The sequence below is a fragment of the Kitasatospora sp. NPDC002522 genome, assembly GCF_053595195.1.
The window spans coordinates 1-46,965 of sequence record NZ_JBSFXE010000050.1 but is presented as its reverse complement, the minus strand read 5'-3'; the positions used below and the strand labels follow the sequence as shown (position 1 = coordinate 46,965).

Below are 46,965 nucleotides of genomic sequence, written 5' to 3'. Positions count from 1 at the left end.
CCCACACATCTGACTCATATTGATCGCCGTGGCCTGGAACAGACCGATTCTTCGCGTGAACCCAGCAGACACCGAACAACTCCAGACATGGGGGGGCGGACGGGTAGTGTCGATAAAGTTAAGGACCATTACTTGACTCGTCAAGGGGTGCACCGATCAACTTGCCGGTCGCCCGCCCTCTTGACGGCGCCACCCTACGGTCCTACTCTCCCCGCGCACGCCCGGTAAGTAAGGTTCCCTTACCATCGGAGGAGAGACGATCCCATGCGACTGCGACGACTACTGCTCGCGCTGCTGACGGTGGTGGGCCTGGCTGCCACCGGTGTCAGCGCCGGCGCCGGACCGGCCGCTGCGGCGGCCTTCCCGAACACGGTGGTCCCGGCTCCGGTCAGTGCGACCACCGACGGCAGTACCTTCACGCTCGGCTCGGCGGCCACGATCGGTTCGGACGACGCGGGGGTGGCCGGCTACCTGGCCACCACGCTGCGCGCCTCGACGGGCTTCGCGCTCCCGGTGTCGGCCGGCGCGGGCGGCAGCATCGCGCTGCAGTTGAGCGGCGCGCCGGCCCAGGTCGGACCGGAGGGCTACCAGCTCACCGCGGGCCCGACCGGCGTGGTGATCCGCGCCGACCAGCCGGCCGGACTGTTCCACGGGGTGCAGACCCTGCTGCAACTGCTGCCCGCGAAGGTGATGAGCACCACCGTGCAGTCCGGCCCGTGGACGGTGCCCGGCGGGACGATGCTGGACTATCCGCGGTTCACCGACCGCGGGGCGATGCTGGACGTGTCCCGCCACTTCTTCACGGTGGCTCAGGTGGAGCGCTACATCGACCAGTTGGCGCTGTACAAGGTCAACTACTTGCACCTGCACCTCTCCGACGACCAGGGCTGGCGGATCGCGATCGACAGCTGGCCCAACCTGGCGGCGTACGGTGGCTCCACCCAGGTGGGCGGCGGCCCGGGCGGGTACTACAGCAAGGCGGACTACTCGGCGATCGTCGCCTACGCCGCCGCCCGGTTCCTGACCGTCGTGCCCGAGATCGACATGCCGGGGCACACCAACGCGGCCCTCGCCTCGTACGCCCAGCTGAACTGCAACGGGACGGCGCCCGCCCTGTACACCGGCACCAACGTCGGCTTCTCCTCGCTGTGCGTGCCGCTGGAGCTGACGTACACCTTCGTCGACCAGGTGGTCGGCGAGCTGGCGGCGCTCACCCCGGGGCCGTACCTCCACATCGGCGGTGACGAGGCGAGTTCGACCTCGACCTCGGACTACGTGTCGTTCATCAACCGCGTGCAGCAGGTGGTCGCCGCGCACGGGAAGACGGTGGTCGGCTGGCACAACATCGCGGCGGCCTCGCTGCTGCCCTCGACGGTCGCGCAGTTCTGGGGCACGACCACCACGGACGCGCCGACCGCGGCGGCGGCCGGGCGGGGCACCAAGGTGGTGATGTCGCCGGCGAACAAGGCGTACCTGGACATGAAGTACACCCGCAAGACGCCGATCGGGCAGAAGTGGGCGGGGCTGATCGAGGTCAACACCGCGTACGACTGGAACCCGGGGGCCTACCTGAGCGGGGTCGGCGAGTCCTCGGTGGCGGGGGTCGAGGCGCCGCTGTGGACGGAGACGGTGAAGACCTCCGCCGACATCGAGTACCTGGCCTTCCCGCGCCTGCCCGCCCTGGCGGAACTGGGCTGGTCGCCGTGGTCCACGCACAGCGTGAGCGCCTTCGACCAGCGGCTCGGCGCGCAGGGCCCGCGCTGGAAGACCATGGGCGTCAACTACTACCACTCCCCGCAGATCACCTGGCCGACCGGCTCCTGACGGGACGTCACCTGAACGGCACCAGGACGGTGCGGCGCTACGGCTCGCGGCGCTTGAGCTTGGCCCAGACGGTCTCCAGGGCCTGGATGTCGGCGTCGTCGAGCCGGTCGTCGAAGGCTTCGGCGAGGGCGGCGCGGCGGGTGGCGTCGGCTTCGGCGAAGGCGTGGCGGCCGGCGTCGGTGAGGGCTATCCGGACGGAGCGGGCGTCGGTCGGCGAGGGGTGGCGTTCGACCAGGCCGCGGGCCTGCAGGGCGTCCGCGACGCGGGAGACCTGGCTGCGGCTGAGCAGGGTCTTGTCGCCGAGGTCGGTGGCGGCGACCGGGCCGTCCTGGCCGTGCAGCCAGAGCATCACCTCGAACCAGGACAGCGGCAGGTCGTGGGTGCGGCGCAGCGCCCGGTCGGCGGCCGCGGTCAGGGTGGCCCCGGCCCACACGAGGCCGTAGAAGGCGTGGTCACGGGCGGAGAGTTCGCCGAGTGTGAGGTCGGAGCGCGTCATGTGCCCACCGTACCAACTTGCGTGTGCGCGCACACGGTCATAAAGTGCGTGTGCACGCACGCAGCTGGCGCGCGGCAGTCCCGACGCCTGGAGACCCCCATGAGCGACACCCGCACCGTCCTGATCACCGGCACCTCCTCGGGCATCGGCCTGGCCGCCTCGCTGGCCGCCGCCGAGGCCGGCTTCCTGGTGGTCGCCACCATGCGCGACACCGCGAAGGCCGACCGGCTGCGCGAGGCGGCCGAGGCCGCGGGCGTGGCCGAGCGGATCGAGGTGCGGGCGCTGGACGTCACCGACCCGGCCTCGGTGGCGGACTGCATCGAGCAGGTGGTGGCCGCGCACGGGCGGCTGGACGCGGTGGTCAACAACGCGGGCGCCGGCGTGGTCGGGACCGTGGAGCAGAGCGGGACCGACCAGTTCCGCCGGGCGATGGAGGTGAACTTCTTCGGCGTGGTGGAGGTCACCCGCGCCGCGATGCCGCACCTGCGGGCCTCGGGCGGCCGACTGGTCACCGTCACCAGTGTCGGCGGCGTGGTCGGTCAGCCGTTCAACGAGGCGTACTGCGCGGCGAAGTTCGCCGCCGAGGGCTTCCTGGAGTCGCTGGCCCCGGTCGCGGCGAGCACCGGGGTCAGCGTGACGGTGGTCGAACCGGGCGCGGTGGCCAGCGAGTTCGTGGCCAGCCAGCAGCTGGACATCCCCGCGCTGCTGGCGGCGGCCGGACCGTACGCCCCGGCCATGAAGGCGTACATCGAGCGCACCCTGGCCTCGTTCGGCAACGCGCAGAGCCCGGCGGACGCGGTCGCCCCGATCGTCGAGGCGCTGACCGCCGAGCGGCCGCCGTTCCGCCTGCAGACCTCGGAGTGGGCCCGCGGCTTCGTCGGCACCAAGCTGGCCGACGCGGACGGCTCGGCCGTGCAGAACCTGACGGCGGGCTGGGTGGGCCTGGCCTGACGCTCCGTCAGCACGGACGCCCCGGCGCGCCACCCACCAACCTCCCGCCCCTCCCTTCGCCTTCCCCTGCCTCTCCTTCCCTTCTCACCACCGCGGTCGGCGCTTCCTGAAGTCCGGTTCGTAGCGGCGGCGGTAGGCGGTGTCGTCGCGTTCCCGGATGCCGCAGCGGCGGTAGTTCTCGTGCAGCCGGGCGAGCGCGTCGCGGTCGAGTTCGACGCCGAGGCCGGGGGTGTCGGGGACGCGGACGGCGCCGTCGGTGATCGGCAGCGGCGCGGTGACCACGTCGGTGCCGAGCTGCCAGGGGGTGTGGGTGTCGGCGGCGTGGGTGAGTTCGGGCAACGCGCCGCCGAGGTGGGTCATCGCGGCGAGGCTGATCCCGAGGTGGCTGTTGGAGTGCATGGAGACGGCGACACCGAAGGTGCGGCAGATCCCGGCGAGTTCGACCGAGCGGCGCAGCCCGCCCCAGTAGTGGTGGTCGGCGAGGACGACGCCGACGGCGCGGCGGCCGAAGCCCTCGGGGATGTCGTCGGGGGCGATCACGCACATGTTGGTGGCGAGCGGCATGGGGGCCTTGCGGGCGACCTCGGCCATGCCGGGGATGCCGGGGGTGGGGTCCTCCAGGTATTCCAGCAGTCCGGCGGTCTCGGCGGCGACGGCGAGTGAGGTCTCCACCGTCCAGGCCGCGTTGGGGTCGAGCCGCAGCGGGTGGTCGGGGAAGGCGGCGCGCAGCGCGCGGACGGCGTCGATCTCCTGCTCGGGCGCCAGGACGCCGCCCTTGAGCTTGATCGAGCGGAAGCCGTAGCGCTCGACGAGCGCGCGGGCCTGGGCGACGATGCCGTCGGGGTCGAGCGCCTCGCCGTACGGGTCGGGGTCGCCGGGCGCCTCGGGGTGGGCCGCCCACTTGTAGAACAGGTAGGCGGAGTACGGGACTTCGTCGCGGACCCGGCCGCCGAGCAGGTCGACCACGGGCCGGCCGACGGCTCGGCCCTGCAGGTCGAGGCAGGCGGTCTCGAACGGGCTGAGGACGCGCAGGGTGGTCTTCTGCGTGCTGGACGGACCGGTGAGGCCGTGCCGGTCGGGGGTGTCGGCGTCGCCGAGGGCGGTGGCGACGCGGCGCAGCAGGCCGTTGGTGTCGAACGCGTCGAGGCCGGGCAGCGCGGCGGCGGCGCGGCGCAGCAGGGCGAGGTGGGGGGCGTCGCCGTAGCTCTCGCCGAGGCCGACCAGGCCGTCCTCGCCGTGCAGTTCGACGATCGCGCGCAGGGCCCAGGGTTCGTGGGCACCGGCCGAGTTGAGCAGTGGCGGGTCGGGGAAGGCGATCGGGGTGACGACGGCTTCGCGGATCCGCATCACGCCTCCCGGGCCGCGAGGACGGCGAGCGCGGTACGGCCGCGTGCGACGAGGGCTTCGAGCTGCCGCTCGTGGTCGGGGGTGGCGTCGACCAGCGGCGGGCGGACCGGTCCCATCGCGAGGCCGCTCAACCGGGCCCCGGCCTTGACCAACGCGACGGCGTAGCCGGGGACTTGGTCGCGCAGGGCGGCGAACGGCAGGTAGAACTCGGCGAGCAGCAGGCGGACGGCGTGGTGGTCGTCGGCGTGCAGGGCGCGGTGGAAGGCGGTGGCGAGGTCGGGGGCGAAGCAGTGCACGGCGGAGGAGTAGCTGGGGACGCCGATGGCGCGGTAGGCCTGGGCGGAGAGTTCGGCGGTGGGCAGGCCGTTGAGGAAGCCGAACTCCTCGGCGCGCGGGTGGCCGGAGCTGCGGACGGCGGTGACCAGGCGCAGCATGGCGTCGACGTCGCCGCGGCCGTCCTTGACGCCGGCCACCGTGGGCAGGTCGAGGAGGTCGAGGACGGCGGCCTCGTCGAGGACGGCGTTGGCGCGCTGGTAGACCGTCAGCGGGAGCGGGGTGGCGGCGGCGACGTAGCGGACGTGGCCGACCAGGCCGCGGGGGGTGGAGGCGGTGAGGTAGGGCGGCAGCAGGAGCAGGCCGTCGGCGCCGCAGTCGGCGGCGGCGCGGGCGAACTCGCGGGCGATCTGCGGGCCGCCGCCGCAGCCCGCGATGACGGGCAGTCGGCCGTCGGCGGCCTTGACGGCGGCGGCGACCACCTGGCGGTACTCGTCGGGGGCGAGCGCGGTGAACTCGCCGGTGCCGCAGGCGACGTAGAGGGCGGCGGGGCCGGCGGCGATCTGCCGCTCCAGGTGTTCGGCGAAGACGTCGAGGTCGAGCCGGTCATCGGCGGTGAACGGGGTGAGCGGGAAGGACAGCAGGCCGGGCATGGTGGTGGGGTCTCCTTGCGGGACGGCGGAGTGGGGCCTTCGACGGTGCCGGGGGCGGTCAGCCCTTGACGGCGCCGGAGGTGAGTCCGCGCATGAACTGGCGTTGCATGGCGAGGAAGGCCAGCACGCTGGGCAGCAGGGCGAGTAGCGCGGAGGCGAGCAGGACGCCGGTGCCGACCTGTTCGTCGGAGCGCAGGGTGCGCAGGGCGAGCGGGAGGGTGAACTGCCGGGAGTCGGTGGCGACCAGCAGCGGCAGCAGGTACTGGTCCCAGATCATGGTGAAGCCGAAGATGCCGATGACGCCGAGGGTGGGTCTGCTCAGTGGCAGGATCACCGACCAGAGGATCCGCAGTTCCCCGGCGCCGTCGATCCGGGCGGCCTCCTCGAGTTCGACCGGGATGTCCTTCATGAACTCGGCGGTGATCAGGATGGAGAACGCCCAGGCGCCGACCGGCACGATCATGCCCCAGAGGCTGCCGGTGAGGTGGAGGTCGGAGAGCACCAGGGAGAGCGGGATGGCCAGCACCTCGTCGGGCAGCATCATGGTGCTGAGGACGAGCAGGAAGACCAGCCGCAGTCCGGGGAATCGGCGGCGGGAGAGCGCGTAGCCGGCGGAGAGCGAGACGGCGATCTGCAGCAGCAGCCCTCCGCCGACCACCAGGAAGGAGTTGCCGAGGTAGGCGAGCACGTGCCGGTCGGCGGCGGCCCGGAAGTTGGCCAGGGTGGGGTGGTCGGGCAGCAGGCTGAGCGCGGTCGGGTCGTTGACCTTGCTGAACGAGCCGGCCAGCACGGCGAGCAGCGGTCCGGCGAAGACCAGGACCAGCAGGGCGTACAGGACGGTCCTGGCGAGGACGGCGAGCGGTCCGCGGGCGTGTTCCAGGCCGAGCGCGGTGTCCAGCCGGGGCCCGCGCCGTGCGGGTCGGCGGGTCATGGGGCGGCCTTTCCGGTGCGGTCGCGCCGCAGCCGCAGCGCGAGGGTGAGCAGGACGGAGGCGGCGAGCAGGACCATGGATCCGGCCGAGGCGACGCCGAGTTCGCCGCGTTCCAGGCCGAGCTTGTAGACCAGGGTCATCAGGACCTCGGTGGAGCCGCTGGGGCCGCCGTTGGTGAGCAGGTAGATCTCGGTGAAGACCCGCAGCCCGCGCAGCGCGGCGAGGGTGAGCAGGATGGTGAAGGCGGGGCGCAGCGCGGGCAGGGTGACGTGCCCGAGGCGGCGGAGCACGCCGGCGCCGTCGACGGCGGCGGCCTCGTACAGGGTGCGGTCGATGCCGGCCAGCGCCGCGACGAAGATCATCATGTCGTAGGGGGCGCCGCGCCAGATTCCGACGCCCATCACCGACCACAGGGCGCTGTCGGGGCTGTTGAGGAACTGCGAGGGTCCGACGCCGACGTAGCCGAGCAGCGTGTTCACCGCGCCGTCGGCGGCCGGGTAGTAGAGGATCCGCCAGACCTCGGCGACCACGGCCATCGCGGTGACGGTGGGCAGGAAGACCGCGGTGCGGACGATCCACAGGTGCCGGGCGGTGCCTTCGAGCAGCAGGGCGAGGGCCAGTCCTAGCAGGATCGAGCCGCCGGTCTGGCCCACGGCGAGCAGCAGGGTGCGGCCGATGGCGCCGAGGAAGGCGTCGTCGGTGAGCACCTGGTGGTAGTTGTCGCCGCCGACCCAGCGGTCGCCGAGGTAAGGGCGCACCTGGTGGACGCTCATGGTGACGGCCCGCCACATCGGCAGGAACTTGAACGCTCCGAAGAGCACCAGCGCCGGGGCGAGAAACAGCCAGGGGCTGAGGCTGCGGCGCAGTGCCGCCGCCCCGGTGCCGCGGGCGGCCATCAGGACCCCGCCCCCTGCTTCTTGAGCTCCTCGGCGAAGGTTCCGGCCAGCTTGCCCAGCACGGCCTTCGGGTCGGAGCCGCAGTCGGCGACCAGGCCGTTCAGCGCGTCGGCGGAGGCCTGCCGGAACGGCGTCCACTCGGGCACCACCGGGGTGTAGCGCCCGGCCTGCCGGAACGCCTGGTCGAAGACCTGCCAGCGCTGGTCGGTGCGCACCTTGGCCAGGTCGACCTGCTTGTTGACGGGCAGTCGGACCACGTTGCCGTCGGTGTCGCCGGCCATGCCGAGGGTCTGGCCCTCGGCGCTGATCAGGTACTCGGCGTACTTCTGCTGGCCCTTGGGGTTGTGCGAGCCGGCCATCAGGTAGGTGTTCTCGCCCTCGGCGAGCACGGCGGCCTGGCCGCCGGGCCCGGCGGGCAGCGGGACGACCTCGTACTTGTCCTTGCCGAGGCTCTTGTCGAAGCGGGCCATGTTGTACGGGCCGGTGAGGTAGATGCCGCCCTTGCCGGTCTCGAACATCGGGTGGGCCTGGGTGGTCTCGGCGGTGACCGCGCCGGGGACGACGCTCTTGTCGGTGCAGAACTGCTTCTTCAGCCACTGGGCGGTGGCGAGCGCGGCGGGGCTGTCGACGGCGGGCTTGAGCTTGCCGGGGGTGCCGGTGAAGTAGTCGGCGCCGCCGGACCACAGGAAGCTGGAGTAGTACCAGTCCAGGTAGCCGCGCTTGGTGGTGCCGGGGACGACGTACCCGTAGGTGTCGTTCTTGCCGTTGCCGTCGGGGTCGCCGGTGGTGAACGCGGTGGCCAGCGCGTCGAGTTGGTCCCAGCTGGTGGGCTGCGGCAGGCCGAGCCGCTCGCGCCAGTCCTTGCGGATGAAGAGCGCGAAGCTCTGCGCGGAGAACGGCACGCCGTAGTACGCGCCGTCGGGGCCCTTGGCGGCGTCCCAGGTGGCGGGGATCAGCTGGTCCCCGCCCTGCAGGGACTTCCTGTCGACGCTGCGCAGCAGGCCCTGCTTGAGCATGGTGCCGAGCTGGGCGGTGTCGTTGACGATCAGGTCAGGCAGCTTCTTCTGCGCGGCGGCCTGCTGGAGCTTGGTCTCGAAGTCGTCGAAGAGCGCGGTGACGTGGGTGGGTATGCCGGTCTGCGCGGTGAACCGCTCGGCCAGCTGCTGGTGGGTCTTCTCGGTGTTGGAGCCGGGGGGCTTGCGCACCCAGATCTCCAACTGGGCCTTGTCGTCGGCGCTCTGGTCGCCCGAGCCGGAGCAGCCGGCGAGTCCGGTGAGGGCGGTGGCGCAGGCCAGGAGGACGGCGAAGGTGCGAGCGGTGCGGGTGGGCATCAGACCTGCCTGTCTACGTATGTGGACGGATTCTCTGTATGTGACCAATTTGTAGGGAAAGTTAGCTTTCCGTACTAGGCCTGCCGGACGGGCTGCCGGAGCAGCCCGTCCGGGGGTCAGGGCGTCACCGGGACGTTGGTCAGTCCCGACACCGCGTGCGCCACCGTGTTGGAGGCGTACACGACGTTCGGGTCCGCCGTGCAGGACGACGGGGAGGTGATCTTGATGGCGTAGGCGCCGACGCCGCCCAGGTCGGAGCGGTTGCCCCGCCAGACGTTGCCGCAGCCGTTCGGGAAGGACGGGGTGGTCCCGGGGTTGTGGGTCTCGTAGCCGTTGGCGAAGGTGCCCGGCGCCGAGAAGGTTCCGGTGTTGTCCTCGATCAGGTAGTCGATGCCCTTGACGTCGATCCAGGAGTCGGCGGAGTTCTGCCCGCTGACGCCGCGTCCGTCGAAGGTGTTGCCGCGGATCGTCCCGCCGAAGGTGCCCTCCTTGACGTCGATCGCCTCGGCGGCGACGTACGGCCCGATCCGGTTGTTCTCCACCAGCACCCGGTCGGAGCGGTCCACTCCCCCGGTGTTGCCGTGGCAGGCCCAGTTGGAGTTCGCCGAGCCCAGGTACAGGCCCTCGCCGTAGCCGGGCTGGACCAGGCCGGTGTACTCGATGACCGAGTTGCGGATCACCCCGTCCGCGGAGGAGCGCCGGAAGTGCACGCCCTCCTCGTCGGTGTGGTGCACGTACAGCCCGTCGATCACCACGTGCGGCGAGTCGTCCAGCACCACGCCCTTCTTGGATTCCTTCACGGTGAACCCGGTCAGGTTCCAGTAGGGCGCGCCGGACAGCCACAGGCCGTAGCCGGAGTCCCAACCCGCGGTCGGCGTCGGGCAGTCGGGCGCGTTGCCGAGCGGCCCGTCGTTGACCAGCACGGCGGTCCGCGGCCCGGTCAGCGTGATCGGTGCCTTCGCGGTGCCGGCCCGCTGGGTGAGGAACGCGCCGTGGTACTCGCCCGCCGCCAGCCGGATGGTCTGCCCCGGCACGGCCGCCGCCAGCGCGGCGGAGAGCTGCCCGGCGGTCGAGACGTCCACCACCGGACCGGTCGAACCTGACGGACTCGGGCTCGGACTCGGACTGGCGGTCGGGCTGGGGCTGGCGGTCGGGCTGGGCGAGGCGCTGGCCGACGGGCTCGGCGTGGGCGACGGGGACGGTGTCGGCGAGGGGCTCCTGGTCTGGCTCTGACTGGGCGTCGGGCTCGGGCCCCCCGCGCACGGGGCGCCGTTGAGCGTGCAGTTGAGCGGCACGCCGAGCCCGGCCGCGTTGAAGCCGAAGCCGGTCGAGCCGCCCGCGGCGACCGTCCCGTTGTAGCTCGCGTTGACGAAGGTGTAGTGCTGTCCGCTCTGCGTCCGGGTCGACGACCAGCTGCTGGAGACCGTCGTCCCCGCCGGCAGGTCGAACTCCAGCTTCCAGCCGTTCGCCGCGGCGTCGCCGCCGTTGGCGATGGTGAACTGCGCCCCGTAGCCGCTGCTCCACACCGAGGTCCGGGCGAACGAGGCGGTCAGCCGCGCGGCCGCCGCGTGCGCGGGCAGCGCCACCAGGCCGGCGGTGACGGCGAGCGAGGCCGCGACGAGGGCCCCGAGTACTGATCTGCGCATGGCTCTCCTCCGTTCAGCGGGCGCTGAGGTTGACGGGCAGTCCGGTGCCGGCGGCGTTGAACCCGAAGCTCTGCTCCTGGCCGGGCGCGATCGTCCCGTTGTAGGACGCGTTGACGAAGCTGTAGTGCTGCCCGTTCTGCGTCCGGGTCGACGACCAGCTGTTGGAGACCGTCGTCCCGCCCGGCAGGTCGAACCCGACGGTCCAGGCCGTGGTGGGGCTCGCGCAGCCGTTCCTGACGTAGACCGTCATGCCGTAACCGCTGCTCCAGGACGAGGTCTTGACGGTCCGTGCGGTGAGGCAGCCGGTGCTGGGGCTGGGCGACGGGCTGGACGACGGGCTGGAGGACGGGCTCGGCGAGGACGACGGTGAGCTGCTCGGCGACGGCGACGCGCTCGGCGACACGCTCGGGGACGCACTGGGCGACGGCGATGCGCTCGGCGACGGCGAGGTGGTGGCGCCGTTCAGCGTCTTCAGGAACAGCGAGGGCCCGGCGTCGGTGCGGGTGGCGTCCACGCCGTGGCCGCCGGTGTAGTCGAGCTGTTCGCGGCTCGCCCAGTCCGGGATCGCGGTGCCGCCGACGTCGAGGTGGTGCCAGGCGGTGCCGTTCCAGCCGAACTGGTAGATCCGCTGGTGGTCCGGATAGAAGGGGGTGTACGCGGCGCCGGCCGTGACCTGCTTGGTCATGGTGTTGGCGAAGAAGACGTTCTGCGGGCCGCTGGAGCCGGACCACTTGACGGCCTTCTTGCCGGCCGCCCACCAGATCGGGAACCAGGTCGAGTCGTCCGGCGCGCCGCCGCCCTCCTCGCCGCAGTTGGAGCGGCAGTTGGCGGAGCGGTGCTCGAACGGGACGGCGGAGGTGTTGTTCTCGATCAGGTTGTGGCGCTCCCAGCCGCCGTGCAGGTTGACGTCGGAGTCGAAGTCGTTGCCGATCGCGACGTTGCCCGAGGACGACCACTGGAAGGTGAAGTGCCGCAGGTTGCGGGAGGTGTTCCCGGCGTAGAGGGAGTCCCAGACCCGGGAGCCGCGGAAGTAGCCGTTGCCGCCCTTGCCCTTGTTCCAGGAGCCGTCCAGCTGGTTGTTCACGATCTGGAGGTGGTAGGCCTCCTCGGTGACGATCGGGTGCGAGCCGGTCATCTCGGTGCGGATGCCGCGCACCCAGGAGTCGGCGGCCCACTTGAAGACGATGCCGTGCATCTCCTGGGTGGGCGCCATGTTGCCGTAGTTGTGCACGGCGTCGGCCGGGTTGAGGCCGGGCATGTCCTGGGTGAGGGCGAAGTCCTCGAAACCGACGCCGACCACCGGGTCGACCAACGGGGAGGCCTTGGAGGCGTAGACGGTGCCGTCGATCGGCGCGGAGCCGTCCGAGGTGGAGTCGACCGGGACGTCGTACTCCAGCGGCTTGTCGAGCGTGACGGTGCGGTTGGCGGAGTCCACCGCGGTGACGGTGAAGATCTGCTGCCGCATGTGGATGTTCTGCAGCGTGCCGTCGGTCGGCTGGATGTCCTGCTGGGCGTAGAACTTCAGGGAGTTGGCGGCGCGGATGTTGACCAGGCCGCCGACCCTGAGGTTGGTGAGCGCGCCGGAGCTCGCCAGCGGGACGACCGTGTCGCCGGTGCGGGCCGCGAAGCCGGGGTCGCCGGTCTTCTCGCGCAGCTTGAGGCCGGCCTTCCAGTGCACGTTGACCGTGCCCTCGAAGAGGTCCTTGCGGTTGGCCGGGGCGGCCGCGTACTCGGCGGCGTAGCTGGGGTCGACCGCTCGGGACTGGACCCGGAACAGGCCGCGGCCGGGCCAGATCCAGCCGCCCTTGGCGGAGCCGGAGGTCATGCCGTCCTCGTCCCAGTCCGAGCCGTCCGGGGTGAGGGTGTCGTAGACGGTGTCGGCGTCGGGCCGGAAGACGATCCGGGTGCCGCCGGTGCCGCTGCCCGCGCCGCGGATGATCAGGTAGTCGGCGTCGACGCCGAGTTGGCGGGAGACGTTCAGGACGCCGGCCGGCAGGGTGATCAGCGAGAGCCTGTCGTAGGACGCGCCGGGCGAGCAGCTGGTGCGGATGTGGTCGATGGCGGCCTGCAGTCCGGCCGAGTCGTCCGCGTTGTCGTCGGGCCGCACCTGGTAGGTGCTCGCCAGGTCGGCGGCGGTGATCCGGCACCCGGCGGCCGGGTTGGTCTGGGCGGGTCCGGGCAGGTCGGCGCCACCGCGGTAGCCGGCCTTGGACCAGTCGTACAGGCCGGCCACCGGGGCGCGCCGGTTGGCCGCCGACAGGTCGAGCCCGGTGAGCGCGGTCGAGGCGCTCGCCGTCACGACGCTCCGGTCCGCGGCCGACGTGGGGGAGCCGGCCGCGACGGCGCCCGCGGCACCGAGCAGCAGGGCCGAGGCGACCGCCACGGCAATCGAACGGGATGTCAACGTTCCTCCAAAGAGGGGGAGTTGGAGGGGTGGTGGGTGCGGGTGACGGCGCCCATCGTGCTGACTGGTCGGCATCGAGGTCAATGACTTGTTCGCAAATACATCTGGCGAACACATATGTGAACCGCACTCTCGGATGGTTACCAGTGGTAAGATCCGGCCCGTGACCTCCCCGAAGCGCGCCCGCGTCCGCGACCATCTGCTCGAGCTGGTCGACTCCCTCGATCAGGGCGACGCGCTGCCTTCCGAGCGGCGACTCTGCGCGGAACTGGACGTCTCCCGGCCCACGCTGCGCGCCGCGGTCGACGAGCTGGTCCGGGACGGTCTGCTGACCCGCCGTCAGGGGCAGGGCGTCTTCGTGGCCCGGCCGAAGATCGCCCAGCCGCTGCTGCCGGACGCCGACGCACCGGGCGTCACCCCGGTGGAGGGCACGTGGGCGAGCCGCACCGTGGACTTCACCCGGATCGCCGCCGGCACCCGGATCGGCCGCCGCCTGCGGCTGGCGCCGACCTCGACGGTGCTGCGGATCACCCGGCTGCGGCTGGTCGACGGCGAGCCGATGTGCGTGGAGGTGCTGCACGTCCCCGAGTCGGTCGCACCCGGGCTGACCGCCCGCGACCTGGAGCTGAACTCCTTCTACGCCCTGCTGGAGCAGCGGTACGCGGTGGGCGTCGCGGAGGCGGTGCAGACCATCGAGCCGACCGTCACCGACGAGGCGGAGGCCGAACTGCTGGACGTGCCCGCCTACTTCCCCGCGCTGCTGTTCGAGCGGGTGACCGAGGACGAACGCGGCACGGTGGTGGAGTACACCCGCTCGGTCTACCGCGGCGACCGCTACAAGATCGTCTCCCAACTGTCGCTGGCCCGGGACCGCGGCCGGGGCCGGGTCCTGGCCGGCCGCCTGGCGACCGCCGGGCCCGGCCCCGACGCGCGCTCCGCGGACCCCTTCCTCGGCTGAGCGGGGACGGGGTCCGCGCAGCGGCTCCTGCCCGACGCCCCGTCAGACCCGGGTCCAGCGCTGGTTGTCCTGGCCGGTGCACGGCCACAGCTCCAGCTTGGTGCCGTTGGGGGCCACCACGTTGCCGCCGGTCACGTCCAGGCACAGGCCGGACTGCACGCCGACGATCGAGCCGTCCGGTTGGAAGGTCCACTGCTGGTTGGTGGCGCCGCTGCAGGTGTAGAGGATGACCGGCGTCCCGGCGGTGGTCTTCCGTCCGGAGGCGTCGACGCACTTGCCGAGCACCTTCAGGGTGCCGTCGGTCTGCGGGCGGAACACCTGGCCGGCGGTGGCGTCGCAGTCGCGGACCTCCACCCTGGTGGAGTTCGCCGAGCTCGGGGCGTTGGCGCAGCGGCCGCTCGCCCGCGAGACCAGGCCGCCGGTGGTGCCGTTCACCGCCGCCGGGGAGAACCAGGCGTTGCCGCCGCCGAGCACCCAGACCGAGACGTCGTTCACGCCGAGGCCGCGCACCAGCTTGAGCTTCTGGTCCAGGGCGACCTGGTCCACGTAGTCGTAGAAGGTGCCGCCGGAGCTCCAGCGGATCTCGCCGGAGTCCGGGTCGCGGCGCTGGGCGATGACCGCCGGGTCCTCGGAGTAGCCGGGGGCCTTCTTCATGTCGGCGACGGTGAGGTTGCCGGTGATGTCCTGGCACTGGTTGGTCGCCGCGTACGCCTCGGACGGCAGGCCGGCCACGAAGCGCGAGCGCTGGGCGGCCGGGATCTGCGCCAGTGCGCCCTTGATCAGGTCGGTCATCCAGTCGTAGGGGGCGAACGGCAGGCAGGTGGCGCCCTTCGGGGACTGGTACTCCAGGTCGTAGACCATCATCACGACCTGGTCCGAGCCGACCGCCAGCGCGCGGCCGTAGTCGAACGCGGTGGTGGTGTCCGGCGGGCCCTCGACCTGCAGCTTCAAGCCGCGGGCGTGCAGCGCGGTGCCGAGGTCCTGGAGGAAGGAGAAGAAGTTGTCGGCGTCCTGGGCGGTCCAGTCCCAGTAGTTCTCGAAGTCGATGTCGACGCCGGTGAAGCCGATCTGCCGGGTGAAGTCGGCCACCTTGGTGATCGCGGCGGCCTTCCGCGCGGCGTTGCCGGTCAGCAGCCGCTCGGACGGCAGGTCGGCCAGCGAGACGGTCATGTACTGCTGGGCGGAGTGCGCCTTGACGTCGGCCGCGTTGGCGGCGCTGTAGCCGTTGCAGGCGTAGCGCGGGTCGGTGGCCGGCAGCAGGACGGCGGTGCCGGTGGTGTCGATGCCGTAGTACTCGGGCTTGAGGACGCCGGTCTGCACCCGGCCGTCGGCGTACTCGGCCGGGGCGGAGCAGGCCACCGAGCCGGTGGCCTTCGGGTACAGCCACTCCTGGACGTTCAGCGGGGTGGCGGAGGCGGTCTCGGCCGCCTGGGCGTGGCCGGGCGACCCGAAGGAGAGGGTGCCGGCCAGTGTGAGGGCCCCGGCGGCGGCGAGGCAGCCGAGGTAACGGAGGGTTCTGGAGGTCATGTCGGCGATCCTTACCAATAGCAGACCAGTGGTCAATACCTCTGGTCAAGCTTGCCTGGAGTCTTGACAGTTCATAGTAAGGAAGTTTTCCTAACTCCAGTCCACTCGAGTCAACTCGGATCACACCCGCGGCAGTTAAGGACGACGGCTGGCATGAGACGACGTATCGGGCGCGGCGCGCTCCCCCTCCTCGCCGTGGCGGCGCTCCTCCTCGGCTCCACCGCCTCGGCGGCCCCGGCCGCAGTCGAGGCAGCCGGGCCGTGGGTCACCTTCAGCGGCGGGCACCTGTCCTACGGCAGCGACGGCCAGGGCAACCGGGTGCCCGACTACTCGTACGCCGGGTACGCGGGTGGTGGGGTGGCGCTGCCGCAGGTGGCGACCGGGGTGACCGCGCCCGCGCCGAGCGGCGGCGACGACACCGCGGCGCTGCAGGCCGCGATCAACCAGGCCGCGGCCCTGCCGCTGGATGCCCAGGGCTTCCGCGGCGCCGTCCAACTCCGCGCCGGGCAGTACAGGTTGGCTGGCACCCTGAGCATCACCGCGAGCGGCGTGGTCCTGCGCGGCGCCTCCGCGGACTCCACCGCCACCTCGCTGGTCGCCACCGGTGCCACCGCCCGCACCTTGGTCACCGTCGGCGGCAGCGCCTCGTACACCGTGCAGGGTGCCCAGCAGCAGGTCACCGACGCGTACGTCCCGGTCGGGGCGCGGCAGTTGACGCTCGGCAGCACCACGGGCCTGGCGGTCGGCGACCAGGTCGTGGTGGAGCGGCCGACCACCCAGGCGTGGATCGACGCGCTCGGCATGACGGGCCTGTGGAGCCCCAACTGGAGCCTGCGCTCCGAGCGGCGGATCACGGCGGTCTCCGGCAACAAGGTCACTCTGGACGTGCCGCTGACCACGGCGCTGGAGAAGCAGTACACCCAGGCGCTGGTCTACGAGTACACCTACCCGCGGATCAACCACGTCGGCATCGAGAACCTCAGCTCCGACGGCCAGGCGATGACCGCCGACCCCAACTACGCCAGCAGCTTCTACAACTCGTCCTTCTCCGAGTTCAACGCGGTGGAGGACGGCTGGGTTCAGAACGTCTTCACCCACCACTTCGGCCAGGACGGCGTCACCGGCCTCGGCCCGGAGAGCCGCCGGATCTCGGTGCTGCACACGGGCGCCCTGGACATGGTGGTCAACGACGCGACCTCGGCCCGCTCGGACGGCTACACCCTCCAGGGCCAGCAGAACCTGGTCAAGGACTGCACGTTGACCGCCACCAAGGTGCACGCCTTCGAGACCGAGGCCCGTCAGTCCGGCCCGAACGTCTTCTCCGACTGCACCGCCACCGTGCTGCCCGGCGGCGTCACCTACGACTCCGGCGGCCACCAGCGCTGGGGCGGCGGCACCCTCTACGACAACGTGTCGCTGGAGGGCTCGCTGAACATGACCGACTACGGCAGCCAGGGCACCGGCCACGGCTGGGCGGACGCCAACTCGACCGCCTGGAACTGCACCACCCAGAGCTACCTGGTCAAGTCCCCGCCCACCGCGCACAACTGGGCGATCGGCTGCACCGGCACCGTCACCTCCGGCAGCGACGGCGAGCTCCAGAGCGCGGGCGCCAACGTGCTGCCGCGCAGCCTGTACGACCAGCAGCTCGCCGACCGCCTGGGCACCGGCGTCCCGGCGGACGACTTCTCACTGTCCGCCAGCCCCACCACGGGCAGCGTGCAGCAGGGCGGCACCGCGACCGCCGCGCTCACCACCGCCGTCACCTCCGGCAACCCGCAGCAGCTCACCCTCACCACCAGCGGCGCCCCCGCCGACGTCACCCTCACCCTCAACCCCGCCACCGTCACAACCGGCAACGGATCCACCCTCACCGCCACCACCGCCCCCACCACCGCACCCGGCAGCTACCCCATCACCGTCACCGCCACCGGCCCCACCGGCACCCACACCTCCGTCTACACCCTCACCGTCACCACCACCGGCGGCGGCACCTGCACCGCCACCCAACTCCTCACCAACCCCGGCTTCGAGAACACCACCCCCACCTGGACCCAGACCTCCACCCTCGGCTTCCAACCCATCACCACCGCCACCACCGCCGAACCCGCCCACACCGGCTCGAAGATCGCCTGGTTCAACGGCAACAGCACCCCCGACACCGACACCATCGCCCAGACCGCCACCCTCCCCGCCGGCTGCACCACCACCCTCACCTACTGGCTCCACGTCGACACCACCGAGAACACCACCACCGCCACCCCCGACACCCTCAAAGCCCAACTCCTCGACACCAACAGCACGGTCATCACCACCCTCGCCACCCACACCAACCTCGACAAGAACACCGGCTACACCAAGCACACCGCCGACCTCACCCCCTACGCCGGACGCACCGTCACCCTCAAATTCACCGGCACCGAAACCGACACCAACGGCGGCACCACCAACTTCACCCTCGACGACACCACCCTCGACGTCACCGGCACCGCTCCCCCGCCACCCGCCTCGACGACCTACGTCAGCGCCGCCTCCGGTCGCTGCCTCGGCGACGCCAACGCGAGCAGCCCGTCAGGTACTTCGCAGGTCATCTGGGACTGCGTCGGCAGCGCCGACCAGCAGTGGAGCTACAACGCGGCCACCAAGGAGCTGAAGAGCGGCGGCCGCTGCCTGGACGTGGTCGGCGCGGCCACCGCGGCCGGCACGAAGGTCGACGTCTACACCTGCAACGGCCACACCAACCAGCAGTGGACCCTGGGGGCCGACGGCAGCATCGTGGGCATCGCCTCGACCCTGTGCCTGGACGTGATCGGCAACAAGACCGTCAACGGCACCGGCGTCGAGATCTGGACCTGCAACGGCCACACCAACCAGCAGTGGACGGCCACCTGACCGGCTGACCGTCCGACCTCATGAGCCGGCCGCGCCCGGGTGACCTCCTCGCCCCCGGGCGCGGCCGCTGCGCGGCTCCCGCTCTCCGTCAGCAGGACCCGTCGTCGTGCCAGACCGCCCAGGACGCCGGGTCGTCGGGCGCCGCGCCGGTCGAGTAGTAGGTGGCGGTGTAGTTGTGGCCCGCGTAGGAGACCTTGGTCCCCGGCCCGTATGAAGTGGCCGCGCTCCAGGGCGTGTTGCACGCCCCGCCGCCCCCGCCGCCCGAGGCGCTGGTGGTGGCGGCGACCGCGGCGGAGAGGGTGCCGAGGGTGCCCGTACCGTCCACCGCGGCCACGTTGAAGCGGTACGCGGTGGCGGCGGACAGGCCGCTCGCGGTGTAGCCGGTGCCGGTGGCGGTGCCGATCCGGGTGCCGTCCCGGTAGACCGCGTAGGAGACGGCGCCGGAGACCGGGCTCCAGGCCAGCGAGGCGCTCGCGGCGGTCACCGCGGTGACGCTCAGCCCGGCCGGGGCGGGCAGCACCACCGGGCCGCCGCCACCGCCGGATCCGACGAACTGCCAGGTGATGCCCGAGACCACCCCGAGGTCGAGGTCGGCCAGCCTGGCGAAGGCGGTCCTGCTCAGGTCGATGTGGTCCGCCGCGCAGCTCGGGCACTTGTCCCGCACCGGGACGGTGATGGTGGCGCCCCGGTACGTCACCTGCACGGAGACGCCCTTGCAGAGCGGGTCGTCGTTCGGGTTGGCGGTGGTCCACCAGGCGGCGGGCACCGCGACCAGGTCCTGGGTGGCGGCGTCGATCCGGGTGCCGCAGGCCCCGTACCCGGCGTCGTCGTACCAGGTCATGCTGCCGGTGCGGCTCTCCCCGATCGGGACGGCGGCCGCGCTCTGGGCCCCGAGCGCGGCCAGCGCCAGGGCGGCGGTCGTGGTGGCCGTCCACCGGGCGAGCGGCGGGCGCTTGCTGGACATGGGCAACTCCTCGTCGTCGGCGGGAGAAGCAGCATCCCGGCCTTGACGACAGGCCGTCAAGAGCTTTAGTTAAGAAACCTTCCCATTGTGGCCGGTCCCACTGAACCGGCCCTTCACGCGCCGCGTTCTATCGACCGCGTCCCCGGCTGCCCAGCCGGCGGCGAGCCCGAGTCGAGCGACAGGAGCGCCCCACCATGCAGAGCCCACCGACCCGCCGCCGACCGCGTCCCACGCAGGTGGCGATCGCCGTCGCCGTGGCCGCCGCCGTCGGCTCCGGCCTCGCCGTGGTCGGCACCCGCCAGGCGCCCGCCCAGCGGCCCTCCTCCGCCGCCACGCCCGCCCGGTCGCTCACCTCACCCGGGGTGCCTCCCGCGGCCTCTGACACCCCCTCACCGACCCCCTCCCCCACCGTCACCGTCACCGACCCCTCCGTCACCGCCACCGTCACCACCGCCTCGCCGCTCGCCGCCCCGGCCGGCACCACCGCTCCGCGGCCCGCTGCCACGACGCCCACCGCGCACACACCGACCCCGGCACCCGTGTTCCACCCCGACCTGAGCGACCCGCGCTGGAAGGAGTACGCGCAGGAACTCGTCTCCAGCGCCGAGAACTCCACCCTCGACTGGCGATCCCAGTACCGGTACATCGAGGACATCGGCGACGGCCGCGGCTACACCGCCGGCATCATCGGCTTCTGCTCCGGCACGGGCGACCTCGCGCACGTCCTGCGGCTCTACCGCGACGCGGCCCCCGACAACGCCCTCGTCAAGTACCTCCCCGCCCTCGCGAAGGTCGAGGGCACCGCCTCCCACCAGGGCCTCGACCCGGACTTCGTCGCCGACTGGCGGCGCGCCGCGCAGGACCCGAAGCTCCAGCACGCGCAGGACGCCGAACGCGACCGGTTCTACTTCGACCCCGCGGTAGGCCAGGCCAAGGCCGACGGCCTGCACGCCCTCGGCCAGTTCGCCTACTACGACGCCATGGTCATGCACGGGCCCGGCACCGACCCCGACAGCTTCGGCGGCATCCGCACCGCCGCCCTCCGCAAGGCCAAGCCCCCGTCCCAGGGCGGCGACGAGAGCGCCTACATCGCGGCGTTCCTGGACGCCCGCAAGGCTGCGATGCTCCGCGACCCCGCCCGCCACGACACCTCGCGCATCGACACCGCGCAGCGCGTCTTCCTCCAGGCCGGCAACCTCGACCTGCTCCCGCCGCTGCGCTGGCACGTCTACGGCGACGCGTACACCATCCCGGCCTGATCTCCCGGCCCGCTCGCGGCGGTTCGGGTACCGGCTAGCCTGTTCGGATGTCAGCTCAGGAGATCCGCACCCCGATCAGGACCGAGCGCCTCGTGCTCCGCGCGCCGGAGGCGCGGGACCGGCCCGCGGTCATCGAGCTGTTCGCCTCGCCGGAGGTCGGCACCTACGTCGGCGGGGCCCGCCCGCGCGACGAGCTGGAGCGAGCGGTGCCGGAGGTGCCCAGGTCGCGTCCGGGACTGTTCGTGGTCGAGCTCGACGGGGCGATGATCGGGCTGGTCACCCTCGACCGGCGCGACCCGGAACGCCCGGGCCACGTCCGCCCCGAGGGCAACGAGACCGAACTCGGCTACCTGTTCCTGCCCCACGCGTGGGGGCACGGCTACGCCGCCGAGGCCTGCGCGGCGGCCCTCGCCTGGGTCGCCGCCGCGCGTCCCGACGAGCCGGTGGTGCTCTCCAGCCAGCTCGCGAACGGCCCGTCGCTGCGCCTCGCCGCGAAGCTCGGCTTCACCGAGGTGGAGCGCTTCGAGGAGTACGACGCCGAGCAGTGGTTCGGCACCTGGTCCCCCGTCAGCTGAACCCGCACGGTCCCGCACAACGCGACCGGCCGGACAACGCGGCGGGCCCGGAGCCGACAGCTCCGGGCCCGCCGCGTTCGACTGACCACTTCCAGGTGATCTTGTCGTACGTCGCGGCGACGTGCGAGCCGTCGCGGTAGACCATGGCCGAGCCGATCACCGCGGGGCAGTGCTTGCCGGGGTGGGTCAGCCGGGGGTGCCGGGGACCACGAGGCGGTCGAGGTCGGGGGCGGCGCCGGAGGGGTTGGCGAAGGTGACGGTGTTGGTGCCGGCGGTCAGGGTCAGGGTGACCGTGACGGTGCCGACGGTGGTGAAGGCGCCGGTGGGCGCGAACGAAACGGTCTGGGCGGCCCCGCCGTTGACCGAGATGTCCGCGTTGCGGGCCGAGGCGGAGCCGTTGGTGTAGGCGACCTGGACCTGGTAGCTGCCCGCGGTGGCGACCGTGACGCCGTTGAAGGTCAGCGCGCCGGTTCCGGCGGTGACGGTGCCGAGGTAGCCGTCGCGGTTGCCGCCGGAGCAGGGCACGCAGGCGACGACGGTGGCCCGGCCCGTGCGGGTGTTGCCGGCGGCCTCGGCTTCGAAGCTGCCGCCGGAGGGTCCACTGCCGGTGACGGTGAGCGTGTAGGTGGCGGTGTGGGTGGCGGACGCCCCGGTGCCGGTGACGGTGATCGGGTACGTACCGGCCGGGGTGCTCGCCGCGGTGGTGACGGTGAGCGTGGAACCGCCGCCCGCGGTCACCGAGGCCGGGCTGAACGCGGCGCTCGCCCCGCCGGGCAGCCCGCTCGCGGTCAGCGCGACCGTCTGCGCCGCGCCGGAGGCCACGGCGGTGGAGACGGTGGCGGTGGCGGACTGACCCGCCGTCACCGTCCCGTTGGCCGGGGCCAGGGCGAGCGAGAAGTCGTCCGCCGGGGCGGTCGAGGCAGCGACATCGAGGGTGGTGTCGTCGAGGGTGAAGTTGGTGGTGCCGCCGTTGGTGTCGGTTTCGGTGCCGGTGAATTTGAGGGTGACGGTGCGTCCGGCGTAGGGGGTGAGGTCGGCGGTGTGCTTGGTGTAGCCGGTGGCCTTGTCGAGGTTGGTGTGGGTGGCGAGGGTGGTGATGACCGTGCCGTTGGTGTCGAGGAGTTGGGCTTTGAGGGTGTCGGGGGTGGCGGTGGTGGTGTTCTCGGTGGTGTCGACGTGGAGCCAGTAGGTGAGGGTGGTGGTGCAGCCGGCGGGGAGGGTGGCGGTCTGGGCGATGGTGTCGGTGTCGGCGGTGCTGTTGCCGTTGAACCAGGCGATCTTCGAGCCGGTGTGGGCGGGTTCGGCGGTGGTGGCGGTGGTGATGGGTTGGAAGCCGAGGGTGGAGGTCTGGGTCCAGGTGGGGGTGGTGTTCTCGAAGCCGGGGTTGGTGAGGAGTTGGGTGGCGGTGCAGGTCCCGCCGCCGCTGCTGGTGACGGTCAGGGTGTAGACGGCGGTGTGGGTGCCGCCGGTGGGGCCGGTGGCGGTGACGGTGATCGGGTAGCTGCCGGGCGCGGTGGTCGCGTTGACGGTCGCGGTGAGGGTGGATCCGGAGCCGGCGGTCACGGTCGCGGGGTTGAGGGAGACGGCGACGCTGCTGGGGGCGCCGCTGGTGGTGAGGGTGAGCTGTTGCGGGTTGCCGGTGGTGACGGCGGTGGTGAGCGCGGCGGTGGCGGTGCCGCCCTGCTGCACGCTGCCGCTCGCGGGGCTGAGGGACAGTGAGAAGTCGTCCGCCGGCGGGGTGGTGGTGCCGTTGGCGGCCTGCTGGAGCGCCGCGCCGATGATCGCCGAGCCGGTCATGTCGAGCGCGGGCTCGGAGGTCTGCCAGGAGCGGACGTCGTCGACGTAGCGGCTGCTGTGGCCGGTGTAGGCGTTGAACGGGTCGGCGCCGCCGGGCGGGCAGGCCTTCATGCCGGTCTGGTAGCTGCCGAGTCCGCCGCTGAAGATGCTGGAGGCGTTGGGCCCGTTGACCACCGCGCCGACCGGGATCGCGCCGGTGCCGTCGGTGGAGCCGTTGATGTTGGCGATCTGGTGCTGGATGCAGTGCGGGAAGGTGGTGCCCTCGCCGACCATGAAGCTGGTGCCCCAGGGGTTCGCGCCCATCAGCCAGTTGCGCTGCTGGGTGGCGTAGCCGTCGTAACTGCCGTCGCCGCTGGCCTGCTTGTACAGGGCCTCGACGGCGAGCAGGCCGAAGCTGTGCGAGTCGACGTCGAAGTCGGCATAGTTGGCGCCGGCGTGGAACATGTCGCTCGCCGCGTGGTCGGCGCCGACCTTGGTCTGCCGCTTGAGGTCGTTCACCAGGTCCGCGGTGGTGACGGCCAGGCCGCCGGGGTTGCCCGCGTTCTTGATCGCCTGGATCAGGTCGGCGTGGCCGAGCGCGCTGGTGTCGTACAGGTTGAAGGTGTCGCCGGTGTCGGTCGCGATGTAGCCCTTCGCGTAGCCGGCGGCGGCGGTCAGGTACGGGGTGGCGTTCTGGCCCAGCGCCTGGGCGGCGAGGGCGAGTTCGGCGCCGCCGAACTCCATGTCGTCGCGCCAGGTGGACTCGGGGTAGTAGTCGTTGGGCACCGCGGTGGTGAGGGTGCTCGGCGGGGCCGAGGTGTTCGCCATCGCGTACAGCGAGGTGGCGGCCTGATAGTAGGCCTGCGCCTGGGTCGGGTTGGCGGTCGCGTCGACCTGGGCGGCGAGCGCGAACGCGGCGGAGACCCGGCCGGCCAGGTTGGGGCTGATCTGCGCGCCGGGGTTGGCGGCCCGGAACACCGGGCGGTGGGCGGCGGCGTAGCGGTCGGCGGTGGCGGTGTCGCCGTCGTCCTTCTCGGGCAGCCGCCACAGGTCGTGGTCGCCGACGAAGCTGCCGGAGGCGTTGCCGGAGCCGACGCCGACCTGCAGGTACAGGGTCTTGGTGGACTGGTCCCACATCTTGTTCAGCCAGTCCGCGCCGAAGTGCGCCTCCGCGTTGAGCCCGGCGGGCGCGGCGGCGCCGAGGGCACGCTGGGCGGCGAACAGCACGGCGTCGCCGTAGGCGGTGGTGTGGGTGAACTTGAGGTAGTCGCCGGCGTCGGACCAGCCGCCGGCGACGTTCACCGGTCCGCCGACCTTGGACAGGTCGCTGTTGGTGATGACGTCGGAGCCGCCGCTCTGGAACGACGGCGTCGCGTAGACGTTGGCGGTCGCGTCGTTGAGATGGGCGGGCTTGCGGCCGAGCGGCCCGGCGATGACGCTGCCGCCGTCGCGCTGGCCCTGGACGAAGGTCAGGCCGTCGGCGACGAACTTGCCGTACAGGCCCGCCGCGTCGGTCACCTTGAAGTTCGGCGAGGAGGCGCTGACGCCGCCGGTGACCACCACGTGGTAGGTGCCGGGTGTGGTGAGCCCGCCGATGGTGATCGGGTAGACGGCGGGGTACGCGGTGTTCCACGAGCCGAGGCTGGTGGTGCCGACGGTGCCGGTCTTCACGGTGGCGCCGGTCGAGTCGACCACGCTGTAGCTCGCGGAGGAGACCGCGGCGGAGGTCATCAGGTAGGCCTGCTTCGTCTCGCCGGCCAGGAAGCCGGTCTGGTCGATGCGGACCAGACCGGTGGTGGCGGCGTGCGCGGGGGCGGCGGCGAGTGCGAGCGGGGCGGTGGCCAGCGCGGTGGCGAGCAGGGCGGTGAGGGCGGTGCGCCTGCCGGAGGGTTTCGTGGGGGTGACCATCAGCTGCTCCCATAGTTAGGAAGAGTTCCTTACTAAGCCAGGAAAGCTAGAGCCCTGGCCGGACCCGGTCAAGGCGTACGCGTGAGTTGGCCTTCACGGAACTGAACCCGCCCGGCCGCCACGGCCGTTCCCTCCGGGGCACTACACACCACGAAGGGGAACCACCTGCGATGACACCGCCCACGAAGCACCGAGTCGGCATCTGGGTCCTGCGCGGCCTCGTCATGGTCGCGGCGCTGCTGATCCTGCCGCCGCTCGTCGGCGCGCTGGTCTACCTGACCCGCTAGGGCTTGTCTGACAATTCCCGCCGCGCGCGCGACGCCGGGCATCCCGCCTGGACGCACGCCCGAATCACCCAAGTACGTCCAGTACGAGGGCGACTCGGGCGCACGCCCAGCCGGGCGCCCAACGCCGCGCGCTGATGCGACGCGAATTGTCAGACAAGCCCTAGGGTCGGCGTTCGCCTCCGGCGGAAGGATCATCAACCGCCGGACGGGGTCCGTCCGTTGTACTCCGGTGAGGACCGTGTGCCGCGCGTCGACTCCGCGGCCACGTCCACCCGGGCCGCACCCCGTAGGAGCACGCCATGAACGGCACCGATCACCGCACAGATCGCCGCACCGACCGCGGCGTCGACCTCGACCTCGACCTCGTCCTCGACCCGTTGCCCACCCGCTGGCGCTCGCTGGCCGTCCTGAGCGACGACCCGTCCTGCGCCCGGGCGGCGCGGGAGATGGTGCGCCGCGCACTGACGGACTGGGGCCTCGGCGAGCTCGCCGACGACGTCGAGCTGTGCGTCTCCGAACTCGTCGGCAACGCCGCCCGGCACGCCGCGCCGGACGAACGACTGGTCAGCTCCGGCGTGCAGCGGCAGGTCACGGTGGCGCTGCGCACCCGCCCGTGCTGGCTCTTCCTGGACGTCACCGACCAGGACTCGCGCGCCGTACCGCTGCCGACCGGCGCTGCGGAGTCCGCCCCGGACGACGGGCGGCTGGCCTGCGGCGGGCGCGGGCTGCAGATCGTCCGGGAGCTGTCCGACCACCTGTGCTGGGCGCCCCGGGTGGGCGGCGGCAAGACCGTCTCGGCGCACTTCGACACCGTGGCCCGCACCGAGCGCTGACGACGCCGACCGGGGGCAGTGCGACCGGCCGAGCGCCGGGGCGGTCGGCCCGCGGGGCAGCGCGGTCGGCTCACCACATCACGGGCAGCTCCACCAGGCCGTGGATCAACGCCCGCTCCCGGTAGCGGAGTTGTTCGAACGGCACGGCGAGGCGCAGGCCGGGCAGGCGGCGCAGCAGGGTGCCGAGCATGATCTGCAGTTCCAGCCGGGCCAGCGGCATGCCGAGGCACTGGTGGGCACCGACGCCGAAGGCGACGTGCCGGCGGGCGTCGGCGCGCAGGTCGAGGGCTCCGGGTGTGGTGAAGACCGCGGGGTCGCGGTTGGCGACGGGGAGCATGCACAGCACGCCCTCCCCCGCCCGGATCGGCTGCCCGCCGATCTCGGCGTCCACCACGGCGACGCGCGGGATTCCGGGGTCGCCGACCACGGTGACGTAGCGCAGCAGTTCCTCGACGGCGTTCGGCAGCAGGGCGGGTTCCGCGCGCAGCGCGGCGAGCTGGTCGGGGTGGCGGAGCAGGGCGAGGACGGCGAGGGCGGCCATGTTGGCGCTGGTCTCGTGTCCGCCGACCAGCAGGACGCGGGCCATCGCGGCGGCCTGGGCGGGGGTCTGGCCCTCCTCGTTCACCAGGGTGGAGACGATGCCGTCGTCGGGTTCGCGGAGTCTGGCCTCGGCGAGTTCCTCCAGGTAGCCGACCAGGTCGGTCCAGCCGGCGGCGGTCTGCTCGGGGGTGGCGGAGTGGTCGACCAGGGTGCGGCTGCGGTCCTGGAAGAAGTCGTGCTGCTCGTACGGGACGCCGAGCAGGTGGCAGATCACCAGCGAGGGCACGGGCAGCGCGAAGGCGGTGATCAGGTCGGCGCCGTCGCCGGCGGCGAGCATCGCGTCGACCACCCGGTCGGTGATCTCCTGCACCTTGGGGCGCAGCTCCTCGGTGCGGCGGGCGGTGAAGTGCCGGGTGACCATGCGGCGCTGCCGGGTGTGTTCGGCGCCGTCGAGGCGCACGAACGGGGGCTCGCCGGTGAGCACGAACTTGCGGGCGGCGAACGGGAACGGGAAGCCGGGTTCGCGGGCGTCGGCGGAGAACCTCGGGTCGGCGAGGACGCTGCGGACGTCCTGATGGCGGGTCACCATCCAGGGCCGCGAACCGTCCAGCAGGGTGACCCGGCGGACCGGGTCCTGTTCGCGGGCCTGTTCGTAGGCCGGTGCGGGGGCGAACGGGCAGGCGCCGCGCGGTTCCGGGAAGACGCCCCGGTCGGTCGGATGCGAGGGGGTGGTCATCTCTGCGGCGCCCTCCGTCGGGACCGCGCGCTTCGCGCGGGCTCTGCCAGGACTACGGCCCGGGCGGTGGTCCCGGTTCACCCTGAACCCGATTCGTTGCGGAGCCGTCCTCCAGGTGTCGAAGACCGGCGACCCGATGCGAGGAGTGCCATGCGTCCGCCCCGTCCCGGCCGGCGTGCCGCGGCTGCCGCCGCCGTCCTGTGCTGCCTGCTGGCGGTGCCGGTGCCGCCCGCCCCCGCCGCCTCCCCGAAGCCGGCTGCGAGCCGCGACGCGGCGGGCGACCCGGCCAGCTGGCTGGCGTTCACGGGCGGGCGGTTGGTGTACGGGCAGGACGCCCGGGGCAATCGCGTCCCCGACTTCTCGTCCGCCGGGTACGCGGGCGGAACCCGTCCGCTGCCGACGGCCGCCGATGCGGTCACCCTGCAGCCCGCGGCGTCCGGCGACGACACGGCGCGCATCCAGCAGGCCCTGGACCGGGTGGCCGCGCTCCCGCCCGGCCCGGGCGGTCTGCGCGGCGCCGTCCGGCTGGCCGCCGGCCGCTACCGGGTCGGCAACCCGCTGCGGATCACCGCCTCGGGCGTGGTGCTGCGCGGCGCGGGCAGCGGCTCCGACGGCACCCTCCTGCTCGCCTCCGGCGACCCGCGGGCCCTGGTCGAGCTGGCCGGCACCGGCGAGCCGACCCGCTCCGGCCCGGCGCACGCCGTCGCCGACGCCTACGTCCCGGTCGGCGCGAGCGTGCTCACCCTGGACTCGGCGGCCGGCCTGACGCCCGGTCAGCAGGTGGTCGTGCAGCGGCCGCAGGAGGACGGCTGGATCCACGCGATCGGCATGGACGCGATCCCGGCCCGCGACGACGGCACCGCGTCCCACCCCTGGCCGGCCGGCGCGGGCCTGCAGTTCCGACGCACCGTCACCGCCGTCGACGGCAACCGGATCACCCTGGATGCGCCGCTGACCAACGCCCTGGAGCGCGAGTACACCCACGCGGTGGTCTGGCCGTACGCGTTTCCGGGCCGGATCTCCCAGGTCGGGGTGGAGTCGCTGAGCGCGGACGGCTTCGCCTTCACCGAGGCGGCGGGCTACGACACCGGCGGGTACTTCAAGGCCGCCCTCGCCCGCTTCTCGGCCGTCCAGGACGGCTGGCTGCGCGATGTCACCGCCGACCGGTTCGGCGCCGGGATCGGCTCCATCGGCGACAGCGCCTCCCGCATCACCTTCGCCGACACCGCCGCGACCCGGATGGACCAGGCGATCCCGCAGCGCGCCCCGTTCGCGCAGCCTGCCGCGTACTCCGTCGACGGCCAGCAGAACCTGGTCACCGGCTGCCGCGTCACCGGCAGCAACCTGCACGCCTGGACCACCGGCCCCCGGGTCGCGGGCCCCAACGTCTTCACCCGGTGCACCTCGGAGAACACCGGCCGCTTCCGCCTCGACGCCGGTCCGCACCAGCGCTGGGCCACCGGCACCCTCTACGACTGCCTCACGATGCGCGGCTCCCGCGGCCCCGCCGACGACCTCGCCCTCACCGACCGCAGCAATGCCGGCTCCGGCCAGGGCTGGGCCGGAGCCAACCAGGTGATGTGGAACGCCGACGTCGACTACTTCGCGATCCAGCAGCCGCCCACCGCCCACAACTGGGCCTTCGGCACCCGCGGCACACCGGTGGCCGACCAGGCGGACGGTATCCGCGTCTCCGACGGCGCACCGGTCGAGCCGGCCTGCCTGTACCCCCAGCAGCTCGCCGAGCGGACCTCGGCCGGTGCTCCACAGCCGGTTCCTGACGCACCGTCGGGCGGGCCGGGCGCCGCGCCGTCCGCTCCGGCCGCCGCGTCGCCGTCCGAGGGGGACGCGATCTGGCCCTTGGCGGCCTCGGCCGTGCTGCTGGCCGTCGCCGTGGCGGCCGTGGCGGTGCTGCGGCGCCGCGGGCGGTGAACCCGGGCGGGGGCGGGGCGCGTACTCCGAAGCGACGCGTTCCCGACACCCGAGGAGACCTCCGCGTGCAGCCGACCCTGCGACGGCCCCGCATCGACGACCTCGACGCCCTGCGCGGATTCGCCCTGTGCGGCATCCTGCTGGTCAACGTCCCGCAGCTCACGCGGATGCCCGGGGCCGTCGAGCCCGGCCGGCTCCACCCCGTCCGCGAGGCGCTCGACCTGACGGTCCAGTACCGGTTCTTCCCGATCTTCTCCTTCCTCTTCGGGTTGAGCTTCGCCCTGTTCTTCGACAGCGCAGCCGCCCGGACCGGCTTCCCCTTCCCGGTCGTCGCCCGCCGGCTGCTCGCCCTCGGCCTGCTCGGCGCCGCCCACCAACTGCTGCACCCGGGCGAGGCGTTGCTGCCCTATGCGATCGCCGGCCTGCTGGTGCTGCTGCCCACCGCCCGGCTTCCCCGCCCGGCACCGCTCTACGCGGGCGCCGCGCTCACGCTGGCCGGGTGCACGCTGGCCGGCGGCGGCCTGGCGCTGATCCCGGGCCTGTTCCTGCTCGGCTCGGCCACCGCCCGCTACGGCATCGCCGAGACCATCGCCGCCCGCACCCGCCAGCTCACCGTGGTCTTCGCACTCGCCGCGCCCGCGGCCGTCGCCGCCACCGTCTGGCAGCACCGCACCTGGCTGGACGCCGTCGCCTCCCGCTCGGCCACCGTGGCCGGCCTCCTGACGGCGCTCGCCTACACCTCCGGCTTCCTGCTGTGGCTGCGGACCCCCCTGCGGCCCGCGCTGACCGGGTTCTTCGCCCCGCTGGGGCGGATGGCGCTGACCAACTACGTGTCGGCGACGGTGCTGGTGCTCGCGGCGTCCCCGCTTCTGGGCCTGCACGGCTCCGACCGGTGGTACCGGGCGCTCGGCCTGGCGGTGGCCGTCCTCGCCGTCCAGGCGGCGGCGAGCCGCGCGTGGTTGGCCGGGCACCGCTACGGCCCGCTGGAGTGGTTCTGGCGCTGCGTCACCTGGTGGGAGCCGGTGCCACTGGCACTGCGCCCAGGGGCCCGGCCGTCGGCCGGTCGACCGGCCGGGGAACCCGCCGGGAGGCAGCGATGAGCGCTTCGCAGACCGGACGGCTCCGGGTGCCCGGAGCCGTCCTCCACTACAAGGTCCGGGGGTCGGGCCCGCTGCTCCTGCTGCTGCCGAGCGGCGGCGGCGACGCGGACACCCCGGACGGCATCGCCGACGTGCTCGCCGAGCGGTACACGGTGCTGAGCTACGACCGGCGCGGCCTCTCGCGCAGCGGGCTCGACGACGACGCCCCGCCGCCCTGCCTGGAGACGCACAGCGACGACGCACAGCGGCTGCTGGCCTCCCGCACCGAGCACCGGGCGCTGGTGTTCGGTTGCAGCACCGGCGCGGTGATCGGGCTCGACCTGGCACTGCGTCACCCCGGGCGGGTGCGCACCCTGGTCGCGCACGAGCCGCCCGCGGTGACGCTGCTCGACGCGGCGGAGCGGGAGGCCGCACTGCGCCTCCAGGAGCGGATGGAGGCCACCTATCGGGCCGAAGGGCGGATCTCGGCGCTGCGGACGTACGCGAAGGCGCTCGGCGGGGGTCTGATGGACCGTGAGCCGGGGGTGGTGTGGTCCCGGCCCGGTCCGCGGGAGATCGCCAACATGGACCGCTTCCTCGCCCACGACGCGGGCGCGACCTGCCGCTACAGCCTCACCCGGGTCGGCCGTGCGGCGCTGCGGACGTCACCGGTGCGGATCGTCCCGGCCGTCGGGGCGAGCTCGGCCCGGTCGACGGCGTACCAGGGCGCCGTCGCGCTGGCCGGCCTGCTCGCGTGCGAGCCGGTCGAGTTCCCGGGCGGCCACGAGGGCTACCTGACTCACCCGAGGGCGTTCTCCGCGGCGCTCCACGCGCTGCTCGACGGGAGCGCCACCCCGCCGTCCGTGCCGACGTCACCGGCCGCACCGTCCGCACCGGCCCACCGCAGCGCCTGACGCAGGTCACCGTTGGACAGGCCGTGGCGGGCGAGGAACATCCGCGGGTTGAAGTAGACGACCACGCGCGGACGTCCGTCGGCGCGCCGTTTGGCGCTGACGAAGGTGTGCGCGTACCGCTCGGCGGCCAGCGGCCGCCGGGTGAGGGCGTCACGGCAGCGCCGGTACGCGGCTGCGGCCTCGGCGCCGACGCCGAACTCGGTCAGGATCCGCTCGACCAGGGCCGCGGCCTCGGCGTCGCTGCGGCACAGCGGCGGCAGGGCGAGTTGGTGGACCGCCGATTCGATGGCGCCGGGAACCCCGTCCGTCATGGACAGGTAGGTGCCGGCCGGCCAGTGCCGACGGCGGTTGGACAGCCACTGCATCCGGTCTCGCGCGGAGGTGCCCGGGGGCCAGCTCGAGGCGGCGGCCGCCCCGACCGCCGCTCGGACGAGCGCGGCCGCCTCCCCGGGAGCGTGGTCGGCGGCGAGGCGGCCGAGCCGCTCCAGCCGGTCGGCGGTCAGCTCGCCGCGGTGCTGGACGTACAGCTTGGTGCGCGCGGCACCGGTCTCGGTGAGGTCGAGGCTGAGGTAGGAGACGGTGTCCTCGGGGTGCAGGGCGGCGCTGATCCGCTGCCGCTGTGCGGAGAGGCCCAGCCGGTCGAGGGCCTCGGCGCCGACCGGGCCGAGCAGGCCGGCACCGGAACTCCCCGCCCAGAAGTAGAGCTTGACGGCGGGTCGGCCGCGCTCGGACCAGCCCATCGCGTGGTAGGTCGCCATCGACTGGTGCCGAGGCAGCGGCCCGTCCACCCGGAACAGGTCCTCCACCCGGCGCAGCCGCTCCAGTGAGAGGCCGAACCGGCTGCCCAGCCGCTCGGTCAGGTCGCTCGCGCTGCGCCAGTAGGCGGGTGCGGTCGCGGGGGAAGCCTGGGCCTCCACCGCGACGCCCAGACCGGTGAGGCGGTCCTCCAGCACCACCGAGAGCTCCAGCGGGGTGCTGTCAGCGGTCGCGTACGACCACCGGGGTGGCCGGTCGATCCGCCGCGAGCCCCACGATCCGCTCAGCAGACGGTAGTTGTCGACGATCTCGGGTGCCCGGGCGGCGAGACCGGCGGCCTCGCACAGCGCCCGGACCCGGGACTCGCCGTACTGGACCATGGTCGGTGCAGGAGTCTCCATCCGGTCTCCCGCGGTCAGGCGCTCGCCAGCGCGCGGGACAGCGGGCCGCGCACCAGGATGCCGTCGGGGTCGAAGCGCCGTTTGAGCGCGGCGAAGTCGCGCAGGGTCGCCTCGCCGTAGTGGCTCCGGTAGTCGAAGTCCTCGAACACCAGGTCGGCGGAGGCGTAGCGCCGGAAGCGGTGGTCGGAGCCGGTCCACGTGGAGATCTCCCGGCTCAGGCCGCGCAGTGCCTGCCAGTCGGGGTGCTCGGGGAGGTCGCCCCACTCGCCGACCAGGGCGAGGTCTCCCCGGTGGGCGGAGAGCAGCGGGGGTGTGAAGGAGACGAACCGGATCCGCCGTTCGAAGGTGGCCAGGCGCGGCTGCCACAGGTGTCGATAGGGCATGCCGATCCTCCGTAGCGCCATCCTGGCCTCCGCCGCACATTCCGCCGGGACGTACGTCTCCAGCCACACGCGCTTGGGCGTGTCCGGCACCCGGGGTTCGATCCGGCCGGTGCGGCCGAGCGGGTAGACGGGTGTGGCGCCTTCGCGGGGCGCGATCGTGAGGGTGAGTCGGACGGCGATGCCCAGCTGGCCCATGGACCCGAACAGCCACCGGAACAGCTCGTCGCCGGGCCGGACGGTGATCGGCTCGCCGGTGCCGGTGACCAGCACCACTTCGGTGACCTGTTCCCAGAAGCCGCCGTACTGCTCGGCGCCCGGGCCGACCCCGCCGGCGCTGAGGTACCCGCCCACGGTGGCCGCCGGGCCGCCCTCGTTGTGCATGCGTAGCGTGTAACCGAGGGAGTTCAGTAGGGAGTTGACGTTCAGGACGGTTGCCCCTCCGCCCACCGTGATGGTGCCCTCGGCCGCGAAGTGGTAGCCGTCGAGTGCCGTGGTCGGTATCAGCAGCTCGCCGGGGAGCGGGATGTTGGTGCCGTTCATGGCGCAGGCGTTGCCGCGCACGCGCACCCCGAGTCCGGCGGCCCTGGCCGCCAGCACCGCGTCGCTGACCTCCGCTCCGCTGGTGGGGTGCACCAGGTGGTAGGAGCCGGCCGAGCGGCGGTAGCCCGAGTGCTCGGAGAGCGGGGCCGACGAGGTGTCAAACACCGGCGACCCTCCTGGCGGCGATGATCCGGGCGAGCTTGCCGATGGTGTCCCAGTCGGTCGGCGGCAGGTCCTCGATCAGGACGCCGTAGGTGTCGTGGACGTGCACCAGCAGTTCCTCGACGCTCAGCGAGTCGATGATCCGGTACTCCAGCAGCGGGGTGTCGACGGTGAGTTCGAACTCCTCGTCCTCCAGCAGGCTCTCGGCGATGAAACGGTGGATTGCGCGTTCGATGTCGTTCACGGTGGTCAGTCCTCCTGTGGTGGTGTGCAGAGGGTCAGCAGTTGTCGGCGGTCGACCTTGTCGTTCGGGGTGCGTGGCAGCCGGTCGAGCCAGTCGAGCCGGTCGACGACCAGGTGGCGCGGGAGCCGTTCGGAGAGGAAGCGCTTGACGTCGGTGGCGGAGACGCCGGGCCCGGCCGTCTGCCGGGCCACCGCGAAGGCGTGCAGCCGTGCGCGGAGTCCTTCGCCGGCCACGACCACGGCGGCGTCGGTGATCGCCGGGTGGGCGAGCAGGGCGCTCTCGATCTCGCCGAGTCCGATCCGGTGCCCGCGGACCTTCACCAGGTGGTCGCGCCGTCCGACGTACTCGTAGGCGCCGTCGGCGCACCGGCGGACGATGTCGCCGGTGGCGTACGGGCCCCGGTGCGGCGGGCGGCCGTGGTAGCCGGCCATCACGGTCGGGCCGTCGACCAGCAGTTCGCCCTCCTCGCCGACGGCCGCCTCGCGGCCGTCGGGACGGACCGCCCGGATCCGGTTGCCGCAGCAGGCGGTTCCGATCGGGACCGGGGTGGTGCGGTCGGCGGGGAGCGGCGTGACGCGGTGGTAGGCGCACACGTTGGTCTCGGTGGGGCCGTAGAAGTTCAGCAGTTCCAGGTCCGGCTGGTGGTTCTGGAGCGCCCGCAGCGGGCCGATCGGGAACACCTCGCCGGCGAAGACGACGGCGCGCAGCGGCAGCCTGCCGCGGGTCAGCAGCCCGCCGTACTCGATCATCAGGACCAGCGCGGAGGGCACCGAGTACCAGACCGTGAGGCGGTGCCGGTGGACCAGGTCGACCAGCGCACGGCCCGGTGTTCCCGGCGGGATGAGGTGCACGCCCTTGGGCGGGCCGGTCGAGCCGGAGGTGTAGAGGATGTAGGCGAGGTCCTCGGCTCCGCCGTCGGCCTGCGGCGCCGGGCCGCCGCCGTTGCCGGTGCCCGGGTGGCGGCCGTAGCCGGACCGGCCGGGGCCGCCGGGCGGCGTGGTGAGCACGGCCGGCCGGTGCTCGGCGGGCAGTGCCTCGTCGAGCCGGGCGAGCCGCTCCTCGGTGGTGACCAGTGCCGCCGGGGCGCAGTCGCGTATCAGGGCGGCCGCGCGCGGGGCGGGGGCCAGGGGGTCGAGCGGCACGTAGGCGGCGCCGGTCCGCAGTGCGGCCTGGAGCACGGCGACGGTGTGTGCGCTCTTGTCGAGCCAGACCGCCACCCGGTCGCCGGGCCACACGCCGAGGGCGCGCAGTTCGGCGTCGATGCGGTCGGCGAGCGCGTCGAGTTCGCGATAGCTGAGGGTGCCGTCGGGACCGCTGACGGCCGGTGCGTCGGGGTGCGCGGCGGCGGCGTCGATGACCAGCTGTTCGAGTCTCACAGGCCGACGCTCCGGGCGATCAGGTCGCGGTGGATCTCCGAGGTGCCGGAGAAGATCCGGGCCGCGACGGCGTCCCGCAGCTGCTGTTCGATGCCGGTCTCCTGCATCACCCCGCTGCCGCCGTGGAGTTGCACGGCGTCCAGCGCGCCTTGGACGGCGGCCTCGCTGATCGCCAGCTTGGCGAGTGACACGTCGAGGGTGGCGTCCTCGCCCTGGTCCCGGCGCCAGCAGGCGCGGTACAGCAGCAGCCGGCAGGTTTCGAGTCTGAGCTTCATGTCCGCGATGCGGTGGGCCACCGCCTGCTGCCTGGCGAGCGGCTTGCGGAACTGCCGGCGGGTGGTCACATGGGCGATGGTGTGCTCGAGCTGACGGTCCATCACCCCCACGTAGGCGGCGAACAGGCAGGACCGCTCCCACTCCATCGAGCGGGCGAAGATGCTCCGCCCGGCGCCCTCCGGACCGAGCCGGTTCGAGTCCGGCACGCGGCAGTCGTTCAGGTAGACGGCGGCGACCGGGGAGGTGGTCAGGCCGGTCTTCGCGAACGGCGCTCCGATCCGCAGTCCGGGGGTGTCGCGGTCCACCAGGAAGGCGCTGATGCCCAGGTAGCCGGCGGCCGGGTCGGTCATCGCGTACACCAGGAAGACGTCCGCCACCGGCGCGTTGGTGACGAAGCTCTTGGTACCTGACAGCACGTAGTGGTCGCCGTCGCGCACCGCCGAGGTCCGCAGGGCGTAGACGTCCGAGCCAGCCTCCGCCTCGGTGATGGCGTTCGCCGCGATCAGCTCGCCGGTGGCGAGCCGGGGCAGGTAGCGCTGCTTGAGCGCCTCGTCCCCGTGTTCGGCGATCGGCATCGCGCAGGCCAGCAGGTGGGCGCAGGCCGAGAAGACCAGGCCGGTGTCGGTGCAGCCCTTCCCGAACGCCTCGATCGCCAGTGCGGTGTCGAGCGAGTCCAGGCCGAGCCCGCCGTGGCCGGTCGGAACGCTCAGCCCGAGCAGCCCGAACTCGCCGCAGCGGCGCCACTCCTCGGCGCCGAACCGGTGCTCGGGTTCGCGCTGCGCGGTGCTCGCGTTGAGCGCCTTGGTGCAGAACTCCAGGGTGCGTTCGGCCAGCAGGCGCTGGTCCGGGGTGAGGGCGAAGTCCATCGGCGGGTCACCTCTGCTGCGGTGCGACGGGCGTGCGCCAGTTCGCGGGAGTGAAGGGGAGGTCGCTCTGCGCGGCGAGCGCGCGCCGGCGGCGGGCCTCCTCGTCGGCGGTCGGTGTGATCCGGCGGGTGGCGTACCCGAGGATCGGCGGGGCCATGACGGAGGTGAGGATCGCCGTCAGGATCACGATGGTGTAGACGCTCGGCGTCAGGATGCCCAGGCGCAGCCCGGCGGTCGCCACGATGATCTGGATGACGCCGCGGGCGTTCATGCCGGCCCCGACCGCCAGGGCCTCCCACCGCCCCAGCCGCCCGGCCCGGGCGCCGAGGAACGCGCCGGCGAACTTGCCGGCCACGGCGACCAGCAGGACGCCGGTCGCGGTGGCGAGCACCGTCGGCCGGGCCAGCGCGGCCAGGTCGATCCGCAGCCCGGCGGAGGCGAAGAACAGCGGCGCGAGGACGCCCAGGACCACCGTGCGCAGCGGTGCGACGCCGCCCGCCCCGGCCGTTCCCGCGCCGCCGAGCAGCAGGCCGGCCAGGAACGCGCCGAACATGGCCTCCAGGCCGAGGGCGTGGGTGCCGGCCGCGCACAGTACGACCAGGGCGACGGCGGTCGCCGCTGGTGCGCTGCCCGCACGGCGGGCGGCCCACCGGGTCAGACCGCGCACCAGCGGACGGCCCAGGGTGGCGGCGAGTGCCAGGACCAGGGCGACCCGCACCACCGACCAGGCCGCGGCCGAGCCGTCCACGCCGCCGGTCGCCATCGCGGACACCACCGCGAGCAGCAGCCAGCCGATCACGTCGTCGATCATCCCGGCGGCGAGCGTGAGTTGGCCGACGTCGCGGTGGAGCAGATCCATGTCGGCGAGGATCTTCGCGATCACCGGGATGGCGCTCACGCACAGGGCCACGCCGAGGAAGAGCGCGAACACGAGCCGGTCCGCACCGTCCGTCAGCAGCGGTCGCGGCACCAGGTAGCCCGCCGCGATGCCGAGGCCGAGTGGCACGACCAGGCCGGCCACGCCGACGCCGAGCGCCGCCGCGCCGCGGCGGCGCACCAGGGCCGTGTCCATCTCTGTGCCGGTCACCGCCACCAGCAGGATGACGCCGAGTTGGCCGACCGCGTCCAGCAGGTGGAACTGGTCGGACACGGGCGGCAGGAACCACCGGGACAGCTCCGGGGCGGCGCGGCCGAGCAGGGTCGGCCCGACCAGCACGCCGGCCGCCAGCTCGCCGACCACCGCCGGCAGTCCGATCCGGCCCGCCAGTTGGCCCAGGACCAGCGCCAGGAGCAGCAGGACGCCGAGTTGCAGGAGGAACAGCAGGAGTTGATGGGCCGGCAGGGGAGGGACGGGAAGAAGGTTCGACGGCACGGGATCTCCAACCGCTGACGGGGTCTCAGGTACGCGCGAACATCGACCCGGCGCTGGTGGAGCCCAGGTGTTTGTGCCACGGGTGGTTGGGGTTCTGCTCGACCTTCGCGAGGACCTCGCGCATCGCGGCGAGCGCGGCGGGCTCCGCGCCGTCGTAGACGTCGCCCTGCAGCACCTTGATCACCTCGACCCGGTGCTCCGGGTCGTGCAGGAAGGCGCTGAACAGCACGTTGAGCCGGTAGTAGACGGAGATGAACTCGTACCAGTGGCGGACCGCCGAGCGGAGTGTCGTCTCGTACGCCGAGAACCGGGCCCGGCCGAAGTCGCCGGCCCGGGCCGCGGCGATGATGTCCTGCGCGGCCAGCCGGGCTCCATTGAGCGCGATGCTGACGCCGCTGGAGAAGATCGGGTCGACGAACCGCGCGGCGTCGCCGATCAGCAGCCAGCCGTCCCCGGTCAGCTCCCGCATGGAGTAGCTGTAGTCCCCCTCGGCTTTGAAGGGGCGCACCCGGGACGCTGCTCGCAGGGCGTCCCCGAGGGCGGGCCGCGAGTCGACCGACTCCCAGAAGAAGCTCTCCAGGTCGCTCGCGGCCGCCTTGAACCGGCTCTTCTGGGTGACCACGCCCACGCTGGTGACGGTGTCGGTGATCGGGATCTGCCACACCCAGGTGTCGGTCATCGGCAGGAAGTGGATGACGATGTGCTCGCCCGCCCCGTCGGTGCCGTTCACGGCCTCCCGGTCGAGTCCTTCGAACCAGGCGTGGATCGCGTACTGGTCGAACACCGGATCGGCCGTCTTCAGCCTGAGTTGCCGGCCGAGGAGGGTGCCGCGGCCGCTGGCGTCCACGACCATCCGGGCCCGGACCGTCGACTCCGCGCCGTCGGCCCGGTAGACCACCTCCTTGACCTCGCCGTCGAGGTCCACCCGCTGGACGCGTGCGCCCTGGAGCACCGTGGCGCCGAGTTCCGCCGCGTGGTCGAGCAGCAGCTCGTCGAAGCGCCCCCGGTCCACGTGGAAGGTGTAGTCGAGCTGGACGCCCGGCTGTTCCCGCTCCGCGAACTGGACCTCGGCCACCGAGAGCCGGAAGCGGCGCCGGCGCGCGCGGTACCCGGCCTCCGGGACCTCGTCGTCGAGCGCGGACGTCCAGACCGCGCCGTACTTGCGCGGGAACCCTTCCTTGTCGACCTTCTCCAGCACGCCGATCTCCGAGAGCACCGGGGTCGTCGCGGGCACCAGCGACTCCCCCACGTGGGCCCGCGGGAATCGCTCCGCCTCCAGCACGATGCAGCGAATGCCGGCCTTGGCGAGTTACGAGGCCATGGCCGAACCGGCCGGTCCGCCACCGATGACGGCAACCTCGTAGTCAGAGTCGGACATCGCGTTCCTTTCCGTCGAGGGCCTCGAGCCCGCGGTGGGCGTTCATCAGAGCGGGTAGCCGAAGTGCTGGGTCCACCACGGGCCTTCGGGGGTGCCGTCCGGTCCGTGGTGGAGGCCGACCCCGAGGGTGCGGGCCTCGGGGTGGAGCAGGTTGCGGCGGTGGCCGGGGCTGTTCCACCAGGCGTGGACGACCTCGTGGGCGGTGCGCTGGCCCATGGCCAGGTTCTCGGCGGCGGGCTGCGGGTAGCCGGCCGCGCGCATCCGGTCGCTGGGGGTGGCGCCGTCCGGGGCGACGTGCGCGAAGTAGCGGCGGGCGGCCATGTCGGCGCTGTGCCGGCGGGCGGAGGTGCGCAGCCGCTCGTCGACGGTGAGCACCGCCAGGCCCGCGCGGCGGCGCCGTTCGTTGACCAGCACCAGCACGGCGTCCTCGACCTTGGTCCGCGCCGCGTCCCCGCCGGTCGGCCGGACCGCGCTGCGGGCCTCCTGCCACGGCTCCTCCACCGCGACGGCGGCCCGCACCGGTGCGGGAGCGGCGGGCGGTGCGGGTCGTGCGGCGGCGGGTCGCCGTTGCGGCGTGCTGCGGGCGGGTTTGCGGTTGCCGCGGGTGGGCTTCCTCTTCGGCAACGGATCCTCCGGCGCGCTGGGATGTGACGGTCGGTCAGCGTGGCTACACGACGCGGACGGTGGCGGTGTCGGCGAAGTCGACCAGCGCCTGCGCCGCGGCGGCGGGGATCGGCGCGGCGACCAGTGCGGCGAGCGCCTCGGCGCGGCGTTCGTCGATCCGCCGCTCGATCGCGGTGCGCGCACCGGTCGCCTCCAGCACGGCCCGCACCCGCGTGGCGTCCTCCTCGTCCAGCTCCGGGTCGCCGACCAGCGTGTGCAGGGTGTCGCGCTGGTCGGCGTCGGCGCGCTGCAGGGCGAGGGCGAGCAGCAGCGTGTGCTTGCCTTCGCGCAGGTCGTCCAGGCTGGACTTGCCGGTCTCGTCGGGGCTGCCGAAGACGCCGAGCAGGTCGTCGCGGAGCTGGAAGGCCTCGCCGATCGGCAGCGCGTAGTCGGTGAGCGCGGCGGCCACGGCGGGGCCGCCGCCGGCCAGGGCGGCACCGAGCTGGAGGGGGCGTTCGACGGTGTAGCGGGCGGTCTTGTAGCGGATGACGGTGAGCGGCCGTTCGGTGTCGTCGGCGGGCGCGGTGCCGGCCACCACGTCGAGGTACTGGCCGTACATCACCTCGGCGCGCATCGCGTCGATCACGGGCCGGGTGCGGGCCTGCTGATCAGCCGTCAGGGCGGCGCCGGCCAGGAGTTCGTCGGACCAGACCAGGGCGAGGTCGCCGACCAGGACGGCGCCGTTCTCACCGATCCGGTCGGCACCGGGCACGTCCGCGCCGTTGACGTCCGCGCCGTGCAGGGCGGCGAGGGCGCGGTGGATGCTGGGGCGGCCGCGGCGGGTGGCGGAGCGGTCCATCACGTCGTCGTGGATCAGTGCGAAGGCGTGGAACATCTCCAGCGAGGCGGCGACCTGGACCACCCGGGCGGGCGGTGCGGGGTCGCCGCCACCGGCGAGCCAGCCGATCACACACAGCTGCGGCCGCACCCGCTTGCCGCCGTTCAGCAGGAACTCACGGAGCATCCCGGCGAGTTCGGCGGGCAGCCGGAGGCTGTCGGCAGCCCTGACCTTGTCGGCCATGAAGGCGTCCAGCCGGGCATCGACCTCCCGGCGGATCACGGCGGGGTCCAGCAGGGCGGCGGGGAGCGCGGAGACGGTCACGGCCGGGTTCCTCCTCGGTGCGGCGGGACGGTGGAGCACTCCTCCGGACAAACGGGGCCCGCGGGGCGGCGGTTCACCGGGCGGGGGCGGCGCGTCGAACCGGCCCGGCGAGTCGGCCGTTCCTCCCGGTCGGGACCCCTGATCCGACGCTTCACCTTGCTGGAGGAACCGTGCCGCAGGACATCGACTACCCGTTCCCGCCGGCACCGCCGCGCGCCGACGAGCTGGTCGACCGGCTGAACGCGCGTTCGCTGGCGTGGGCGACCGCGCACGGACTGCTCACCGGCGCCGATGCGCGCGCCCGCTACGACGCCTGGGACATCGCCGCGCTCTCCTATTACCTCTTCCCGTCGGCCGACGAGGAGGGCCTGCAGCTCTACACCGACCTGCTGGGCTACTGGTTCCTGCTGGACGACCAGTTCGACGGCCCGCTCGGCGCCGATCCGGCCCGCGCCGCCGCCGTCGGCGAGGAGCTGATCGCGCTGCTCCACCTGCCGGCCGGCGCCCCGGTCCCGGACTTCCCGCTCGCCCGGGCCTTCGGCGAGCTGTGGCCCCGGCTGCGCCACGGCATGTCGCCGTCCTGGTGCGGCCGGATGACCCACCTGTGGGAACGCTTCTACGCGTCGATGGCCCACGAGGCGGTCTTCCGGGTCGAGCGCCGCCCGCCGACGCTGGACGACTTCGTCGAACTGCGCCGCGAGTCCGGCGCGATGGAGATGGTGGTCGAGATGATCGACCGGATCCGCGGCGTCGAACTGCCCGCGTCGGTCCGCTTCAGTCCGCTCCTGCAGCGCCTGCGCGGCATCGCCATGGACGTCCCGGTCTGGCTGAACGACGTCTACACCCTGGAACGCGAGGAGGCCCGCGGCGACACCGCCAACCTGGTCCTGGTGATCGAGCACCAGCTCGCCTGCGACCGCGTCCGCGCCCTGGACACGGCCGGCGGCATGATCACCGGCGCCCTCGAGGACTACGCCGAACTCTCCGACCAGATACCCGAGTTGGCCGGCCTGCTGGGCGGCGTGGCGGCCCTCGACGAGTACGTCTCGGTCCACCTGCGCACCATCATGGACGGCTACTACCACTGGGAACGCCGCACCATCCGCTACCAGCGCGCCCACGAACTCCCCGCCGACGGCCCGGGCTACCTGGAGGACCTGCTGGCCTCTCCCGTGCGCTGACACCTCGACAGCGGCGGCCCCGAACTCCCTGCCCAGGGGGTTCGGGGCCGCCGCTGTCGGCGCGTCAGGCGCCCGGACCGGGCATCAGGTGCGGGCGTGGGGAAGCATCGTGAACGGGGACGGGGAGATGGTGACGGCCGGGACGGGACGGACGTCGCAGCCGGGGCTGGGGGTGAGCTGCCAGCGGGCGAGGAGGGTCGCGAGGACGACGGGGATCTCGGTCATCGCGAAGGTGTCGCCGAGGCAGAGCCGGTTGCCCATGCCGAAGGGCAGGTACGCGCCGCGCGGGAGGTCGGCCGTCTCGGGACGGTCCCAGCGGTCGGGGTCGAAGCGGTCGGGGTTCGGGAACAGCCCCGGGTGACGGTGCATCAGGTAGGGGCTGACGATCACCTCGGTGCCGGTCGGGAACGGGATGCCGGACAGTTCCACGGGTGCGATGGCGCGGCGCATGAAGAGGCCGGCGGGCGGGTACAGGCGCAGGGTTTCCTTGACCACGTTGCCGAGGTGGTGCAGGCGCGGGACGTCGGCGACGGCGGGCGCGCGCCCGGCCAGCACCTGGTCGATCTCCTCCCGGACGCGGAGCTGGTGCTCGGGGTGGGCGCCGAGCAGGTGCAGGGCCCAGGCCAGCGAGTGGGTGGTGGACTCCATGCCCGCGGCGAGGATGTTGACCAGATCGTCGCGCAGCTGCTCGTCGGGCATCGCCTCGCCGGTCTCGGCGTCCCGGGCGGCGATCAGCATGGACAACAGGTCGCCGCGGTCGGTCCGATCGGCGCGGGCCTCGGCGACCACCCGGTCGAGGACGCCGCGCAGCCGGTGGATGGCCTGGTCGAAGCGGCGGTTGCCGGGGGTGGGCAGGCGTTCCAGGAAGGTCAGCGGGGAAACCGTGCGGCGGGCGATCACCTCCTGGATGACCGGCATCGACCGCTGGGCCTCCAGGGCGGCCCACCCACCGAGTTCGGTGGAGAACAGGGTGCGGCCGAGGACCGCGATCACCAGGTCGTACATCTCGGCGGGCACGTCGACCGGTCGGCCGGCCCGCCAGGAGTCGGCGGTGGCGGCCGCGCCCTCGGCCATGATCCGCACGTAGCCCTCGATCCGCTGCCGGTGGAAGGCGGGCTGGACCAGGCGGCGCTGGCGGAGGTGGAAGTCGCCGTCGGAGAGCATCACGCCGTTGCCCAGGAACGGGCGGGCCTTGTCGAAGAGCCGGCCCTTGTGGAAGGAGCGGGCCTCCCCGACCAGCACCTGCCGGACGAGCTGAGGGGTGGTCACCACGAAGGCGGGGTGCGGGCCGAGGCCGATCCGCACCACCTCGCCGTGCGCGGACAGTGACTCCAGGAAGGCGAGCAGCCCGCCGCGGCGCATCCGCAGGCCGTGGCCGAGGCCGGGCAGGCCGCCGGGGGCGAGCGGCGCGGTCGGCCGGGCGAGGGTGGTCGAGGTCATCGTGGCGGTTCCCTTCAGCCGGAGACCGGCGCGGCAGCGGTGAGCGGCGCGGCAGCGGCGAGCGGCGCGGCAGCGGCGAGCGGCGCGGCAGCGGCGAGCGGCGCGGCAGCGGCGAGCGGCGCGCCGGTGGTGTGGGTGCGGTAGCGGCCGGAGGCGAGCAGCCAGCCGAGGTGGGTGCCGGGGAGTTCGGCCTGGACCCGGGCGAGCAGGCCGACCGAGGACACGGCCGCGCCGAGGACGCGCTCGGACCGGGCCAGCAGGGCGCGTTCGGCGCGTTCCACGTCGGCCATCCGCTCGGTGATCGCGGCCCGGACCAGGCCGACGGCCTGGTCCGGCTCCAGCTCGTGGTGGTGCCGCACCACGGCGACGTAGTTGGTGGGGTCGCCGCAGGCCGACTCGCGGTCGGCGGAGGCGATGTCGTTGCACCAGGCGGTGACGTCGTTGACGGCGTCGGTCAGGTTGGTCCAGTCGGCGGCCAGCTCCGGCGGCATCTCGCAGCCGTACAGCTGCTCCAGCAGGTAGAACGCGGCCGGGCAGTTGGCGTCCCGGCGCAGCTGCCGGTACTCGGCGGGGCTGGGCAGTTCACCGCGGCTGCGCAGTTCGTGCTGGCGGACCGCGGCGTCGCGCTGCTTGGCGAGGTGGAAGACGAAGCGCTCGCGCCAGTGCGCGGAGGCGCCGGACGCGGTCCGCCGCCACAGGTCCGCGAGGGCGAGCTGGGCCGGCTCGGCGGGGTCGGCGAGGCCCTCGCCGCGGACGATGGCGAGGTAGGGCTCCCAAGCGGCCCGGACGTCGGCGGGGCCGAGTTCGGACTGCTCGTCGAAGTGGTCGTCGAGGTGGAACACCCAGAGGATCCACTGGCCGAACAGCGCGGTGCGGCCGGGCAGCGCGCCGGGCACCATCCGGGCGGCGGCCTGCTCGAAACCGGCGGCATCGACGCGGTCCCGCTGCGCCTGATCGCGGATCAGGCCGAGGTGTTCGGCCCAGCCGAGCACCTCGGCGCGCACCGGGGCGAGGTCCTCGGTCGGGGCTTCGGGGACACGGATGCCGAAGTGCGTGCCCCGACCCGCGGCGGGCGCGCCGTCGCCGTCGCCGTCGCCGTACAGCCCCAGGCGGGACCACAGGTGGCCGATCGCGAGCAGGGTGAAGATCTCGCCGAGCGCGGGCACCGTGAAGCGGAACGGGCGAGGGCCGATGGAGTCGGAGACGGCGTCGAGTTCGCCGTGCTCGCCGATCCGGTCGAGCAGGAAGCGGGCGCCGCGGGCGGCGGGCCCGGGGTCGTCCTGGACGCACAGGGCGATCAGCGCGTAGGCGGTGGAGACCGCGTCACTGGGCTCGCCGGGCTGCATGCCCCAGCCGCCGTCGGGGTTCTGGGCACCGCGGACGGCGTCCAGCGCGCGGGCGGCGATCCGGCGGCGGGCGGCGGTGTCGGGCAGGCCGGCCCGGGCGGTGGCCAGCAGGGCGCGGAACAGCGTGTGGTGGCGGCTGGCGCTCCAGTCGGGCGGGAACGACCCGTCCGGACGCTGCCGGTCGGCGAGGTACCGCAGGCCCTCGGCCAGCAGCTCGTGGTGGTCGGCGGGCCGGGCGGACAGCGCGTTCAGCGCGGCCGCCGTCATGCACGCTTCGGACGGCGCGCCGGCCACGTAGGTGGGCCAACCGCCGTCGGCGCCCCGGATCGCGGTGAGGTAGCCGAGCCCGGTCTGGATGTCCACGGCGTACCGGGCGGGATCGACCGCCTGCAGGGCCTCCAGCGCGACCGACACGTCGTCGACGTCGGCGAGTTCGGCCCGCTCGGTGTAGGACCAGCCGCCGTCGGGGCGCTGCAGAACGGCCAACCGGTCAGCGGTGCGCCGCAGTTCGGCGTCCGGCAGGCCGGTGGCGTGCAGCGCGAGGACTGCGGTGGCGGTGCACCAGGTGTCGGTGTCGGTCACGAACGGCAGCCCGCCGTCAGCACGCTGATGCGGCGTCAGCCGGGCGATGCCGTCCGCGACCAGGTCGCGGAAGCCGGGCAGCGGGGCGAGGGCGTGCAGCACGGAGAGGTGGATGAGCAGGTTGCCCTCCCAGATGCCGTCCTGGCCGGTGAGGGTGGCCGCGAGGAGCGCGAGGTCGGTCTCGGCAACGGCCTCGGGGTGGTCGGTGGCGGTCGCCAGGATCACCTTGACGGCGGTGTTCTGGACCTCGGCCCAGCTGTGCAGGCCGTCGGCGGCGAACGCGGCGGGGTCGAACGCGAGGGGCGCGGGCGTTGTCCGGCCGGCGTCCGCGGTGCCGGGGGTGCCGGGGGTGCCGGGGGTGCCGGCGGTGCCGGGGGGACCGAACAGTGACCAGAGGGCGGCCAGGAGGGCCCGCTTGCGGGAGCCGGTGAAGTCGGGGGACCGGGCGAGGGTGTCGGCGACGATGTCGGCGGGGAGGGTGCCGGCGCCGTCCAGGGCGGCGGTCGCGAGCAGCCGGTCGATGTCGCCGGGGCCGCCGGGGCCGGTCGCGGCGGCCCTCAGGTAGGCGGTGAGGCCGGGGCGGCAGGGCGAGGGCTCGCCGGTGCGGTCGAGCAGGCGCAGCGCGAGGGCGGTCTCCAGGACACGGCTGCGGCAGGGGTCACGCAGGGTGCCGTCGGCGTCGATCCGGGCGGCGACGCGGGCGCGCAGCCGCAGTCCGGCCTCGTGGAGTCCCTCGGGGAAGCTTCCTTCGGCCATTCGGGGCGCCGGTACGCTCCGCGGTCCACTCTCATACGGCTCTCCTCTCGTCGGCGGGCCACGGAGTGCTCACCGTGCCCGCGTGGCGGCGATCACCGGGCGGAACGGGCCGTACCGCGCCCGCAGTTCACTCCTTCTCCGGGTGAACCGGGATGCCTGGCACGACCGTCGACATCGGTGGGAACGGGTCGGGCCGGCAGGCAGGGCTCGACGGCCACCGGCAGGCCCGGGCGGCGAGCACGCGATGACGGCCCGTCAGTGGCCCTGGTGGCTCAGCCGAAGGCGGAGTCCCAGCCGGAGCTGGTGCTGCGCGGGGTGGCGGAGTCGCCGGTGGTGGTGCCGTAGTCGGGCGTCGCGGGACCGCCCGAGGTGGTGGGGGCGCCGTAGCGGGTCGGGGCGTCGGAGGTGGTGACGGTGCGCTGGGTGCCGGAGGTGGGGACGCCCGCGGTGGTCCGGCGCAGCGCCGCGGAGACGGTGGCGGAGCGGGCGGGCGTGGGCGTCGGGGTCTGCTCGGGCTTCTCCAGCCGGTCGACGCGCAGCACCAGGTTGCGTTCGGTGCGATCGCCCGGCCAGTCGACGTCCTTGCTCCGGACGATCTGGCTGCGGCCGCCCTCGACGTACGTCCACTTGCCCTGCACGGCACGGATGTTGGGCCGCCAGTTGCCCTCGTAGAGGTGTTCGAGGGCGAGTGAGAAGCCGGGCGCCTCGATCAGGCGGCTCTCCCCCACGGTGCCCTCGATCACGATCGGTGCGCCGGCGCCGGGCACCGTCACCACGGCCCGCTGCGGAAAGTCCGCCGCCACCGCTGTCACCGTGATCCGGCACGGCCCCTGATACCAGGCCATGGGTCTCCTCCCAATCGGTGGCGCGCCGCACCCGAACGCCGGCCGCCCACGGCGGGGAGAACGGCCCGGGGCATCCAGCCGGTTCGACGGGCGGTGCGCGCGTCCGCGTACCCATCCGCTGGTGTCGTTCACTGTCTGTGAGTGAACCCTGGTCGATGGAGGTGTCGTTCCTCTGGGGAAGGCCGGTTGGGGAAGGCCGGTGTCTGCCGCGGTCGGTGGCGATGTCGAATAGGTGGTTGTTGTCGTGTCGATCAATCCTTCGCCTGAGATCGCGGGGTTCTTCTCGTTCGTGACGGGGATGCCGTGGCCGGAGGCGGATGAGGATCTGATGCGGTCGGTGGCGGACGACTACTACGCGGTGGCG

The 46,965-nt window shown here is 73.1% G+C and carries 34 protein-coding genes and 1 pseudogene; 11 read left to right on the top strand and 24 right to left on the bottom strand.

Annotation, left to right across the window (positions count from 1 at the left end; translation table 11 throughout):
• The first annotated feature begins 264 nt into the window (after positions 1-264).
• A complete protein-coding gene (locus tag ACWD4U_RS30700) occupies positions 265-1,824 on the top strand; it encodes a beta-N-acetylhexosaminidase (RefSeq protein ID WP_363459954.1) in 1,560 nt (519 codons plus the stop codon).
• 37 nt (positions 1,825-1,861) lie between these two features.
• On the opposite strand, the gene ACWD4U_RS30695 is transcribed toward ACWD4U_RS30700, so the two are convergent.
• Positions 1,862-2,320 (bottom strand): MarR family winged helix-turn-helix transcriptional regulator, encoded by a 459-nt coding sequence (locus ACWD4U_RS30695; RefSeq protein ID WP_363459953.1) that lies wholly within the window; start codon positions 2,318-2,320, stop codon positions 1,862-1,864.
• Between the two features lie 99 nt (positions 2,321-2,419).
• Between ACWD4U_RS30695 and ACWD4U_RS30690 the strand changes: the two genes are divergently transcribed.
• On the top strand, positions 2,420-3,271 hold the full coding sequence (locus ACWD4U_RS30690) for an SDR family NAD(P)-dependent oxidoreductase (RefSeq protein WP_363459952.1): 852 nt from the start codon (positions 2,420-2,422) through the stop codon (positions 3,269-3,271).
• Positions 3,272-3,355: 84 nt separating this feature from the next.
• Here ACWD4U_RS30690 and ACWD4U_RS30685 read toward each other — a convergent pair whose 3' ends face one another.
• From ACWD4U_RS30685 to ACWD4U_RS30655, 7 genes are all read right to left on the bottom strand, one after another.
• The gene (locus ACWD4U_RS30685; RefSeq protein ID WP_363459951.1) at positions 3,356-4,618 is read right to left on the bottom strand and encodes a glucarate dehydratase family protein; all 1,263 of its coding nucleotides are present in this window, start codon (positions 4,616-4,618) and stop codon (positions 3,356-3,358) included.
• Positions 4,618-5,544: a 5-dehydro-4-deoxyglucarate dehydratase gene (locus ACWD4U_RS30680; RefSeq protein ID WP_363459950.1), complete on the bottom strand. Its 927-nt coding sequence runs from the start codon at positions 5,542-5,544 to the stop codon at positions 4,618-4,620. Before ACWD4U_RS30680 ends, ACWD4U_RS30685 begins: the two co-directional genes overlap by 1 nt.
• 58 nt (positions 5,545-5,602) lie before the next feature.
• Complete coding sequence (locus tag ACWD4U_RS30675) at positions 5,603-6,475, bottom strand: carbohydrate ABC transporter permease (RefSeq protein WP_363459949.1); 873 nt, start codon at positions 6,473-6,475, stop codon at positions 5,603-5,605.
• The gene (locus ACWD4U_RS30670) at positions 6,472-7,371 is read right to left on the bottom strand and encodes a carbohydrate ABC transporter permease (protein ID WP_363459948.1); all 900 of its coding nucleotides are present in this window, start codon (positions 7,369-7,371) and stop codon (positions 6,472-6,474) included. Before ACWD4U_RS30670 ends, ACWD4U_RS30675 begins: the two co-directional genes overlap by 4 nt.
• Positions 7,371-8,702 carry a sugar ABC transporter substrate-binding protein gene (locus ACWD4U_RS30665; protein WP_363459947.1) on the bottom strand — a complete coding sequence of 444 codons (1,332 nt, stop codon included), beginning with the start codon at positions 8,700-8,702 and terminating at the stop codon, positions 7,371-7,373. Before ACWD4U_RS30665 ends, ACWD4U_RS30670 begins: the two co-directional genes overlap by 1 nt.
• A gap of 116 nt (positions 8,703-8,818) precedes the next feature.
• A complete protein-coding gene (locus tag ACWD4U_RS30660) occupies positions 8,819-10,348 on the bottom strand; it encodes a cellulose binding domain-containing protein (protein WP_363459946.1) in 1,530 nt (509 codons plus the stop codon).
• A 13-nt stretch (positions 10,349-10,361) separates the two neighbouring features.
• On the bottom strand, positions 10,362-12,731 hold the full coding sequence (locus ACWD4U_RS30655) for a cellulose binding domain-containing protein (RefSeq protein WP_363459945.1): 2,370 nt from the start codon (positions 12,729-12,731) through the stop codon (positions 10,362-10,364).
• Between the two features lie 184 nt (positions 12,732-12,915).
• On the opposite strand from ACWD4U_RS30655, the gene ACWD4U_RS30650 reads away from it, so the two are divergent.
• Positions 12,916-13,710, top strand: a complete 795-nt coding sequence (locus tag ACWD4U_RS30650) for a GntR family transcriptional regulator (protein ID WP_363459944.1) — start codon at positions 12,916-12,918, stop codon at positions 13,708-13,710.
• 42 nt (positions 13,711-13,752) lie between these two features.
• Here the strand turns inward: ACWD4U_RS30650 and ACWD4U_RS30645 are convergent, their stop codons facing one another.
• Positions 13,753-15,237 (bottom strand): ricin-type beta-trefoil lectin domain protein, encoded by a 1,485-nt coding sequence (locus tag ACWD4U_RS30645; RefSeq protein ID WP_363459943.1) that lies wholly within the window; start codon positions 15,235-15,237, stop codon positions 13,753-13,755.
• A gap of 153 nt (positions 15,238-15,390) precedes the next feature.
• Between ACWD4U_RS30645 and ACWD4U_RS30640 the strand changes: the two genes are divergently transcribed.
• Complete coding sequence (locus tag ACWD4U_RS30640; RefSeq protein WP_363459942.1) at positions 15,391-18,129, top strand: ricin-type beta-trefoil lectin domain protein; 2,739 nt, start codon at positions 15,391-15,393, stop codon at positions 18,127-18,129.
• An 88-nt stretch (positions 18,130-18,217) separates the two neighbouring features.
• On the opposite strand, the gene ACWD4U_RS30635 is transcribed toward ACWD4U_RS30640, so the two are convergent.
• Positions 18,218-19,093, bottom strand: a complete 876-nt coding sequence (locus tag ACWD4U_RS30635; protein ID WP_363459941.1) for a cysteine/serine endopeptidase inhibitor — start codon at positions 19,091-19,093, stop codon at positions 18,218-18,220.
• Between the two features lie 362 nt (positions 19,094-19,455).
• On the opposite strand from ACWD4U_RS30635, the gene ACWD4U_RS30630 reads away from it, so the two are divergent.
• Positions 19,456-20,352, top strand: coding sequence for a chitosanase (locus ACWD4U_RS30630; RefSeq protein ID WP_449787353.1), 897 nt, complete (start codon positions 19,456-19,458; stop codon positions 20,350-20,352).
• Between the two features lie 47 nt (positions 20,353-20,399).
• Positions 20,400-20,927, top strand: a complete 528-nt coding sequence (locus tag ACWD4U_RS30625; protein ID WP_363459939.1) for a GNAT family N-acetyltransferase — start codon at positions 20,400-20,402, stop codon at positions 20,925-20,927.
• A 186-nt stretch (positions 20,928-21,113) separates the two neighbouring features.
• Here the strand turns inward: ACWD4U_RS30625 and ACWD4U_RS30620 are convergent, their stop codons facing one another.
• Complete coding sequence (locus ACWD4U_RS30620) at positions 21,114-24,611, bottom strand: glycoside hydrolase family 9 protein (protein ID WP_363459938.1); 3,498 nt, start codon at positions 24,609-24,611, stop codon at positions 21,114-21,116.
• Between the two features lie 586 nt (positions 24,612-25,197).
• On the opposite strand from ACWD4U_RS30620, the gene ACWD4U_RS30615 reads away from it, so the two are divergent.
• Positions 25,198-25,731 (top strand): ATP-binding protein, encoded by a 534-nt coding sequence (locus ACWD4U_RS30615; protein ID WP_363459937.1) that lies wholly within the window; start codon positions 25,198-25,200, stop codon positions 25,729-25,731.
• 70 nt (positions 25,732-25,801) lie between these two features.
• Here ACWD4U_RS30615 and ACWD4U_RS30610 read toward each other — a convergent pair whose 3' ends face one another.
• Positions 25,802-27,007: a cytochrome P450 gene (locus tag ACWD4U_RS30610; protein ID WP_363459936.1), complete on the bottom strand. Its 1,206-nt coding sequence runs from the start codon at positions 27,005-27,007 to the stop codon at positions 25,802-25,804.
• Between the two features lie 150 nt (positions 27,008-27,157).
• Here ACWD4U_RS30610 and ACWD4U_RS30605 point away from each other — a divergent pair, with 150 nt between their 5' ends.
• The 3 genes from ACWD4U_RS30605 to ACWD4U_RS30595 all read left to right on the top strand — a co-directional run bounded on the left by ACWD4U_RS30605 (position 27,158) and on the right by ACWD4U_RS30595 (position 30,932).
• Entirely contained in the window at positions 27,158-28,939 is a 1,782-nt protein-coding gene (locus ACWD4U_RS30605) for a hypothetical protein (RefSeq protein WP_363459935.1), read from the top strand.
• A gap of 65 nt (positions 28,940-29,004) precedes the next feature.
• Complete coding sequence (locus ACWD4U_RS30600) at positions 29,005-30,039, top strand: DUF418 domain-containing protein (RefSeq protein ID WP_363459934.1); 1,035 nt, start codon at positions 29,005-29,007, stop codon at positions 30,037-30,039.
• On the top strand, positions 30,036-30,932 hold the full coding sequence (locus ACWD4U_RS30595; protein WP_363459933.1) for an alpha/beta fold hydrolase: 897 nt from the start codon (positions 30,036-30,038) through the stop codon (positions 30,930-30,932). Before ACWD4U_RS30600 ends, ACWD4U_RS30595 begins: the two co-directional genes overlap by 4 nt.
• Here ACWD4U_RS30595 and ACWD4U_RS30590 read toward each other — a convergent pair.
• From ACWD4U_RS30590 to ACWD4U_RS30550, 9 genes and pseudogenes are all read right to left on the bottom strand, one after another.
• Positions 30,818-32,089 carry a hypothetical protein gene (locus tag ACWD4U_RS30590; RefSeq protein ID WP_363459932.1) on the bottom strand — a complete coding sequence of 424 codons (1,272 nt, stop codon included), beginning with the start codon at positions 32,087-32,089 and terminating at the stop codon, positions 30,818-30,820. The two genes, ACWD4U_RS30595 and ACWD4U_RS30590, sit on opposite strands and share 115 nt — an antisense overlap.
• Before the next feature lie 14 nt (positions 32,090-32,103).
• Positions 32,104-33,177 (bottom strand): FAD-binding oxidoreductase, encoded by a 1,074-nt coding sequence (locus ACWD4U_RS30585; protein WP_363459931.1) that lies wholly within the window; start codon positions 33,175-33,177, stop codon positions 32,104-32,106.
• Positions 33,170-33,418 (bottom strand): acyl carrier protein, encoded by a 249-nt coding sequence (locus tag ACWD4U_RS30580; RefSeq protein ID WP_363459930.1) that lies wholly within the window; start codon positions 33,416-33,418, stop codon positions 33,170-33,172. Before ACWD4U_RS30580 ends, ACWD4U_RS30585 begins: the two co-directional genes overlap by 8 nt.
• Before the next feature lie 5 nt (positions 33,419-33,423).
• Entirely contained in the window at positions 33,424-34,794 is a 1,371-nt protein-coding gene (locus ACWD4U_RS30575) for an AMP-binding protein (RefSeq protein WP_363459929.1), read from the bottom strand.
• On the bottom strand, positions 34,791-35,936 hold the full coding sequence (locus ACWD4U_RS30570; protein WP_363459928.1) for an acyl-CoA dehydrogenase family protein: 1,146 nt from the start codon (positions 35,934-35,936) through the stop codon (positions 34,791-34,793). The genes ACWD4U_RS30575 and ACWD4U_RS30570 overlap by 4 nt, the downstream gene beginning before the upstream one ends.
• Positions 35,937-35,943: 7 nt before the next feature.
• On the bottom strand, positions 35,944-37,308 hold the full coding sequence (locus ACWD4U_RS30565; protein ID WP_363459927.1) for a cation:proton antiporter: 1,365 nt from the start codon (positions 37,306-37,308) through the stop codon (positions 35,944-35,946).
• A 25-nt stretch (positions 37,309-37,333) separates the two neighbouring features.
• Positions 37,334-38,605 (bottom strand): annotated as a pseudogene (locus ACWD4U_RS30560) (NAD(P)/FAD-dependent oxidoreductase); the annotation flags it as partial.
• Positions 38,606-38,731: 126 nt separating this feature from the next.
• Positions 38,732-39,310, bottom strand: coding sequence for a CAP domain-containing protein (locus ACWD4U_RS30555; RefSeq protein ID WP_363459926.1), 579 nt, complete (start codon positions 39,308-39,310; stop codon positions 38,732-38,734).
• Between the two features lie 43 nt (positions 39,311-39,353).
• A complete protein-coding gene (locus ACWD4U_RS30550; protein WP_363459925.1) occupies positions 39,354-40,451 on the bottom strand; it encodes a polyprenyl synthetase family protein in 1,098 nt (365 codons plus the stop codon).
• Between the two features lie 170 nt (positions 40,452-40,621).
• On the opposite strand from ACWD4U_RS30550, the gene ACWD4U_RS30545 reads away from it, so the two are divergent.
• Complete coding sequence (locus ACWD4U_RS30545; protein WP_363459924.1) at positions 40,622-41,632, top strand: terpene synthase family protein; 1,011 nt, start codon at positions 40,622-40,624, stop codon at positions 41,630-41,632.
• Positions 41,633-41,716: 84 nt separating this feature from the next.
• On the opposite strand, the gene ACWD4U_RS30540 is transcribed toward ACWD4U_RS30545, so the two are convergent.
• From ACWD4U_RS30540 to ACWD4U_RS30530, 3 genes are all read right to left on the bottom strand, one after another.
• The gene (locus ACWD4U_RS30540) at positions 41,717-43,072 is read right to left on the bottom strand and encodes a cytochrome P450 (protein ID WP_363459923.1); all 1,356 of its coding nucleotides are present in this window, start codon (positions 43,070-43,072) and stop codon (positions 41,717-41,719) included.
• A gap of 14 nt (positions 43,073-43,086) precedes the next feature.
• Positions 43,087-45,756, bottom strand: coding sequence for a terpene synthase family protein (locus tag ACWD4U_RS30535; RefSeq protein WP_363459922.1), 2,670 nt, complete (start codon positions 45,754-45,756; stop codon positions 43,087-43,089).
• A gap of 272 nt (positions 45,757-46,028) precedes the next feature.
• Positions 46,029-46,601: a hypothetical protein gene (locus ACWD4U_RS30530; protein ID WP_363459921.1), complete on the bottom strand. Its 573-nt coding sequence runs from the start codon at positions 46,599-46,601 to the stop codon at positions 46,029-46,031.
• Positions 46,602-46,965 lie beyond the last annotated feature (364 nt).

Coding starts and splice junctions, on each gene's coding strand:
- ACWD4U_RS30690 (WP_363459952.1), top strand. CDS start 2,420: ATGAGCGACACCCGCACCGTCCTGATCACCGGCACCTCCTCGGGCATC.
- ACWD4U_RS30695 (WP_363459953.1), bottom strand. CDS start 2,320: ATGACGCGCTCCGACCTCACACTCGGCGAACTCTCCGCCCGTGACCAC.
- ACWD4U_RS30645 (WP_363459943.1), bottom strand. CDS start 15,237: ATGACCTCCAGAACCCTCCGTTACCTCGGCTGCCTCGCCGCCGCCGGG.
- ACWD4U_RS30605 (WP_363459935.1), top strand. CDS start 27,158: ATGCGTCCGCCCCGTCCCGGCCGGCGTGCCGCGGCTGCCGCCGCCGTC.
- ACWD4U_RS30625 (WP_363459939.1), top strand. CDS start 20,400: ATGTCAGCTCAGGAGATCCGCACCCCGATCAGGACCGAGCGCCTCGTG.
- ACWD4U_RS30635 (WP_363459941.1), bottom strand. CDS start 19,093: ATGTCCAGCAAGCGCCCGCCGCTCGCCCGGTGGACGGCCACCACGACC.
- ACWD4U_RS30595 (WP_363459933.1), top strand. CDS start 30,036: ATGAGCGCTTCGCAGACCGGACGGCTCCGGGTGCCCGGAGCCGTCCTC.
- ACWD4U_RS30530 (WP_363459921.1), bottom strand. CDS start 46,601: ATGGCCTGGTATCAGGGGCCGTGCCGGATCACGGTGACAGCGGTGGCG.
- ACWD4U_RS30640 (WP_363459942.1), top strand. CDS start 15,391: ATGAGACGACGTATCGGGCGCGGCGCGCTCCCCCTCCTCGCCGTGGCG.
- ACWD4U_RS30700 (WP_363459954.1), top strand. CDS start 265: ATGCGACTGCGACGACTACTGCTCGCGCTGCTGACGGTGGTGGGCCTG.
- ACWD4U_RS30660 (WP_363459946.1), bottom strand. CDS start 10,348: ATGCGCAGATCAGTACTCGGGGCCCTCGTCGCGGCCTCGCTCGCCGTC.
- ACWD4U_RS30685 (WP_363459951.1), bottom strand. CDS start 4,618: ATGCGGATCCGCGAAGCCGTCGTCACCCCGATCGCCTTCCCCGACCCG.
- ACWD4U_RS30535 (WP_363459922.1), bottom strand. CDS start 45,756: ATGGCCGAAGGAAGCTTCCCCGAGGGACTCCACGAGGCCGGACTGCGG.
- ACWD4U_RS30670 (WP_363459948.1), bottom strand. CDS start 7,371: ATGGCCGCCCGCGGCACCGGGGCGGCGGCACTGCGCCGCAGCCTCAGC.
- ACWD4U_RS30680 (WP_363459950.1), bottom strand. CDS start 5,544: ATGCCCGGCCTGCTGTCCTTCCCGCTCACCCCGTTCACCGCCGATGAC.
- ACWD4U_RS30540 (WP_363459923.1), bottom strand. CDS start 43,072: ATGACCTCGACCACCCTCGCCCGGCCGACCGCGCCGCTCGCCCCCGGC.
- ACWD4U_RS30610 (WP_363459936.1), bottom strand. CDS start 27,007: ATGACCACCCCCTCGCATCCGACCGACCGGGGCGTCTTCCCGGAACCG.
- ACWD4U_RS30620 (WP_363459938.1), bottom strand. CDS start 24,611: ATGGTCACCCCCACGAAACCCTCCGGCAGGCGCACCGCCCTCACCGCC.
- ACWD4U_RS30675 (WP_363459949.1), bottom strand. CDS start 6,475: ATGACCCGCCGACCCGCACGGCGCGGGCCCCGGCTGGACACCGCGCTC.
- ACWD4U_RS30665 (WP_363459947.1), bottom strand. CDS start 8,702: ATGCCCACCCGCACCGCTCGCACCTTCGCCGTCCTCCTGGCCTGCGCC.
- ACWD4U_RS30615 (WP_363459937.1), top strand. CDS start 25,198: ATGAACGGCACCGATCACCGCACAGATCGCCGCACCGACCGCGGCGTC.
- ACWD4U_RS30570 (WP_363459928.1), bottom strand. CDS start 35,936: ATGGACTTCGCCCTCACCCCGGACCAGCGCCTGCTGGCCGAACGCACC.
- ACWD4U_RS30590 (WP_363459932.1), bottom strand. CDS start 32,089: ATGGAGACTCCTGCACCGACCATGGTCCAGTACGGCGAGTCCCGGGTC.